This window comes from Cohnella sp. GbtcB17 (assembly GCF_019091135.1).
Lineage (GTDB): Bacteria > Bacillota > Bacilli > Paenibacillales > Paenibacillaceae > Cohnella.
Map to the genome: position 1 here is coordinate 112,885 of NZ_JAGXJW010000001.1, position 57,671 is coordinate 170,555.

At 56.2% G+C, this 57,671-nt stretch carries 30 protein-coding genes (1 of these 30 running past the window's edge); 24 read left to right on the forward strand and 6 right to left on the reverse strand.

All coding sequences use genetic code 11. The annotated features are described in order from the left end of the window. The first annotated feature begins 418 nt into the window (after nt 1-418). The 3 genes from KVT38_RS00440 to KVT38_RS00450 all read left to right on the forward strand — a co-directional run bounded on the left by KVT38_RS00440 (nt 419) and on the right by KVT38_RS00450 (nt 11,407). The gene (locus KVT38_RS00440; RefSeq protein WP_217591706.1) at nt 419-7,138 is read left to right on the forward strand and encodes an S-layer homology domain-containing protein; all 6,720 of its coding nucleotides are present in this window, start codon (nt 419-421) and stop codon (nt 7,136-7,138) included. Between the two features lie 217 nt (nt 7,139-7,355). Then, nucleotides 7,356-11,150, forward strand: a complete 3,795-nt coding sequence (locus tag KVT38_RS00445; RefSeq protein WP_217591707.1) for a phospholipid carrier-dependent glycosyltransferase — start codon at nt 7,356-7,358, stop codon at nt 11,148-11,150. Between the two features lie 14 nt (nt 11,151-11,164). Then, nucleotides 11,165-11,407 (forward strand): cysteine-rich CWC family protein, encoded by a 243-nt coding sequence (locus tag KVT38_RS00450; protein WP_254638864.1) that lies wholly within the window; start codon nt 11,165-11,167, stop codon nt 11,405-11,407. A 45-nt stretch (nt 11,408-11,452) separates the two neighbouring features. On the opposite strand, the gene KVT38_RS00455 is transcribed toward KVT38_RS00450, so the two are convergent. Both KVT38_RS00455 and KVT38_RS00460 read right to left on the reverse strand, forming a co-directional pair. Beyond that, on the reverse strand, nt 11,453-12,100 hold the full coding sequence (locus tag KVT38_RS00455) for a M15 family metallopeptidase (protein ID WP_217591708.1): 648 nt from the start codon (nt 12,098-12,100) through the stop codon (nt 11,453-11,455). Between the two features lie 54 nt (nt 12,101-12,154). Further along, nucleotides 12,155-12,994: a helix-turn-helix transcriptional regulator gene (locus KVT38_RS00460; RefSeq protein WP_217591709.1), complete on the reverse strand. Its 840-nt coding sequence runs from the start codon at nt 12,992-12,994 to the stop codon at nt 12,155-12,157. 148 nt (nt 12,995-13,142) lie between these two features. Between KVT38_RS00460 and KVT38_RS00465 the strand changes: the two genes are divergently transcribed. Beyond that, entirely contained in the window at nt 13,143-13,937 is a 795-nt protein-coding gene (locus KVT38_RS00465; RefSeq protein WP_217591710.1) for an SDR family NAD(P)-dependent oxidoreductase, read from the forward strand. A 106-nt stretch (nt 13,938-14,043) separates the two neighbouring features. Here the strand turns inward: KVT38_RS00465 and KVT38_RS00470 are convergent, their stop codons facing one another. Together KVT38_RS00470 and KVT38_RS00475 are read right to left on the reverse strand one after the other, a co-directional pair. Beyond that, nucleotides 14,044-14,883 carry an SDR family NAD(P)-dependent oxidoreductase gene (locus KVT38_RS00470; RefSeq protein WP_217591711.1) on the reverse strand — a complete coding sequence of 280 codons (840 nt, stop codon included), beginning with the start codon at nt 14,881-14,883 and terminating at the stop codon, nt 14,044-14,046. A gap of 43 nt (nt 14,884-14,926) precedes the next feature. Next, a complete protein-coding gene (locus tag KVT38_RS00475) occupies nt 14,927-15,181 on the reverse strand; it encodes an Atu4866 domain-containing protein (protein ID WP_217591712.1) in 255 nt (84 codons plus the stop codon). A gap of 165 nt (nt 15,182-15,346) precedes the next feature. Between KVT38_RS00475 and KVT38_RS00480 the strand changes: the two genes are divergently transcribed. Next, the gene (locus KVT38_RS00480) at nt 15,347-16,264 is read left to right on the forward strand and encodes an AraC family transcriptional regulator (protein ID WP_217591713.1); all 918 of its coding nucleotides are present in this window, start codon (nt 15,347-15,349) and stop codon (nt 16,262-16,264) included. Between the two features lie 139 nt (nt 16,265-16,403). Here KVT38_RS00480 and KVT38_RS00485 read toward each other — a convergent pair whose 3' ends face one another. Continuing rightward, nucleotides 16,404-17,192 carry a nucleotidyltransferase domain-containing protein gene (locus tag KVT38_RS00485; protein ID WP_217591714.1) on the reverse strand — a complete coding sequence of 263 codons (789 nt, stop codon included), beginning with the start codon at nt 17,190-17,192 and terminating at the stop codon, nt 16,404-16,406. 187 nt (nt 17,193-17,379) lie between these two features. Between KVT38_RS00485 and KVT38_RS00490 the strand changes: the two genes are divergently transcribed. The 5 genes from KVT38_RS00490 (at nt 17,380) to KVT38_RS00510 (ending at nt 24,329) form a co-directional block, all read left to right on the forward strand. Further along, nucleotides 17,380-17,949, forward strand: a complete 570-nt coding sequence (locus KVT38_RS00490; protein ID WP_217591715.1) for a dihydrofolate reductase family protein — start codon at nt 17,380-17,382, stop codon at nt 17,947-17,949. Further along, nucleotides 17,936-20,248, forward strand: coding sequence for an ATP-binding cassette domain-containing protein (locus KVT38_RS00495; RefSeq protein ID WP_217591716.1), 2,313 nt, complete (start codon nt 17,936-17,938; stop codon nt 20,246-20,248). The genes KVT38_RS00490 and KVT38_RS00495 overlap by 14 nt, the downstream gene beginning before the upstream one ends. A gap of 428 nt (nt 20,249-20,676) precedes the next feature. Beyond that, nucleotides 20,677-21,327, forward strand: coding sequence for a TnsA endonuclease N-terminal domain-containing protein (locus KVT38_RS00500; RefSeq protein ID WP_217591717.1), 651 nt, complete (start codon nt 20,677-20,679; stop codon nt 21,325-21,327). Then, nucleotides 21,302-23,329 carry a hypothetical protein gene (locus tag KVT38_RS00505; protein ID WP_217591718.1) on the forward strand — a complete coding sequence of 676 codons (2,028 nt, stop codon included), beginning with the start codon at nt 21,302-21,304 and terminating at the stop codon, nt 23,327-23,329. The genes KVT38_RS00500 and KVT38_RS00505 overlap by 26 nt, the downstream gene beginning before the upstream one ends. A 1-nt stretch (nt 23,330) precedes the next feature. Continuing rightward, entirely contained in the window at nt 23,331-24,329 is a 999-nt protein-coding gene (locus KVT38_RS00510) for an ATP-binding protein (RefSeq protein WP_217591719.1), read from the forward strand. Between the two features lie 209 nt (nt 24,330-24,538). On the opposite strand, the gene KVT38_RS00515 is transcribed toward KVT38_RS00510, so the two are convergent. After that, entirely contained in the window at nt 24,539-25,282 is a 744-nt protein-coding gene (locus KVT38_RS00515; protein ID WP_217591720.1) for a phosphoethanolamine transferase CptA, read from the reverse strand. A 216-nt stretch (nt 25,283-25,498) separates the two neighbouring features. On the opposite strand from KVT38_RS00515, the gene KVT38_RS00520 reads away from it, so the two are divergent. From KVT38_RS00520 to KVT38_RS00585, 14 genes are all read left to right on the forward strand, one after another. Continuing rightward, the gene (locus KVT38_RS00520) at nt 25,499-26,266 is read left to right on the forward strand and encodes a hypothetical protein (RefSeq protein WP_217591721.1); all 768 of its coding nucleotides are present in this window, start codon (nt 25,499-25,501) and stop codon (nt 26,264-26,266) included. A gap of 649 nt (nt 26,267-26,915) precedes the next feature. Further along, nucleotides 26,916-28,292, forward strand: coding sequence for an ABC transporter substrate-binding protein (locus KVT38_RS00525; RefSeq protein WP_217591722.1), 1,377 nt, complete (start codon nt 26,916-26,918; stop codon nt 28,290-28,292). Nucleotides 28,293-28,422: 130 nt separating this feature from the next. Next, the gene (locus KVT38_RS00530; protein WP_217591723.1) at nt 28,423-29,361 is read left to right on the forward strand and encodes a carbohydrate ABC transporter permease; all 939 of its coding nucleotides are present in this window, start codon (nt 28,423-28,425) and stop codon (nt 29,359-29,361) included. Next, complete coding sequence (locus tag KVT38_RS00535; RefSeq protein ID WP_217591724.1) at nt 29,362-30,192, forward strand: carbohydrate ABC transporter permease; 831 nt, start codon at nt 29,362-29,364, stop codon at nt 30,190-30,192. 144 nt (nt 30,193-30,336) lie between these two features. Then, nucleotides 30,337-32,118 carry a cache domain-containing sensor histidine kinase gene (locus KVT38_RS00540; protein WP_217591725.1) on the forward strand — a complete coding sequence of 594 codons (1,782 nt, stop codon included), beginning with the start codon at nt 30,337-30,339 and terminating at the stop codon, nt 32,116-32,118. Next, nucleotides 32,090-33,685, forward strand: a complete 1,596-nt coding sequence (locus tag KVT38_RS00545) for a response regulator transcription factor (RefSeq protein WP_217591726.1) — start codon at nt 32,090-32,092, stop codon at nt 33,683-33,685. The genes KVT38_RS00540 and KVT38_RS00545 overlap by 29 nt, the downstream gene beginning before the upstream one ends. Before the next feature lie 441 nt (nt 33,686-34,126). Continuing rightward, complete coding sequence (locus KVT38_RS00550; protein ID WP_217591727.1) at nt 34,127-35,284, forward strand: glycoside hydrolase family 88 protein; 1,158 nt, start codon at nt 34,127-34,129, stop codon at nt 35,282-35,284. Between the two features lie 316 nt (nt 35,285-35,600). After that, nucleotides 35,601-42,440 (forward strand): CBM96 family carbohydrate-binding protein, encoded by a 6,840-nt coding sequence (locus KVT38_RS00555; protein ID WP_217591728.1) that lies wholly within the window; start codon nt 35,601-35,603, stop codon nt 42,438-42,440. A gap of 213 nt (nt 42,441-42,653) precedes the next feature. Beyond that, entirely contained in the window at nt 42,654-43,352 is a 699-nt protein-coding gene (locus tag KVT38_RS00560; RefSeq protein WP_217591729.1) for a hypothetical protein, read from the forward strand. Between the two features lie 310 nt (nt 43,353-43,662). Next, entirely contained in the window at nt 43,663-50,055 is a 6,393-nt protein-coding gene (locus tag KVT38_RS00565; protein WP_217591730.1) for an immunoglobulin-like domain-containing protein, read from the forward strand. A gap of 206 nt (nt 50,056-50,261) precedes the next feature. Beyond that, nucleotides 50,262-53,378 (forward strand): heparinase II/III domain-containing protein, encoded by a 3,117-nt coding sequence (locus KVT38_RS00570; protein ID WP_217591731.1) that lies wholly within the window; start codon nt 50,262-50,264, stop codon nt 53,376-53,378. A 191-nt stretch (nt 53,379-53,569) separates the two neighbouring features. Further along, nucleotides 53,570-55,336, forward strand: a complete 1,767-nt coding sequence (locus KVT38_RS00575) for a cache domain-containing sensor histidine kinase (RefSeq protein WP_217591732.1) — start codon at nt 53,570-53,572, stop codon at nt 55,334-55,336. Continuing rightward, nucleotides 55,336-56,931: a response regulator transcription factor gene (locus KVT38_RS00580; RefSeq protein WP_217591733.1), complete on the forward strand. Its 1,596-nt coding sequence runs from the start codon at nt 55,336-55,338 to the stop codon at nt 56,929-56,931. The genes KVT38_RS00575 and KVT38_RS00580 overlap by 1 nt, the downstream gene beginning before the upstream one ends. A gap of 48 nt (nt 56,932-56,979) precedes the next feature. Further along, nucleotides 56,980-57,671, forward strand: partial view of an ABC transporter substrate-binding protein gene (locus KVT38_RS00585; RefSeq protein ID WP_217591734.1) — the 5' portion only. The gene runs 604 nt beyond the window's last position; only the first 692 of its 1,296 coding nucleotides appear in the window; its start codon is at nt 56,980-56,982; its stop codon lies off the right edge, out of view.

A 57,671-nucleotide genomic window follows, 5' to 3' on the forward strand; every position in this document is an offset into this window, starting at 1 on the left:
CGGGCGGATAAGTGCAATAAGTCACTATCTCCTCCGCCAAGACGCCTCGGACCGTGCTGATAAGCTCCAAAAAGCACTATCTCCGCTGTAAAGGCGCTCCGAACCGGGCGGATAAGTGCAATAAGTCACTATCTCCTCCGCCAAGACGCCTCGGACCGTGCTGATAAGCTCCAAAAAGCACGATCGCCGCCGCCAAAGCGCTTTGGGCTGCGCCGATAAGCGCAATAAGTCACTATCTCCGCCCCAAGACGTCCCCGATTTTTCCGATAAGCGCACGCAGTCGCGCCCCCGCCCCTTTCCCCGCCAGCCTGCCAACTTCGTAATTTTGCGCCTACAACGCCCACAAACGCACATCGCCTTGGAATCGTTTTCATTTTACGATGAGGAAGATTCCATACGATGGGGAGGCCACCGGATCATGTCCAGTTGGAAAAAATGGCTCGCGGTGTTGATGACGGCGCTGATGATGCTGACGTCCATGCCCGCGTTCGCGGCGGAGAACGCGCAGCAGGAGCCGCAGCGCATTCAGGAGGCGGACGCGGGAGGCACAGCGGCATCTGCGCCTGCCTACATACGCATCAAGAATAAATGGCAGGGCAACTATTTGTACGAAGGCTCGGACGGCATCGTGCGCTACGGGCGCACGGCGCTGGACGATGCAACGTCGCAGTGGCGGCTCGAGCCGACGGACGGCGGGACGCGCATCCAGAACCGCGCCACCGGCCATTACATTACGATCGCCGAGACGGCAAAGCGCAGGGATGCGCTCGTCGCCCGCGAGATCGGCGTCAGCACCGCGGCCGACAGATGGCTCATCGAGGATGCGAGCCGGCCGGGATACAAGGTCATCAAGAGCTCGACGGCCGACCCGAGCGCGAACCTGGTCATTCACGAAGAGGACCAGCTCGGCTATGCCGAAGCCAGCAACGACATCAACATTACGTTCGAGAGCCCGCAGTGGATGTTCGAGCCGGCCGAGACGCTGCAGCCGGTGCTCATCGTGAACGAATTCCGGGCGGGACAGTTCCTGTACGAGACGGCCAATCCGGAGAAGGGGCGCACGCGAAACGTTGTCGCCTTCGGCAAGATCGATCCGACGGATACAAGAGCACATTGGTACGTGGAGGTCGAGTCGGGCGACGTCGGCGCGACGCAGATCGTGCGCCTTCGCAATCGGGCGACGGGCAACTATATCGAGCAGTTCGGCGAGGACGATTTTTCGCGCCGAATCGAGACGGCCCCGGCTTCCGCCGCGGAGCCCCAGCGTTGGACGATCGCGCCTGCTGCCTCGGAGAACGGTAATCCCGTGCAGGGATACGTCTCGATCTCAAGCGCCGGCAATCCCGCCTACGTGCTGAATACGCAGTTCGAGGACACCTATGCGCGGTCCAACAACTGGTCCAACGCGGGGAGGAGCAACGCGCACTGGAAAATCGCGCCGGCCTACGACGTCAAGCCGGTTCGCATCGTCAACTATACGGCGGCGGACGTCGGTACGGACTATCTCTATGAAGGAGAGGGCGGCGTCCTGATGCACGGCGCGCTGGCGGCCGGCCGGGAGGACGATCCGGCATACCAGTGGATCGTCGAGGACCAGGACGGCAAGAAGCGACTCCGCAATGCGGCGACGGGCGGCTATCTGGCGTCCGGCGAACCACTGGCGGTAAGCCCTGCCGCGTCGGTGACGTCGGCGGTGTATCAATGGCAGCTCGCGCCTTCGGACATGTACGATGACTACGTGAACATCGCCGCCGTGGGCGGCTCCGGCCTGCTACTGCTCCAGGATGGCGTCCTGCGCGCGGGCGCCTCCGATCCGGACGCCGACGCCGCGCAGTGGCTGCTTGAGGATCCGTCCGCGCGGACGGACGGCACGCCGCAGTACGTGCGTATCCAGAACGAGTGGAAGCCCTTCGTCTGGTACGAGGACGACGGCGGAGATTTGAAATACGGCAACCCTCGATCGGACGGCCGGGACCAATGGCTGATCGAGAAGTACCAGGGCCGCAAGCGGATCCAAAACCGCGCCACAGGCCATTATGTCAACCTGCAAAACATGACGGGCGGCCATATCCGCGTCACCGACGTTTCGGACGACTGGACGAGCGCGGTGTGGGTCGTCGAATCGCTCGCAGGAGGCGCCAAGCTGATCTACAACGTGGCGGACCGGGTGAAAAACCAGGAGGTTCAGAAGCTGATCAACCTGCAAAACCTGACCAAGTACGCCGAGTACGCTCAGATCAACCGGAACTGGGGCAGTCCGCACTGGACACTGATTCCGGTGAACGAAGCGGGACCGTCGCACCTGCGTTTCACGAACAAGCAGGGACAATCGCTCTATGAGGAAACGGAGGGCGAAGCTGCGGGCAAAGTGCGTTACGGAGAGACGCCGAACGCCGACATGCGTGCCGTATGGTACGTCGAGGATGCGGGCGGCGGGGCGAAGCGACTGAAGAATGTCGAGACGGGCCACTATATCGCGATGGAAAACATGGCGGGCCACGAATCGGAGGATGCTCCGAACCTTCCGCTCGGCACGGAAGCGGTCGTGTACGAGTCCTGGGGAAGCGCCAAGTGGTATCTGGACTCGGCGTCCGTGAGCGGGTATGCCGCCATTCGCAGCGGCTGGGCCGGGCACTACATTTACACGGACGGCGCCGGCGGCACGAAGGTAAGCAAGACCGTCAAGTCGGGCGACGGCAGCTTCGCTGACAGCGCGCTGTTCAAGGCGGAGCCCGTCGAACTGACGCCGGAGCTGCCCGAAGGCTACATTCGCATCCAGAACGAAGCGAACGGACAGTATCTTTATGAAAACCGGGGCGGCGTCGTCTTATACGGCAGCATCGCCGAGAGCAACGGGTACGGTCATTGGCGGCTGGTCCGGCAGAACGGTGCGGTGTTCATCGAAAACCGGGCGACCGGGCACCGAATGACGCTGACGCCGGATTACCGGTACATCGAGAGCTTGCCGGCCTCGGATAGCGCCGATGCGGCCGCGGGCTGGTCGATCGAGCCTTCGGCATCGTCCGCGGGGAAATGGCTCATCCGCAGCCTGGCCGCAGGCTACGACGACGAATACGTCCATACGGACAACGCCGCGGGCTATGCGGAGCGCGGACTCGTGCCCGCCTCCTTCGGGACGGCGCGCTGGAGCTTCGCGGCGGCGCCGGCGGATTACGAGACGCCGGACGACGGCGGCGCAGCGAATATGGATACGGCGACGCCGATCTTCAACGATACCGCGTACACGCGAATCGGCAGCGGCGGCGTATGGCTGGCGGACCGCGGCGGCACGATCGCGCTGGCGAACGAGAGCGGCGCGGCCGCGCAGTGGCTGCTGCAGGACTTCAACGGCCGCAAGCTGATCCAAAACCGGGAGAGCGGACGATTGCTGGCGCTCGATCAGGCGGGCAGGCCGATCGCCGCGGCAGAGAGCGCGCGCGGCCAGGCGAGCTCGCAGTGGGAGGCGGTCGAGACGCAGGGGCTGCTCGAGCTGCGCAGCGCCGCGGATCGCGCAGGCATGCTGCTGAGCGCGGACGGCGCCGCCGAATACGGCGAGCCGGCCAACGTCGCGCAAGGGCGCTGGACATATGAGCGCGTGCCGGGCGATGTCGTGTACGAGGCGGAAAACGCGTTTATGGGCGGAGGCGTCGCTGTCCATCAAGATATGGCCGGCTATGCCGGAAACGGCTATGCATCCGGGTGGCAGGCGGACGATGCCGCGGATGCGGGCAGTCCGCACGCCAAGCTCACCTTCACCGTCAACGCACAGGCAGCCGGCGATTACGACGCGGTCGTGCGCTACGCTAATCAAGGCGTATCCGGCCCATCGACCCTTGATATCGCCGTCAACGGCTTTTCCACCGCAACGCTCAGTCTCCCGCCGACCGGCGCAGGCTGGTCGACAGCGACGCTACGGTTAACGCTGCGTCAAGGCTTGAACACGATCACGCTTCACCCGGCCGAAGGAGCCGCCGCTCCGGCAGCCGCGCTTGCCGTCGACTCGCTCACGCTGATGAACAGCGTAGCGCCGGCATACCGCGGCGCGACGACGCCGTACGCGACCTACGAGGCGGAGGACGCCGAGACGAACGGCGAGCTGCTGCGTGCCTCCCGCGCGTACTACGATCCGGCCTCCGAAGCTTCCGGCCGCCAGGCCGTGAAGCTGAGCGAGACCGGCGACTACGTCGCGTTCACGCTGGCGCGTCCGGCCAATTCGATCGTGCTGCGCTACTCGATTCCCGACAGCGCGGACGGAGCGGGCCGTACCGAGACGCTGGGGCTGTACGTGAACGGCCAGTTCAGGCAGAAGCTGACGCTGACGTCCAAGTACGCCTGGGAATACGGCAGCTATCCGTGGTCGAACGATCCGACGCAGGGCAGCGGGCACCGCTTTTTCGACGAGACGCACGCTTTGATCGGCGACGTGCCTGCTGGCGCAAAGATCACGCTGAAAAAGGATGCCGACAGCACCTCGCCTTTTTACACGATCGATCTGGCGGACTTCGAGCAGGTGGCGGCTCCGCTGCAGATGCCCGAAGGGTTCCTGTCCGTGGACGATTACGGCGCAGCGCCGGATGACGGCAGCGACGATACCGCCGCCTTCAAGCGCACGCTTGAAGCGGCGAAGGACGAAGGCAAGGGCGTCTGGTTCCCTGCCGGCGAATACGAGCTGCGGGACGGCCTGCTCGACCTGGACCGCATCCAAATCCGCGGCGCGGGCATGTGGCATACGCAGCTGACGGGCGCCAAGTTCGTGGGCAGAGGCGACGAGATCGGCGTCTACGACCTGCTCATCGACGGGGACATCAACGTGCGGGACGACGAGGCGATCACCAATGCGTTTCACGGCGGCTTCGGTCCGGGCTCCGTGCTGCAGAACGTCTGGATCGAGCATACGAAAGCGGGGCTGTGGCTTACCAAGGTGAAGGATGGCGAGGAATATACGCACGGCCTGCACATGGTCGGCTTGCGTATGCGCAACCTGATGGCGGACGGCATCAACTTCAGCGTCGGCACGACGGACAGCATGCTCGAGCAGAGCGACGTGCGCTATCCGGGCGACGACGGCATCGCGATGTGGTCGACGGACGGCCTTTCGAGCGTCAATAACACGGCGCGCTTCAACACGGTGAGCCTGCCTTGGCTCGCCAACAACATCGCCGTGTTCGGCGGCACGGACAACCGGATTCAGGACAATGTGGCCATCGATACGATCACCAACGGCTCTGGCATCACGGTGTCCACGCGGTTCAACCCGCTGCCGTTCGCGGGGACGACGGTCGTCGAGCGCAATACGCTCATTCGCACGGGCAGCTACGATACGGGCTTGCAGACGAATCTGGGCGCATTCTGGCTGTTCGCCGATACGAAAAACATGACCGGCGACATCGTTGTTCGCGACAATACAGCGCTGGACAGCACGTTCGCCGGCGTCGTGGTCAACGGGATCCAGGCCATCTCGGGCGGCAGGCTGCTCCTGCAAAATCTCGTGCTCGACGGCGCCGGCACGGCCGGCGTGCAAGTGGCGTCGACCGTCACGGGCGCGGCCGACATCGACAACGTCATCGTTCGCGGCGCGAAAATCGCGGACGTAACGAATGCCTCGGCAGGCTTCGCTCTTCGCGAGGTGAACGAGGGCTTTGCTTCCGCGGCCAAACCGTTTGCCGCGACGGCCGAGGGCGGGGCGCTGAACGGCTTTGTGCTGACCGCCGGCGCAACGCTGGCGATCAAGGTGACCGACGCCTCAGGCAAGGACGTCACAGCGCAGTCGACGTTCGCGACGGAGCAGGCGTCGGTCGCGACCGCGGATGCCGCGGGCGTGCTGCGCGGCATCGCGACTGGCGAGACGCGTCTGCGTATCGCCTACGGCGGAGCCGAGCGGACGTACACGGTTAAAGTCACGGCCGCGCAGGTCGTTAACCCGCCGGTCGACACCAGCGGCGGCAATAGCGGATCTGCCGGCAGCGCCATCGATGCTGCGGCTGCCGCCAACGACGCCAAGCTGAAGGCGTCGACGGGCAACGCGATCGCGGTGAACGCGTCGGCCGACGGCACCGCGCCGTTTACCGCGCAGGCGCTGCTCGCGGCGGCTGCCAGCCGGCCGGACGCGGTCCTGACGATCGCGAACGGTGGTGCGACGTACCGGTTCCCGCTGTCGCTGGCCGCCAAGCTCATTAAGGATCGCGGCTACGATCAGGATCCGAAGGCGCTGTGGACGTTCGAGATCAAGCCGCTTGAAGACACGGCCCTGTCGCCGATCCGGCAGGCGGCAGAGCGTCAGAAGCTCGCGCTGGTCGCGGCGCCGGTCGAATTCGCCGTCGCGCTTCGGAGCGGCGCGAAGACCGAGACGATCGCCGACTTCGGCGGCGTCTACGTCGATCGCACGATTAAGACGCCGGATCGTCTCGAAGAAGCGAGCGTCACGGCGGTCGTCTACCGGCCGGGCGAGGCGGGCGCGGGATCGTTCGTCTACGTGCCTGCGCTGTTCCAGGCGGGCGAGGACGGCGGCACGATCGTCACGATCCGCAGCCCGGGCAACAGCGTGTATGCCGTCGTATCGCATGTCGCGACGTTCGCGGATTTGTCGAATCACTGGGCGAAGCAGGAAATCGAGCGGCTCGCGTCGAAGCTTATCGTCAAAGGCGTCGGAGGCGATGCGTTCGGACCTGCGCGCAGCATTACGCGGGCCGAATTCGCGGCGCTGCTCGTCCGGGGGCTCGGCCTCCGGGATCCCGGAGGCGACGTCGGCTTCAAGGACGTAGCAGGCAGCGCCTGGTATGCCGCAGAGGTCCGCACGGCGGCCGCCTACGGTCTCGTCCGCGGCTTCGGGGACGGCAGCTTCCGTCCGCAGGCGACGGTCACCCGCGAAGAGGTCGCCGTCATGGCGGCGCAAGCGCTGAAGCTGGCCGGCGCGTCAGCCTCGGCGGACGGGGACGCGAAGTCGGCCGCAGCGTTCGCAGATGCGGCGGACATTCATGCCTGGTCGGCCGACGCGGTTCGGACCGCGTCCTCGCTCGGCATCGTGAAGGGGCTGCCGGACGGCCGTTTCGCCCCGCGTGCGACGGCTACCCGGGCGGAAGCCGCCGCGATGCTGAGCCGCACGCTGCAGGCGGCCGGGCTGTCGAACGCAGCCCATTGAGGGCAGCGCTGGGACATTCGCCAATCGGCGCATGCCGAACCGTAACAAAAGCTTGAATCGCATCGTCAATACGATTTGAACACGAAAATGCGCGTCTTCGCTCCGAAGCGGAGATGCGCATTTTTGCCGGTTTGCGGACGACGGCGCCGTTTTGGGCGCGCGGCCGCCCGGGCGCCGCGCCGCAAGCGCGAGAACGAACAGATCGTCGGGGGGAAGCATGAGGAGAACGATAGGGGTATGGATGCTGGCGCTGCTGCTCGGCGTGCTGGGCTGTGCGGGCGGGGTTTCCGCCGCGTACGCGGAAGAGACTGCGGCGCTTATCCGCAACGGCGGCGCCGAGAGCGCGGCGAGCGGGAGCGGGCAGCCGGACGGCTGGACGCAGGACATATACGCGGCGGACGCGAACGGCGCGGCGGTCAGCACGCTGACCGTCGGCCAGGACGGCGGCCATAGCGGCCAGGCTTATTTGAGCGTCGCAAGCGCCGGAGAGAACGATGCGCGCTGGATTCAGACCGTGCCGGTCGAAGCCGACGCCGTCTACAAGCTGTCCGGCTGGATTCGGGTCGCCGGCGGGCTCGCCGACCGAACCGGAGGCAACCTGTCCGTACTCGGCATCGCCGCTCCTTTCCCTGCCGTGGGAGATACTCAGGGCGAATGGCGGCAGGTCGAATGGTACGGCAAGACTGGGGCGGACCAGACGAGCATCACCGTGGCGGCCCGGCTCGGCAGCTACGGCAGTCTGAACAGCGGCCGCGCCGACTTCGACGACATCATGCTCGAAAAGCTGGCGGAAGCCCCGGCGGGCGCCGTCGTCATTCCGTTGTGGCCGGAAGCGTACGCAGCAGCGGCCGCCGGCGGCGAAGGCGCGGGAGGCGGACACGGCACCTACACGGCCATGATGTTTTTGATGGCCGCCGCTTATGCCGCATTGTCCTGGGGCATCGTGTCTTACCTGCGCCGCAGGGGTGAGGCGACGCTGCCTGTCGGCGGCAAGCCGCGCGCAGCGGGCGGCGCCGTATGGCTGCTTTTCGCAGGCGCCTTGCTCATTCGCGCGGCTTGCGCACCGATCATGCAAGGGCATCCGATCGACGCCCTGGACTTTTATTTTTGGGCGAATCATGCCTACGAGGCCGGCCTTCACGGCTTTTACACGGCCGATATTTTCGTAGATTATCCCCCGGGCTATATTTACGTGTTGTACGTCGTCGGCGTGCTGCAGAAGCTGATGCACATCGGCTATCCTTCCGCCGGGTCGGCGCTGCTGCTCAAGCTGCCGTCCATCGCGGCCGATCTCGCGGCTTCATACGTGCTGCTGCGCCTCGCGCGTCCACGGTTCGGCGCCGCTGCGGGCGCAGCGATCGCCTCGCTCTATTTGTTCAATCCGATGGTGTTCCACAATTCGGTCGTATGGGGCCAGATCGACTCGTTCCTCGCGCTGTTCATTCTGCTGGCCGTCTGGGGAATCGCGGCGGGCAAGCTTCCTTATGCGACAGCCGCCGTCGTTGCCGCGGTGCTGATCAAGCCGCAGGCGATCGTCGCCATTCCGGTGCTGCTGCTGGCGCTTGCCGTCCGGCGCAGCCGCAGAGCCTGGGGCGAATCGCTGCTTTACGGAGCGGCCGTCTTCATTCTGCTCGTGCTGCCGTTTTCCATCCATCAATCCCCCGACTGGATCGTCGAGCGCTACAAAGCGATGTTCGACAGCTATCCGTACGCGACGCTGAACGCCGCCAATTTGTACGGTCTGCTCGGATTGAACGGCGTCAAGGTGTCGGCCGCGATGGCGTTCTGGAGCAATTTGTCCGTCGTGCTCATCGTCGCTTATATTGTCTGGCTGGCCTGGCGGCATCGCAAGCTCGAAGCCGCGCCGCGCTGGGCATATCTCGCTTACTTGACGTTCCTGCTTGTGTTCGCCCTCAAGACCAGCATGCACGAGCGCTACGGCTACCCGGCCGTCGCGCTTGCGCTGCTCGCGTTTATTCTGCTCAAAGACCGCCGTTTGCTGTGGATGTTCCTTGGCCTTACGTTCACGCATTTCGCGGACGCGGCTTACGTGCTCTACTTCGGATTGGATAAAAACTATTACCTGTCAGCCACGGACGGCTTTTTCCGCTTTTTGTCGCTCGTCAACCTGGCGATCTCGGCCTATGCCGTCTACGTCGGCTGGACGCTGGACAAGGGCAAGGCGCTGGCAGCCGCGCCGGCCGCAACAGCCGCTTCCGCCAAAGGCGGCAAAGGCGGCGCCTTGTCCAACACGGCGTCAGCCAAAAATGCGTCGTCCAAATCGACGGCCACCAGTCCCGCATTCGCAACCGCCATATCCGCATCCGACGCCAAGTTCTCCCGGCTCGACCGGCTGCTCGTCGGCGGCTTGACGCTCGTCTACGGCATCATCGCGCTTGTAAACCTCGGCTCGATGCGCGCGCCCGAATCCGGCTGGACGCCGGCCGCGCCGGCCAGCGCCATCGTGTACGACTTCGGCGAGCCGCAGGCGGTCGCCTCGGTCATCTGGTTCGGCGGGACGCGCGACGAAGGGCGCGCGGAGGACAGCACGATCGAGCTGTCGCAATCCGCGGACGGCAGCAACTGGACGAGCGCCCTGTCGTTCGTGCTGAACGGCGGCTCCGTCTTCCAATGGAAGGAACAGCCCGTCGCCATCAACCAGCGGTACGTGCGCGTCACGGCGTCGAATCCCGGTTGGACGCTGTATGAGCTGGCCTTCCGCGATGCGGAGGGCCGCAGCTTGACGCCGGCCAAGACAAGCGAAGGCGGCAACGCGCTGATCGATGAGCCGGGCGACGTGCCGAAGAAGCCGTCCTATCTCAACAGCATGTATTTCGGCGAGATTTATCACGGCCGCACCGCTTACGAGTTCCTGCACCATATCGAGCCGTACGAGACGACGCACCCGCCGCTCGGCAAGGGGCTGATGGCGCTCGGCGTCTCCCTGTTCGGCATGAACCCGTTCGGCTGGCGGATCATGGGCACGCTGCTCGGCATTGCGATGATTCCGCTCATGTACTTGCTCGCCAAGCGGATGTTCGGCCGTACCGAGCTCGCCTTCGCGGCGGCGTTCCTGCTGACGTTCGACTTTATGCACTTCACGCAGACGCGCATCGCGACCGTCGACGTCTACGGCGTTTTCTTCATCCTGCTGATGTATGTGTACATGTACAAGTATTACGAACGGGCGCTGGCGGGAGAAAGCTTCCGCCGGGTGGCCGTGCCGCTCGCGCTGGCGGGTCTGTTCTTCGGTCTCGGGGCCGCGAGCAAGTGGATCGATATTTACGCGGGGGGCGGACTTGCGGTGTTGTTCGCGATCACGCTGTGGCGGCGCCGGGCGGAGCATGCTTTCCTGCTGCGCACCGTGCTGTGGTGCGTGCCGTTTTTCCTGGCCGTGCCCGCGTTGATCTACACGGCGAGCTATATTCCGTTTTTCCTCGTACCGGGCCCGGGGCATGGTTTCCACGACATGCTGACCTATCAGAAGTTTATGTACAACTACCACGCGCATCTGGTGGCTACCCATCCGTTCGCGTCGAGCTGGTGGGAATGGCCGCTGATGATCAAACCGATCTGGTATTACGGCGGCACCGTCGCGGCGGATCAGGTGTCGAGCATCGTGGCGATGGGCAATCCGGCCGTCTGGTGGGTCGGCATCGCGGCCGTCGTGGCATCGATTTTGCTGCTCTTCAAAGGCCGGGCGCGCGACCCGCGGCTCGTCTTCCTGCTGATCGGTCTCGCCGCAGAGTATCTCCCGTGGGTCGGCGTGTCCCGCTTGACGTTTATCTATCATTTTTTTGCGAGCGTGCCCTTCATCATTCTTCTGATCGTTTACGTATTGAAGGAAGGCAGGGATCACGGGCGGCTCTCGCGCGATCACGTCTACGGCTACCTTGGAGCGACGCTGCTGCTGTTCGTGCTGTTCTATCCGATTCTGTCCGGCATGACCGTGGACAAATCGTATGTCGTTCATGCGCTCCGCTGGTTCAATTCCTGGATTTTTAACGGGTAAGGAGGGTAGAGCGGATGACGACGGAGAAAACGAACGCCCAGCGCGAAGATGCGGAAGAAATGCCGTCCGATCGCGCCGACCGCGACCGCTGCCCGCTCTGCGGCGGGCCGAACGGCTGCGCGATCGAGGCGGGCAAGCCTGCCGAGTCCTGCTGGTGCATGCTCACGACGATCGGTGAGGACGTCCTCGCTAGCGTGCCGCCGCCGCTTCGAGGGCGAGCCTGCATTTGCCCGGATTGCGCAGCGGGCCGCAAATAAATAAAAGGTGTCCGAGCCCCGTCAGGGCTCGGACACCTTTCTTTATTATGCCTTGCCGCCTGCCTGTGGCGTCGACTCCTCCGCGAGCCGGAGATCCTCGGGCGGCCGGTGTCCGCGCTGCAGCTCCGGGATGGACAGGCCGAAGTCCATCTGCAGGTGCGGATAATCCGGGAAGCTCTCCCAGTCGCCGCCCCAGGAGAAGCCGAGCCGCTTGGCGATCCCGACGACTTCCATCCAGTCGGCTTTCCCGTTGCGATTGCCGTCGTATTCCATGTCCCAGAGCACATCGCCGTTTTTTGCGCGAATCGCGAAGTCGATGGCCAAGCCGTAGTTATGATACGATTGGCCGCCTTTGGCATTCGTCACGATGTTGCCGGGAGCGCTCCGTCCTTTGCGATAGAGCGCATCCTGCTCGGTCTCGCTGCGAAAGCCGTCCGTAATCGCGATCCGGATGCCCAACGCTTCGGCCTCGGCCTTTAATGTCTTCATCTTCTCGGCGACGACCGGGTGCAGGGAGACGACCGGAGGCACTTCGCGCCACAGCTCGGCGGGCAGCAGCAATTTGACGGCCGGCAAGTTCGCGGCGACGATCAGCGCGATGGCGACGCAAGCGGCCAGCAGCAGGCGACTGCGCCTGCGGGCGGGGGCCGTTCGTTTTCTCGCCAGCGATGCGCCGGAAGGTTCCAGGTTCATCAATCTCTTCCTTTCGAATCTATCTTTGCTTTCTATTATTCTCCGATATGCGATTCATAATCCTAGCCTTCTCTTCACAAGAAAATGTTCAAGCTTAGATCTTGTTGCTGCGAGCGGTGTGTATATCATCACTTTCATATCAGGATCGTTCGGAAATTGCAAAGTGATTTGATCAAACTCCAGGTTTCCCATGTCAGGATGCTCCACTTCTTTAAGTCTCTCCAGAGAGCTGGGGGTCTCATGCTGCAGCCATAGCCAATCAAATTCCGGACTTGCGCGTTTAAGATCCTCAATCAATTCGGCAAACGACGGATCTTCAGCGTAGCGGGCTGCCGCTGCATGAAACTCTGCGATGATGGCCGCAGCCTTTTGGTCAAAATCTTTAAAGCGTGCTCTCCATACCAAGTCCGTAAAGTACCGCCAGACTAAGTTAAGTTGATAGGGTGGGGCTGCTGGGGCAATAGAAAAAATCTCACTTGCGGCCTCATTCCAGGCCACAAAATCCCAGCGTCTTCCCAAAACATATGCGGGGTTCGGCGTAAGGTCATCCAGCATCCTTTGAAATGCTGATCCGATGCTTTCTTCATGAGGCGACGAGGAAGGAGGAAGTGATTCTCCTGCAAGAAAAAAAAGGTGGCGTCGCTCATTAGGACCGAGCTTTAAAGCCGTAGATAGACTTTCCAATACTTGTGTCGATGGATGGACATCACGCCCTTGCTCCAACCAAACGTACCAGGATGTGCCGATATTCGATAGTTGGGCGACCTCTTCCCGACGCAAGCCGGCTGTCCGACGGCGTGCCCCGGTCGGCAATCCTACATCTGCAGGAGAAAGGCTGGCCCTCCGTTTACGCAAAAAATGTCCGAGAGACGAACGGCGCTCGCTATCGTTCATTTTTAATCCCTCCTTGCCTGTTACTAGGAAACCTATGATCAAGCGGCTTCTCGTCAATCGTGTATGAGCAAATTATACTCGGTCGTAGAAAAGGCTTCAATTTCGCCGGAGTCTTTCAAAAAACGACCTGCTATAAAGGAGACAGACCATGACAATAACAACCGTTCGCAAAAATAACCTATCCGAGGGAATGCTAAGCAATAAGATAGCACTAGTTACAGGAGCCAGCCGGGGTATAGGTGCAGCCGCAGCCAAGCTATTCGCCGAAGAAGGAGCGGCGGTGACGCTCGTCGCAAGAACAGAATCGGCTCTACGTTCTGTCGTTGAGGAAATTATCGCAAAAGGCGGCAAAGCCGATTATATTGTAGCTGATCTGGCCGATCCCGCCAGCATCATACAGGCGATTCAAACGACCATTGATCGTCACGGTCGTCTGGATATAGCATTTAATAATGCGGGGGTTGCGACTCCCGTTTCCTCAATTACAGAAATTACAGAGCAGGACTTTGATCTGCTTCAGGCAGTAAATTACAAAGGAATCTGGGTGGCTATGAAGGCGGAAATTAAAGCGATGCTCAATACAGCAGGTGCAGGTGCCATTGTCAATAACAGCAGCGTGGGCAGCTTCAGAGGTAATCCGGGATTATCTGTCTACGGGGCCGGCAAACGGGCCGTTAATAGCCTCACCGAAACAGCTGCCGTTGAATTCGGGCCTTCAGGCATCCGGGTAAATGCGATTGGGCCAGGTACCACCATGACGGAGATGATTGGACAATTGGTTGCCCAAGATCCGGAAATTATCGAAAAAAGCAACGCAGCGACGCCTCTTCGACGTGCTGCCGATCCTCATGAGATCGCTCAAGCGGCCGCCTGGCTATTAAGCGATCGCGCCTCTTTCGTCACAGGCGTCGTTCTACCGGTCGACGGTGGCGCAAGAGCGTAATTCCAAGGCAATGTTACCGGATGCCGGAAAACAATTATAGATCAAAAGAGATGGCGTAATCGTCATCTCTTTTGTCGTCGCTAAAAAGCGACATTCCCCTTTGATTCTAAAAGGAAGTAGATAAGGTCAAATGCTTATTGCTGTCCAAGTCGTGCAACACATGCTTGATCTTTTCATGCGCCGCTTTATAAGCATCGGGTCCTAAAAACAGATGCAGCGGAGGCGTGGAGGTGGAGGCGACTTGCATTAAAACTTCAGCGGCCTTTGCGGGATCTCCCTGCTGTTTGCCCGACATGTCGAGATAACGATCGATTGAAGCCTGTGCTTCCGTATATGCAGGTATTGGATTCGGCGAGACGGCCAGCGATTGTTCGGTCAGGAAGCTGGTACGGAAAGCGCCGGGATAAACGACGGTAGCCGATACGCCGAACGGCTTCATCTCGGCAGCCAAAGCCTCCGTAAGGCCAGTTACGGCGAATTTGGTAGCGGAGTAGCTGCCCCAACCGGTATAACCGCCTGTGAACCCGCCGATGGAGGACATATTAAAAACGTGACCCTGCCTCGCTTTTCTAAAATGCGGAATGGCATGTCGCAGCACGTTCATGATGCTGAATACGTTGATGTCGAAGTGGTCGCGTATCTCTTGGTCGGTCAGCGATTCGAACGTTCCCTGCAGTCCATAGCCGGCGTTATTGACGACGACATCGATATGGCCGAATTTGGCGATGACAGCTGTAATGGCGGCTTCAACCTCTCGCTCATGGGCAAGGTTCACGTGTAAGGGCAGAAACCGATCCGTTTCCCGAGTACCGACCGCCGTCACTAGCGCATCCAGATTTCTTGACGTCGCAGCAACCAGGCAGCCTGCCGCCAACAGCTTTTGAGTTAGTGCCAGCCCTAAGCCTTTAGACGCTCCTGTTACGAACCATACTCTGGGATGCTTCATCAGATAAGAACCTCCTGTATTAACGGGGTTTCGATAGAAACGTTTATATTTCCCGATAAAAAATCATGCCCCCGTGGTAGAGAATGCCGTCTCGAAACTCTCCGTCGGCAGTGAAGCCGGTATCGTCCACATAGTCGATATGATCTCCCTTAATGGTATAGCTGCCCTGATAAGCGCTTTTCCGATTGCCGCGAGCCTCGTCGTAGCGACCATTCGGCAGAAGCGCTTGACGAACGTAACCGTCCCGGGTAACCCACATGCCGACATAGGATTGTTGTTCGCCTTTGTTGTTTTCCATTTTGATTTCCTCCTTTGATGAATAAGGGTAAGCATTTCAGTGACTTCAGTATGTAATAAATAAGAGGCTGCCCGGTAGACGAATCCAGTTGAGTTCTTGCATAATACTCCAAATCGGAATAAAATAATTCGCAAATGGGGCGAGGAAGGAGCTTGTGAGGAGACGATGACAGAGGCTGACGAGATCGTTAAAAAGCAGAAGGAATTGGCTTTTATTATCGATCGATATCCTGAAGGAACGCATGCTACGACCATTTCTTCCTTAAAATTTATTCGCTCCGACGGAGCGTCCCAACCGATCTATTCGATTTATAATCCATCCCTTTGTATCGTTGCACAAGGATCCAAGTTGATTATGCTGGGGCAAGAGAGTTATCGATACGATCCCGCATCCTATCTGGTCGCCTCCGTCCATTTGCCGATTACCGGACAGATCATCCAGGCCACGCCGCAGCATCCTTACCTTAGTCTTCAACTGGATTTTAGTACGGATCAGATCGTAGATATGATCAAAGAGTTCAACACGGAGCGGAATCTTAAGGAAACTCCCAGACGCGGCCTTGTTGTAAGTCAAACGAGCCCGTCCCTGCTCGAGGCCGTATTGAGGTTAGTCCGTCTGTTGGACACGCCGCAGGATATCCCTGCGCTTGCTCCTCTGGTCATCCGTGAGATTCTGTATCGGATTTTACAGGATGAGCAGGGCGCTGCCGTCCTGCAGTTCGCCGTGGCCGGCAGTAATGCCCAACGAATCGCGAAGGTCATTCATCTCATCAACCGCGATTTCGCCAAGCCTTTGCGTATTGACGAGCTGGCCAAAGCTGTAAGCATGAGCGCGTCTTCCTTGCACGCTCATTTCAAGGAAGTTACCGCTATGAGCCCCTTGCAGTATCAAAAACAAGTGAGGCTGCAGGAAGCTCGCCGTTTATTGCTATCGGATACACCGGGAGCCGCGAATGCGGGATTCCAAGTGGGCTACGATAGTCCGTCCCAATTCAGCCGCGAATATGCCCGAATGTTCGGGCAGCCTCCCTTAAGCGATATCAAACGCCTTCGCGAGTCTTTATCCTTGCAGGACGCTAAGTAATTTGAAGCGCCATCGTCGTCGTTGTCGTCGTCGATCCGTAAGGTTCAGACGAAGCCTATTACACGGACGTGGCATCGATGGAGTATGAACCACGACAGCAAAAGCAAGAATGAGTCGAAGCGAAGCGGGCCACCATCCATTATTGAGATCGTTCTAAATATACATCATCAAGAAAATTGATTGAGACGCGTTCTGCTGCCTCCTTGGGCGATATTTCCGACACATGTCGAAGACGTTGATACATCCGGATTGTATTTTTTAGCGCATCGTAGCAACTTTCAAAGTTATGGATGGGGACCGTTCCTTTTAGTTCCTCTAAATCATTGAGAGCGTATTTCTCAAGCTTTCGGACGCCTCTGGGGATAAGGCCGTTATCCATGTGCACCAACGGACCCAACACCGCATTCCGCATAAATGTGAGCGTATCGATAACCTCGAATAATTCGCCTCTCCCTAACTTTGTCGCGCAGTAATGCACCCATACCCAGAAGCGATCTTCAATCCACTGGTGATTAGGGAAGGGGAAAGAGGGACTCGTCTTGCTTAAAAACGTTGTAATATCGGAGCCTCTCTCCCACAGAATCAGCGGATTCTCAATTCGGGATTCAAGCTCTTCTAGTTGTACAAATTTAAGGTCGACATGAAGAGGGGGAGGGCCATATAGACAAATAAGCAATCTGGGTTCCCCGACATGCTCGCCTGTAAATGCAGATAATAGGCTGCCAAGCCTTTCGGCGATCTGGTGACGTCGTTCCATGATCTCACTTCGAAAAGCATGATCGTAGACGATGATTAAATCCAGATCGCTGTACTCATCCATTTCGCCGTACATCATAGAGCCGCCTGCAAGGAGACCTACAAGCCGCTGATCGTGACTTACATACGCTGTGGCTTGCTCAATGAATTGATCGTGTAAAGGTAACTTCATGTAAAGCACCCCTTAAATAGTGACCCAAAAATGGGTATTACAAGAACATAATATTTCACTAGGATAAGTGTCAAGGGGAATACGTTTACCAAAGCAAGAATCAGTAAATGACTCGAATAAATATGACATAAGATGACATGATTAAGTTTTAAAATGAGCTAGAGATCAACGAGAGGAGCAACAAATCATGAACAGAAGAATCATTTTAGATTTGGCAGTTACTTTGGATGGGTTCATTGAAGGGAAAAATGGCGAAGTGGATTGGTGCATTATGGATCCTGAACTGGAGTTTAATCAATTTCTAAATCAGATTGATACCATCCTGTATGGAAGAAAAAGCTACGACCAATGGGGACAATACACGCCGAATAATGAAGATTCTGATGCAGACAAACAATTTTGGGCATTGGTTCATAGCAAAGAGAAATATGTTTTTTCCAGGACACTGCAGGGGACGGATCATAAAGCCGTATTCATAAACGATCATATTCTTGAAGAAGTAAATAAAATAAAGCGCAAGCCTGGCAAAGACATCTGGCTATACGGCGGAGCAAATCTGATTACAACGTTTATCCAATTAGGACTTGTGGATGAATTCAGATTATCAGTTCACCCTCTTGTTTTGGGGGAAGGAAAACCGTTGTTTGCTGATATCAAACATCGGTTGAATTTAAAGTTGGCTCATACAAGAGCGTTCTCCTCAGGCCTTGTACAGCTCATTTACCATTGGGATGGTGGGGGCCATGAACGTCAATGATATCGTCATTAAAGGAGCGCGCGAAAATAATCTGAAAAACGTGAACGTCCGTATCCCGAAGCGGAAAATTACGATTTTCACCGGCGTCTCGGGCTCGGGAAAATCTTCCTTGGTGTTCGACACCATCAGCGCAGAAGCCCAGAGGCAGCTTAATGAGACTTTTACCGCGTTCATCCGCAACCGGCTGCCCCGGTTTAGCCAGCCGGATACCGATCTCATCGAGAATTTGTCTACGGCCGTTGTGATCGACCAGAAACGCCTCGGCGGCAACTCTCGTTCGACAGTCGGCACGATCACGGATATTTACGCGATGCTGCGGGTGCTGTTCTCCAGAATCGGGAAGCCCTTTGCCGGCAATTCGCATGTTTTCTCGTTTAACGACCCGGCCGGCATGTGCCCGGAATGCGCCGGCGTCGGTCAGGTGGTGCAGTTCGATGTAGGCAAGCTGCTCGACAGGTCCAAGTCGCTGAATGAAGGCGCGATCCTGTTCCCCGTATTTAAGACGGGAAGCTGGTATTTGAATACGTACACGAATTCCGGCCTGTTCGATAATGACAAGCGGCTTGCCGACTATACGCCTGCAGAATGGGAAACCCTTCTCCACGGCAAAGAGAGCAAGATCGTATACCGTACCAAAGGCGGCGATATCGAATCGGATTATGAAGGACTGCTCCCCAAGCTCAACCGCCTTTATATAAAGAAGGACAGCAGCGAGATGTCGGATGCCAAACGCGAAACCCTCGATCGCTTTCTATCCTACAGCGAGTGCAGCCTTTGCGGGGGAAGTCGGCTGAACCAAGCGGCCTTGGGCTGCCGGATTAACGGGTACAACATTGCGGAATGCGCAGCGATGGAGATCGGCGAGCTCATACGCATGCTCGAAGCGGTTCGGGATCCCGTCGCAGGTCCGATGTTGGACGGCATTCTGATCCGGTTGAACCATTTGGTCTCCATCGGGCTGGACTATCTCAGTCTGGATCGCCCAACCTCTACCTTGTCGGGCGGAGAGTCGCAGCGTATCAAGATGGTCCGGCATCTGAGCAGCAGTCTTACCGACATGATCTACATTTTCGACGAACCGAGCGTCGGACTGCATCCGCGGGATGTCCATCGTCTGAACGGCATGCTGTGCCAGCTCCGGGACAAAGGGAATACGGTACTCGTCGTCGAACATGACCGCGAAGTCATGGAGATCGCCGATTACATCATCGATGTCGGGCCTCATGCGGGAACCCGCGGCGGAGAGATCGTTTACGAAGGCGACTTTGCGGGCTTGGTCCGTGCTGATACGTTGACAGGACAATACTTGAAGCAAAGTTTACCCTTGAAGACTTCAACCAGAGCACCCAAGGGCAGGATGACCGTAGCCGGCGCCAGCCTGCACAATCTGAAGGACGTGACCGTCGATATCCCCGTCGGCGTGTTGACTGTGGTCACTGGAGTCGCCGGCTCGGGCAAAAGCACGCTGATTAACGGCGCCTTTCTGCCGTCGCATCCGGAAGCGATCGTCATCGATCAGTCGCCCGTAGGCACGTCCATCCGCTCCAATCCGGCTACCTACACGGGGGTGATGGACGAGATCCGCCGTTTGTTCGCCGCAGCTAACAAGGTGAGCGCCTCCCTGTTCAGCTTCAACTCGAAGGGGGCCTGCGCCAACTGTCAGGGGCTCGGGATGATTTACACGGATTTGGCCTTTCTCGAGCCGGTAAGAACGACATGCGAAATATGCGGGGGCAAGCGGTTCAGCGATGAAGTGCTGCAGTATCGACTGAACGGAAAGTCCATTAGCGACGTCCTTGCGATGACGGTACGTGAGGCGTCGGCATTTTTCAGCGGGAAGGAACTGCTCCGTCAAATGCAAACGCTCGAGGACGTGGGACTCGGATACGTCACGCTGGGCCAGCCGCTCAGCACCTTGTCGGGCGGTGAATGCCAACGCATTAAACTGGCCGGGGAGCTTCACAAGGAAGGCAATCTCTATGTCATGGACGAGCCGACAACGGGATTGCATATGTCCGATATTGCTCGTCTGATGGATATTATGAACCGCTTGGTCGACGGGGGCAACACGGTGGTGGTCGTCGAACATAACCTGGATGTGATTAAGAGCGCAGACTGGATCATCGACATCGGTCCCGAGGGCGGCCACCGGGGCGGCCGTATTGTATTCGAGGGTACGCCTGTCCAACTTGTTGCTGCCGAGCATTCAATAACGGGGATGTATTTGCGCAAGGCAAAAGCAGGCGAGGAAGCTTTTCCTGAACGGAGCGGCATCGAAAAGCTCAGATCCAAAGATTAAAGTAATGGCGCCAGGAATAATGAGGACAGGTTCGTCCACATACAGGAGGCCAATGTGGACGAGAACGGCATTTAATTTTACAGCTAAGTTACATGAAGAACAAGGTAATAACAGAAAAACCAAGCCCTGATGCTCAGGAACTTGGTTTTTTGATTTTCACTATACTTATGAGCGATCTCAAGGGAAAAGAGGGGAAAAGACGACCACAAATCAAACAGAAGTAGTACAACGACATGAAGATCCCCTAAATAAACCTTGATTTATCAAGGCTTTTTTCATTTGTGGGGATTTTCTTGTCGTTTTTTTATAGACAAGAAAATCCCCCTAATAAGTACGAACGACAAGAAAATTCCCCTAATGAGTACAAATAGGATTGTAAACCAATAATCAAGGGAATAACTGAATGTAAACGAAGTGGGAGGGATTTAATGTATACAGAACCGCTAATCAAAAAACGTCACGGGCGATACGGAAATAATCATTGGATTGTGTACAGCCTTAAATTAAAGCGGGACATTAATTTATTTAGCGATCTCGAATACGATCATTGGATATTAGTTGAAACTGACCCAAATGTAAAAAGTTTTTGTGAGCAGCCTGAGAAGGCTGATATTGATGGAGAAACCTCTATTTTTGATATGTGGACTGCAACTGAAGATGGGCAAGAGACTTTTTTTGAAATTAAATACGAAGAAGATCTAGATAAAGAAGAGGTAGCAAAACAAATCGACCTACAAAAAAGATGGTGCGAGATGCACGGTAAGAAGCATCAGGTTCGGACAGAGAAGGACATTAGAAGTAACCATTTTCATTTGGAGAACCTGAAAGACCTACTTCCTTATGTGCTAAATAACAGTAGTATTGTTGAGGTCGATCGTTATAAAGTCCTCACAGGTCTTAAAGAAGGCCCAAAAACAATTAAGCAATTGCTTCATGAACTTGATTTAGGCTTACCTCGGTTGTACGAAGCTGTTGCTTGCTTAATCTACTCAGGAGATATTACAGCAAGTATTGATAAAACATATTTTGGATTTGAGACGGGGGTGTGGATTAATGAGAAGAAAGAACAAAATTATTGAACTAGGAATTGGCCAAGACATGCTAGACTTAGCAAAATGGCCGACTATAGATACGACTGGGTGGGATGAAGAGGCCATTAAGAAATATAAAAATAGAAAATTGGCTGTTGAGATGTATATTAAGGACAGCGCTACCCTTAAAGAAATTTCAAGTGTGACTAGTATAGGAGGCAAGGATATCACGCGGTTTGTCAAGCGTTGCCTTAGCGTTGACCAATTCAATGACTTGATGGGCTTTAGAGCACTTAACCCTGGTTTACACATGAAAGAATATGAAAGGAGGGATTTACCTAAGTCATCAGCGTCTAATTACTCTGGTGCTTTTGAACTTCTTCTTGAAACCTATACGGATTTGAGGCAGCTGCTATATGAGATGACATTAGCAACTAGGAAGGATTCATTTAAAGCGACGTACTCGGCTAAGTATATTTTTAAAAAATTTATTGAGAAATGTAGGGAATTGGGTATCAAGCCTAGCCAATATCCTTTATGCACTACTGATAAAGGAAGGCGCTCAGTTGAAAGGCATGTAAAAAGTCTAAAAGAACAGCATTTTGGAAATGAGCATCTTTTCGGAGAAACGGCAGCAATGATGGCTAAAACAGTAGGTAGAGGGGAAAAAAATTATGCAACAAACTTCAGACCATTTTCAAAAGTTGTTTTTGATGCGCATAAGATCGATTTAATACTGACGATTCGATATACAGACCCAAATGGGAACGTCGTTAAAAAGACTCTAAAAAGAATCTGGTTACTTGCTATTTTGGATGCCGCTACTAGTTCAGTTCTTGGACACTTGTTATGTGTTAAGTCTGAATACTCACAGATGGATGTGCTCCAATGCATTCAAAATGCAATCCACCCACACAAGCCCAAGGAATTTACCATTAAAGGTCTTCAATATCCATCTGAGGGATCTTTCCCATCGATAAGTATTCCTGAAACTCAGTGGGCTGTTTGGAGAGAATTTTGGATGGACAATGCTAAAGCAAATTTAGCGAAGAATGTAGTAGACAAGCTAACGAAGACAGTTGGTTGTTTCGTTAATGCTGGGCCAGTAGCTTCTCCACTTCGAAGGGGACTAATTGAAAGATTCTTTAAGACACTCGAAGTAAACGGGTATCACTTACTCCCCTCAACGACTGGTAGTAATCCAAATGATCCTAAAAGGAAAAACGCTGAGTTGAAGGCATTAAAATCAGAAATTAATATTGAGCATTTGGAGGAACTAACCGAAGCAATGCTTGCCCAATACAATTGTGAGCCACACAGCGGTAACTCGGGATTGAGTCCGCTTAAGGCAATGCAGGATAAGATTGAAGCTGGGTTTTTACCTAGAATTTTACCGGAACATCGGCGTCAAGAACTCGGACTCATGGTCGTTAGTCAGATTGTCACTATACAGGGTGATTTGAAAAAGGGACGTAGACCTTACATTAATTACGAAGGGGCGCAATATAGAAATGAAGTGCTCACACAAAGTGCAGGGCTAATTCGAAAGAAGTTAACGATTTATATTGACTTAATGGACGTTCGCTATCTTAAAGCGTTCCTGCCAAATGGAAACGAGTTAGGCACATTAAAAGTCGTCGGTAAGTGGTCGAATACCCCACATTCGTTAGAAACAAGAAAGCTAATAAATAAATTTCTAAGGAGTGAAAAGCGGAAGTTTTTCTTATCCAGTGATGACTATGTACAAGCTCTTACAGAGCATTTAGCAAGCAGTAAAAATAAAGGTGATAAGAACAGGTTGGCACATGAGCAAAGATATCAACAATCACAGGCAAGAATCGAGCAAGAAACAGTTTCTGATGATAGCGAAAAAGTATTGGAAGAAGTACTTATAGAAGAAGACGTTGTGGAAGAAGTTATTAAACAACGAGAATATATAAACTCTCCCTTACATGAGCATACTGTAAGTATGCAAGTAGATATTGACGATACGTTTGAAGATGGCTGGGACGAATTCTTCAAGCCTATGTCGTTGAGGAGGGTGAAATAAAGTGGTTGTTGGACAAAGTAGGGAAGCGGAAAGGCCCTCAATACCTGCGGGTACACATGATCTTGAATTAGACGCATATTTGTTGCCAACCAATGAAATTAAGAAACTTTTGAAGAAGTTAGTTGAATGGATAGAGGTTAGATCCCCAGGTGGAATAGTATATGGACGACAAAGACGCGGCAAGACACAGGCTATAAGTTACATCCAAAAAGTATTAGATCATCGATATGCTGGTGAGTTGCCTAACTTTTTTATCCCAGCTAAGCATAAACTTACAGCTAACGAAGAGCATTTTTATGAATTGTTACTGAAGTGGGTTGGACATAGTTACCCATTCGCCGGTAAAAAAAATCAAAAATTCGATCGACTTTCAAAATTTTTACAAGAGAAAGGTGAGAAGTCTAAATATAAACAAGTAGTGATCATTATAGACGAGGCACAGTCATTGCTTGATGCACACTATAAATGGCTGATTGATTTATATAATTCCTTAGACGCTATTCAGGTCAAGTTAATTGTTTTATTGATAGGTCAGCCGGAACTTAAATCGACTAAATCAGCTTATATCGTTGAAGGTAAGAATCACATAGTAGGTAGATTTATGATTAAAGAGCATGAATTGTTTGGAGCAAAAACAGTGGAAGATTTTCGAGTTTGTCTCAATGGTTATGATACGCTTGAATATCCCGAAGGAAGTGGATGGACATACACAAGATATTATTATCCTGAAGCGTATGCGGAAGGGATGAGACTTGAGCATTGTGCAAAAGATTTATTTGAGGCTTTTGCTTTAGTAAGGCAAGAGGAGGGCTTCAGGGGAGATATGGAAGTTGGGATGCAGGACTTAACTACCACAATTAAGTGCGCACTAGTTAAGTTTGGAGTTGAATCAAAAAAGAAAAACTACTGGATTGATTTAGCTACATGGAAGGAATGTGTTAAACAAGCGGGTTATGTTGATTCTGAAGTTTCATTTAATGGTGCAAAGAGAGAAAAATGAAAAAATGTTCTTCGAAGAAATAAGCTTAGACGGGATTCATTGAACTTAAGCGTATTTCTGAATTGCAAAACTGCCAAGCGATAGGTTTAGACTCGCTCCATAATAACCGGTGACAGTGAAAAATTAGAAAATTCCTCGCTGGTTCAATTAGCTAACGATTGCTTTAGCGAACGCGACCAAAATTTACTATAATCCCCACTTAGAACAACCTAGTCCGATTTGTTTCTTGCCTTTAAGTGTTTTTTTAGTTCAATAATGCCGGCTATAGCTGAAAAACAGAGTAGACCCTCTTTTATAGATTCTAAAGATTCTTTAATGCTTTCTTCAAAAGCAATGATTTCTACACAAGAATGGACAGTGAGTGCCATTGCTGTAGTTAGACCGATCGTAATTAGGGTGGCCTGCTTATTGGAATAAATCCTTGGCTCTACTTGAAATACGAACTTATAACCATATTTAAAAGCAATTTTTGCAGTAAAGAAATAAGTAAACCCGAAAATTATGCCGGAAATATAGTAGTAGGCATTTATTCTAATTCCGCTGATAACATGAAGATTCTCAGCCGCAAACGACGTCGCATAGGCAAGACCGAGCACGGATACAGCTGCTGAGATTACCGAAATAATGGCCGCTAACGCAATGGCGTAGGAATGGGTAAGAACATTTCTCAACCTATCAATAACGCCAGCAAATAGCAACGCAGGAGATAGAACAAACAAAGCAATTCGCTTAAATGCTTTTTCGCTTTTTCCCTGGAGTGGAATTAGACCAATAATTGTTCCGCCAACAAACATAAAATACATAAGTAAATATTGTGCAGCATCTGTGAAAAATTGATAGGAACGCGAAGCATTTGTATTGTGGGGAAAGATTCCGTGCTCGAGATACAATCCCAATAAAGCAAGGAGAACTATGCCTATGAGGCTCTTGAGGGACTGTTTGATGGTTTGCATACTATATTAACTCCTTACTAGGGATTTATCTTTTATACGATGCCAAGTACTCACTTGACTCGAAATTTGATTTTATGAGTAATGAGTATACATATCAGTCTGCCTTCCAGGTGTGCATAATTTACTTTTTAGTTCCCGTTTATTTAATGTTAAAAATGGAAAGGAAAAGAGGTGAGTAACTAACACACGATCTCATGAGGAGGTACAATGGACCCCTTGAATTCACTGAAGTTTTTTTTAGATAACGGTAAATACCTGGCTAAGATTGAAGCCAGCAAGCAACTAGATATTCTGAGAAATCTTATTAAGCAATTCCAAGTCGAAAATAACTTAAGGAAGTTTTATTGGAGAACGGAGGGAGTTGCAGGATACTTTGAGTCAATTCGTATATTTGAGGAAGATAAGGAAGCACTGAAGGACTATCTGATGCAAGTTGGAGTACTTCCAGTAGTTGTGGACGTTAAGTGGAGAAACATTGTGGAGAGTGATCAAAAGCTTTTGCAGAATAGGATTTTACCGCAGTGCCCCATCCTTCGATTCACGCCAAATAATAATATGCAAGACAGTATAGATAGGATTATTGAGTATAATGAAAAAGCAAAAAAACTTAACTTATCCGAGCAATTAACAGAGTGGAAAGCTGCTAAGAATAAATTTGCATTATTACAATTTGAGTGGGAAACGATTAGGAAACAATTGCAACACAAACTTATTCCAGGTGAAAAAATAAAGTTAGATCAGGGGACTATATCATCATTAATCCAAGATCCCTTCATTTCAGGTGAGAGTTTACATAAATTGCTGGGCTCAAATGCAGTTGAAAAATACGGAACAGTTAACCATAGTAAACTCATGATTTTTATGTCACGCGGGATGGTCAAAAAATCTGAATTGAATATTTACCGACGCATTGTGGATATTAGACTGAGGTATGTCTTGAAAGTTATTAAAAAGAGAACATTAAGCACGGATATGAGCAGTTAAGAAACTGAGTGAGCTAGTTATAGAATGTAGGTCATCTCTGGCAGCAATGAGGTCAGGGGTCCGATCCCCCTTGGCTCCACCACACATACAATAGCCTGAATCCTTGCGTAGCAAGTTTTTTTTGTTTTTTGCCTTTTAACTTATTGGTGAGCTGTTGACCGACAATTTGCGTTTGGGGACGGATTGGGGACGAAAGTTCGAGACGAGCACAAGAGAGCTGCGTTTCTCGAAGTGATGCTTGACGACGCATAGGATGGCGATGCCAAAGCCTTCCGTTGACATCTAACCGGGGCCCGCATAGCTTGCGGGTTCTTTTTAATTTAGTGACGCCTCTCTATCACCATAAATCGTCCGGCCATGGGTCAGCCTGATACGGAAGGACAATCTCGATCTAGGGTAGCAAAATGCTTGAGACGAAGTTAGGCAGTATCACTATTCGTCTTTTTTTTGCATGGCTGGGCGGCGTATCTCACTGAAAAATCCGCATCTCGACCTTAAAAAGGGCGCATATCCGTCTTTAAAAACTTCATTGGTCGAGCGTCCGGGGAATGTTACGATATTTTCAAGGAAACGCCTTAACCGACGATGATGCGCACATCCCGGACCGTTCCGAATTGGAGAGTCATAGAAAAGGGAGGCTTTATTCCAAATGGCCAACTCGGCAAAAAAACGTATTGTTCAAGTTGCGGCGCCAGCCCTCGCGCTCACGCTCGCGCTCGCGGCCTGCGGCGGCAACGGCAATAACAACGGTGGCTCGACCGCATCGTCATCAGCGCCGCCTTCGTCCTCCGCCACTTCGGCAAGCTCGTCCGCATCCGCTCCCGCGAAGGACGTCAGCTTCACGATCGGCTACGCGACCGGCGACCCGGCGACGAAGAAGGCCGTCGCAGATACGATCGAAGCGTTCATGAAGGCGAACCCGAACATCAAGATTAAAGATATCAGCGAAGGTACAACCTCCTCGTACTTGGACTGGCTGAAGACGAAGGACGCGGTCGACGAATTCCCGGATCTCGTGGAAATGCGGGATACGGAGATCTTCGCCAAGTCCGGCAAGATCGTCGAGCTGCCCGCGGACCTGTTGGATCTGTTCTCCAGCGTTCCGGAGGTGAACGGCAAGAAGTATAACGCGCCGATCACGCTGAATGCGCCAATGGGCATCATATACAGCAAAAAAGCGTATGCCGACGCCGGCATCACCGAGCTGCCGAAGACATACGACGAGTTCCTCGCCGCGCAGGAAAAACTGAAGGCGACCGGCATCACCCCGATCGTCGTTGGCGGCAAGGATATTTTCCACATGGGCTTCTGGCTCAATAAATTTTTGATCGACGATGTGTACGTGAACGATCCGGACTGGAACAGCAAGCGCACGGCGAAGCAGGCCAGCTTCACGGACGCCGGCCCCGTACAGGCCATGACCGACTACAAGGAGCTTTTCACCAAGTACGTCGACAAGGGCTGGCTCTCCACCGCCGACAATCAGACCGCGTCGATTCTCGTCTCCGGCAAGGCGGCCCAGCTGTATTCCGGACCTTGGATGTTCACGCAGATTCACGACGCGGATCCGAACTTCGATTTTGGTTTCTACGCGCTGCCGGACCGTCAAGGCAACGTCAATGTCATCGGTCTTCCTTCGCCGGCGGGTTGGAGCTTGTCTGCAGAAGCGGCCAAGGACGCTGACAAGACCGAAGCGATGAAGACCTTCATCAAATTCTTCTTCTCCAAGGAGCAGTACGCCAAGTATCTGCAATCGGCCAACGGCATTCCATCGACCAAGGAAGAAATTCAGTATGAATCTCTGCCGCAGATGCAGGACGTGCTGAAGCTGGTCGCGGATCCGAACGTCAAGAAGTCGCTCGCAATCAACAACTGGTGGGGCGAGAACCAAATCCCGCCGCAGTTCCGCAACTGGTATTACAAGCTCATGCAGGATCTGGTGCTCAAAAACGGCGACGTCAAGGAATACATGAAAAAGGCTGACGAAGAGTACGACACCGAAGTTAAAGCGAACGCCCAGCAATAAAATGCGTTTGAACGGCCGTCAGGCAACGACATTCGCGCCTCCGGACGGCCGTTCGGCCACAGGAACCGGAGCAGCCTTCGCGCGACGCGCAGGCTCTCCTTTTACCGGCACGACTTGGAGGTATCCGAGCATGGACCATACGACCAGCTATCTGTCGGGCAGCAAGGCCCGCGCTGCGAACGCAGTCAAAAAGAAAAGAAAATGGGCGAGCCACACGCTGATCTTCCTGATCCCGTCGCTCGCGCTGTACACTTTATTTGTCATCGCGCCTACGCTCAGCAGCGCCTATCTCAGCTTCACGTCCTGGGACGGCGTCAGCGATCATATCCGTTTTATCGGCTTCGACAATTTCACGGAGATTTGGAACAGCGAGCGGGTGCGCAACGCGCTGAAGAACACGCTCATCCTGACGCTTGTCCTGGTCGTTCTGGAGAACGTGGTCGCCATCGCGCTCGCGATCATCGTCGATCAGGTCCGTTGGGCCCGCAATCTGTTCCGAAGCGTGTTCTATTTTCCCGTTCTGCTCAGCGGCATCGTCATGGGGTTCGTCTGGACGATTATCTTGAACTACAACTTCGGCGTCCTGAACCAGTTGCTCGACACGATCGGACTCGGGTCGATGAAGGCGGACTGGCTCGGCAGCCCCAAGTTCGCGTTGGTGTCGATCATTCTGTCCACCGTATGGAAACAGGCGGGATATTATATGATTATCTACCTGGCAGGGCTGCAGGGCATTCCGCAGGAGATGAACGAGGCGGCGGCGACCGCCGGCGCGTACCGCTGGCAGCAGTTCCGCAATATCACGTTCCCCATGCTCGCGGGATCGCTCACGGTCTGCTCCGTCCTCTCGATGATCTCCTCGCTCAAGATCTTCGATCAAATCGCGGTCATGACCGACGGCGGACCGGGCTTTGCGACCGAGACGCTGACCTACATCGTCTACAAGGTCGGCTTCGGCGAGCTGCGCCAGGGCTTCGGCACGGCGATGGCGATGGTGCTGTTCCTGATCATCCTTGTCATCACGGTCGTCCAGGTCAAGCTCCTTCGCAAAAGGGAGGTGCAGCTCTAAATGGAAAAGCGAAGAAAGACGGCGGACATCGTGCTGTTCACCGTGGCGCTGCTAATCGCGATCGTGTTCTTCTTCCCGATTTTTTTCAATCTGATGTCGGCTTTTAAGAGCAATTCGGAGATTTTGCGCGATGCGATTGCCTTCCCGAAGGGATTGTATCTGGACAGCTTCCGATATCTGCTGACGGAAACGGAGTTCCCGCGGGCAATCGTGAACAGTCTGATCCTGACAGCCGTCTCGATTCTGTTCATGGTGCTCGTCATCCCGATGGCCGGGTACGCGATCGAGCGCTCGAACGCCAAGTGGACGAACTATGTGTTCGTCTACTACCTGGCGGGTATGATGATTCCGTTCCAAGCCTATATGATCCCGCTTTTCAAGGAACTCAAGATGTTCGGCATGTACGGCAGCCTCGTCGGGCCGATCGTCATCTACGTCTCAGGCTCGGTTGGCTTCGGCGCATTGCTCTATACGAGCTTCCTGAAGGGAATCCCGCGCGAGATCGAAGAGTCCGCCGCGATCGATGGAAGCTCCAAGTACGGCATCTTCTTTCGGATCGTGTTCCCGCTGCTAGGTCCCTGTACGGCCAGCATGGTCGTACTGAACGGACTAGGCGTCTGGAACGACTTCCTCATGCCGATGCTCGTACTGCCTTCAGGCAAGCCGAAGACGATGATCGTCGAGATTTTCTACTATGTCGGCGAGTTCTCGTCGCGATGGGACATGATCTTCGCCGGCACGGCAATGTCGATCGTACCGATCCTGATCGTGTTCCTGCTGCTGCAAAAGTACTTCGTCAAAGGGATCGCGACAGGCGCGGTCAAGGGATAAGCCTCCAAATAACGGTTTTGCTTGCGAACCGTCTCAACCGGGGGGCATACGGAAAATTCCGTGTGTCCGCCCGTTTTTTCGTTTCGTGATCCGCGACTTTGTTTGTATGATAGAAGTGACCTGAAGAGAAGGGAGAGAGCGCTTATGCGAAGATGGTCGCACAGTCTGTTCGTCAGGTTCTCGGCCGCGTTCCTGTTCGTCGGGCTGCTGCCGATGATCGCGCTCAGCATCTTCTCGCTCAAGACGTTCACGTCGCATGTCGAGCAAAATACGGTGAATAACCTGGAGCAGATGAGCTATTATATGGGCACGAATCTGGACAGCATTTATGCCAAATACAACGAAGTCTCCAAGCTGATGTACGTCGGCACGACGGACGGGTCTAATCTGGGTTTGGGTCACAGCGTCAGTGTCAGCGTGAACGAGCAGGAGCGCATCAACCAGATGTCGATCGACGACTTCCTGTCTACGGTGCTCTACAGCGACACGTATATACGCAACGCTTTTTTCGTCCGCGCGTCAGACGGCAAGCTGTACCGCCAGACGCGCGACAACAAGGCGTTCCGGCCCGAACGTCTGAATCTTGCAGAGTGGCTGGCGCCGCTCGAGGCGAATCCGCGCAAGCTCGTGCTGTACCCGACGCACCAAGAGATCTACTACGCGGACGCGGGACGGCAGGTCATCACCGTCGGGCGCAATCTGATCGACACGTCCGGGACGGACCTCAGCGTGCCGAAGGTGGTCGGCACGTTGTTTTTCGACGTGGATGCAGCCGTCATGAGCGATCTTTTCCGTGAATTGAACCTCGGGCCGAAAGACGAGCTTTATGTGCTGGACGGCCAGGGCTACGTTTACTACAGCAACCGCGGCGATGCCGGCGAACGGCTAAAGGACGGTTTTGCGCCCAAGGATGACATGCTTATATTCAGCCAGGATATCCCTTTCTTGAACGGAAAGGTCATCATACGCCTCTCGAAGCGCGATCTGTACGAACGCCTCACCTCAACGCGTACTGCGGTGCTGACTGCCATCGGCATATGCGCAGCGGTCCTGATCGGCATGGGCATCTGGTTCTCGCGCCGGCTGTCGGATCCGATCCGCAGCGTCATCAGGCAGATGATCAAGGTCGAGTCGGGCAATCTTGACATCGCGCCTCTCCCGGGCGGACTTGACGAGGTCGGGCGACTGTCGCACGGCTTCAACCGGATGGTGGACCGCCTCCGAACGTTTATCGACGAGGCCTACGTGGCCGAGATCAAGCAGAAGCAGACCGAGCTGAATGCGCTGAAGAGCCAGATTCGTCCGCACTATCTGTACAACACGCTTGAGGTCATCCGCATGAACGCGGTGGCCAGCGACGCGGCGGAAGTCGGCGACATGATCCGCTCGCTGTCCCGGCAACTGCAGTACGTCATCGACTACGGCGAAGATTCGGTGTCGATCCGCCGCGAGCTCGACCACCTTCACAATTACTTTAATATTATCAAGGTTCGGTACGAGAGCAGGATCGAGCTCGGCTGCGACATCGCGTCGGACGTCGATCTGGAATGGACGATCCCGAAGCTGTCGCTGCAGCCGATCGTCGAGAACGCGGTCCAGCACGGCCTGCTGCCCAACGGCGGCAAAGGCGTGGTCCGAGTGACGATCGAAGCTGAAGAAGACAGGCTTGTCGTCATCGTCTACGACGACGGCGTCGGGATGGAGCCGTCCGTGCTTGCAGCTCTGAAGGCCAGGCTGAACTATCCGGAGCCGGCTTCGCGCAGCATCGGCCTGAAAAACGTGCAGGATCGGATACGGGCCATGTACGGTGCGAACTACGGTCTTTCGATCAGCAGCCGGCCCGGCATCGGGACGTCGGTTCAGATGATTTTCCCCATTGGCGAAGGAGGCGAAGGACGTGACGATACGAATACTGATCGCGGATGACGAGCCGATCATTCTGAAGGGGCTTCGCAAGCTCCTCCCGTGGGAGGCGCTCGGCATGGAGATCGTCGGTCAGGCAGGGGACGGCGCCGAGCTGGAGGCGCTGATCGCTTCGCTCGATCCGGACATCGTCGTCAGTGACATCAGCATGCCGCACCGTACGGGCATCGATATTCTGCGTACGATCGCGGCGCGGGGCTTGCCAGTAAAAACGATCTTCATCAGCGCTTACCAGGAGTTCGCCTACGCGAAGGAGGCGCTCTCGCTCGGAGCCGTGGACTATTTGATCAAGCCCATCGAGAAAGAGCAGCTCGAAGGGGCTTTGGCTAAGGCGACGGCATTGATCCGGGAGGCGGGCGAGGATACCCGGCGCAAGGACAAGCTGAGGCATCTGGAGGAAAAGCGGAGAGCCGAGGAGCTGCAGGAGGGCTTGAGCCGGCTGGCGGAGGGCGGCCTGTCGCCACGCTCCGATGCTTACCGCATGCTGAACGAAGCGTTCCGCACGCCATTCTTCACCGCGCTGTCCGTATCGATCGAGCGTCTTGGCGGCAGCGCCGGACGATGGACCGAGCAGGAGCGCAAGCTCGTCGAGTTCGCCGTGGACAATATGCTGGCGGAACTCATCGTCGATCCGGGCGTCGGGCAATTTTTCGGCAAGGACGGCTGCCGTACGGTCGTCATCGCCCATAGCGAGGCAGCGAAGCCCTTCGAGATCGCGCAGGATATCAAGACCAAGATCAACACTTACTTGAAGCTGGACGTATCGGTCGGGATCGGGCCGCCCGTGCGGGAGCTGTCGCGCGTCACGGACAGCTGTGCCAAGGCGGGACAGGCGCTGCAGATGAAGTACTTCGAGGGACTAAACAAAGTGCTGCCGTACGCGGAGGGCGCGCCCGCGGCAGCGGACGAGAGCGAGCTGTACCGGCTGCGGACGGAGATCGTCCAGGCGCTGATCGGCCGCAGCCGCAAGGAGGCGCTGGACGCGCTCGAAAGGCTGTTAGCCCTGATCCGCGCGGCTGCCGCGGGCAGCAAGACGCTCGCGGTATCCACGGCTTTTTCTTCGATGCTCGCCGTCGTACAGGAGATCCGCAAGTCCGGCGTGGCGGTAGGAGATGGAGGGTTCGACATTCAGGGGCTCCAGGCACGCCTCGGAGACTGCGAGACGTTCGCCGCGATGGCTCAGGTCGTGCGGGACATGGTGGAGGAGCTGTCGGAACGCATCGACAACCGGACGGGCAACCGGGACAAGATGCTGCTCGCCCGGATCAGGCAATATATCGAGGAGCATTACGCCGACGAGCTGACGCTTGAATCGGTGGCGGCGATCGCCTATATGAATCCGTACTACTTCAGCACCTTTTTCAAGAAGCAGATGAACGAGAACTTCAAACCGTATGTGACCGATGTCCGGATGCGGCACGCGGCGCGCCTGCTCGAGCATACGGACTTGATGATGTACGAGGTCGCGGAGAAGGTCGGCTACAACAACGCCCGCCACTTCAGCGACGTGTTCAAAAAGACGTACGGCAAGATCCCTAACGAATATCGGCAGGAGCGGAGAAACGTTTGAGAGGCGCCTCGACGCTTCAATAGAACGGAACGCTCCAATGATTAAGCCTGCCCCGCAAGAAAAGGTATTCGCCTGCCTTCGCGATATATTCGATTCCTTCCTCTACTCCCTGCGACGAAGAAAAAAACGTCGAAGTCCAGCGTTCGGTCGTGATGCGCGTAAATTCCTTCGACCCTGTTGTAACCGACGTCCCGCACGAGCGGGAGGGAGCGGGCGGACGGCGATACGGTCCGCATCGAGCTGCCGACTGCCTTGAAGGCGGAGCCGCTGCCGGGAGAAGCGGGTATGTATGCCCGAAGGGACCGATTCGCGAAGAACGGCCAAATCTGTGAAAAAATTGACCTTAGATCTAAAGAAAACAGCATAAGTAACGTCCATGGGCCATGCTAGACTTAGAGTCATTAAGGTCGAATATATCGTAAAAGAGGCAGGCGAGAGATCATGCTGCTGCAGGACAGCGATCAACAATGGCTGGAAGGCGTCGTCGGAAAAATCCGAACGAAGCTGGCTTGGGTGAGCGAAAAATCAAAGCGCAAGATTCCGTACACGACCGTGTACGGAACGCACGACAACCGGATCACGGACAATCCGACGGGAACGGAAACCGATGGCATCTACTGGTGGACGAACGGCTTCTGGGGCGGCATGATGTGGCTGATGTACCATGAGACGGGCGACGACAAATACAAAGAGATCGCTAACTTCTCCGAGGAGCAGCTGGACGAATGCTTCCGCGGCTACTACGGACTGCATCACGACGTCGGCTTCATGTGGCTGCCGACGAGCGTCGCCAACTACAAGGTGACGGGCAATCCTGCGTCCCGGAAGCGCGCTTTGCACGCGGCCAACCTGCTGGCCGGACGCTTCAATCTGGCCGGCGGCTTCATCCGCGCTTGGAACGATCTGGCGGACGGGGACACGCGAGGCTGGGCGATCGTCGATTGCATGTTCAACATCCCGCTCCTGTACTGGGCTTCGGAGGAAACCGGAGATCCGCGCTTCAAGCAGATCGCGATGAAGCACGCGGATACGGCCATTTCGGCGTTCGTTCGTCCGGACGGCTCCGTCAACCATATCGTCGAGTTCGATCCGGAGAACGGAGGCGTCGTGAGAACCTACGGCGGACAAGGCTATGAGGAAGCTTCTTCCTGGACGCGCGGGCAAACGTGGGCGCTTTACGGCTTTATGATGAGCTACATCCACACCGGCAAAATAGAGTATCTGCAAACGGCGCAGCGGATCGCGCACTACTTTATCGCGAATATCCCCGAGAGCGGGATTATCCCGATCGACTTCCGCCAGCCCAAAGAGCCCGCTTACGAAGACTCGACCGCGGAAGCCATCGCCGCCTGCGGCCTGATCGAGATCGCGAAGGCGGTCGGCACGCACGAGAAGGACATGTATCTGCGCGCGGCGGTCAAGCTGCTCCGCACGCTCGACGAAGTCCGCAGCGACTGGAGCGAGGAGAGCGACTGCATTCTGATCAACGGATCGCCCGCCTACCACAACGACAATCGCCATACCGCGATCATCTATGGCGACTATTACTTTATGGAGGCCGTGTTCAAGCTCAAGGGCAACGATTTGTATTTGTGGTAAACGCTCCGAATGCGGGCTGAAATCAATATAATTACTTATGGAGTGGGCAATGGCATCATTGCTTACTCCATTTTTTTTATCGGCTCCTTATCGGCAAGGGATCGTCTTTATCCGGTTGATCCGTTCCGCGCAGAACCGTCTCATCGCGCATGGATCGCCTTCGAGGGTCGTGCTTCCGCTATCGAATCTTAAAAGAGCTACAGTAATCTATTAAAAAAGGTGCATACCTCAGGGGAACGACTTCCTTACAATAAATTAGAAAGCGTTACCAAGTTTCAAAATTCATCGTTTCAAGAGCCAAAGGAGGAGAATGATTTTGATAAAAAGATTGCCGATCTTATTGATCCTGGTGATGACGGTCTCGCTATTGGCGAACGCCGGAGCTTCGTTTGCGGAGTCCGCTGCTACGACGACATCCACGGTTCAGGCCGCAGCTGACGTTTATGTTCACTACGGGAGCCCGAGTGCCGAGGCGGAGAACCACGCAGCGGATAAGAATTTGCTCGTTGGCAACGGACGCAGCACGTATCTGCAATTCGATGTAAGCGGTATCTCGCAGCCGATCGTGCAGGCGCAGTTAAAGCTCTACGAGAACGATCATAACGCCAATACGATCTCTGTAGTTGAAGTGACCTACGACAACTGGGACGATTCGATCACGTACAAGACGGCTCCCTCCACGGATGGCGGCGAATTCACTCAGTTCAAATCGTCGGCAACCGCCAACGTCTTTGTTAGGGCCGACCTGACGACGGCGGTCCGGAATGCCGCTTCGGGAGACGGAATTTTATCCTTGAACCTGGGCAAGGTGGATGCGGTGAGTTCCACTTATCCGAGCGACTTCGCCTCTTCCCGTTATTCAGACTCGGCTAGGTGGCCGGTGCTGGAGATCGTCACCCAGAATCCGCTCTCGGACGCGGATCGGGTTCAGTTGGATCTGGCCGGCCTGGATGCGCTGGACAACACAACGGTATCCGAGGACTTAAGCTTGCCGTCAGCGGGAGCGGAAGGCTCCGCGATCGCCTGGGAAACGGACAATCCGGATGTCATCGCCAGCGACGGGAAGGTCACCAGACCGCCTGCGGACGGAGAGGATGCCACGGTTCATTTGACGGCCACGGCTACATACGGCTCCGCATCGGATACGAAAACGGTCACCGTCACGGTCCTGAAGGAGCCCGTGGTGTCCGAGTCGTCCGAGACGATGCACGAATCGTTAGGCGCTATTATTGCGCTGGCGCAGCAAACGGCTGACGGAGCGGCCGTCGGCAGCGAGCCCGGCCAATATCCGCAGGCGAATCTGGATGCTTTTCAGCAACAGATTGCCGCCGCTCAAGCTGCGGACCAGCAAAGTAGCGGAAATTTTACGGCGGCGGTAAACAATCTGATCGATGCCGGCAGCGTCTTTCTGAGGAGCGCCGCGATCTCGAACCTGGTTGTCAATGAGAAGAAAAATCTGCTCGAATATTCCGCGTATCGCCGCGATTTGACGGTGCTCGTATGGCAAGCGCGGGCGCAGCTGCTCGTAGAGCCTGCGTTCTATACGAAAGCCGACAAAGCGGCGCTGCAGGATCAGATCGATCATGCGCAGGCGGTATTGAACGGAACCTACGACGTGCCGTTCGTTCGCAACCGGTCATTCTACACCCCGCGTCCGGATGAAAACATTCAAACCGCGATCAGCTATACGACGCAAATCACGGGCTACGATACCATGACGAACGGGCTGCAGCCGACGCTGGATTGGTACAGAAAGCAGCATATCCTGTTCGACGCATACAAGGAGGTAGATCTAGCCCCGACGGACGACACCTATATCAACAGCGGCAGCGCCGGGAGCTCGTTCGGCAGCGTTGGATCGATCATTTTGAGCGGCAACGAGAACGCGGGCCGGATCGGTTATTTCAAGTTCGATCTAAGCGGCGTCTCCGGCGACATCCTGTCCGCGGATCTGGTCGTTTCGAACAAAAAGACGGACAACAACAAGGTATATACTTATTTGCAGGACAACGATTCGTGGAACGAGGGCACGCTGACCTGGAACGGCGCGCCGCAGGACGGCGGCGCTCTCGCGCACGGTCCGCTGCTCGGCACCTTTTACTTGGGCAGCAAGAACGGTTCGGCTTCGGTATCGCTGACCCCGGCGGTTCTGTCCGAGCAAGCGAAGGACAATAAGATTAGTCTGACGCTCGTTCAGGATGCCGGCTCCAATTTCCCGGGCGAGTTCTTTTCGAAGGAAGCGGCGGATTCGGCCAGACAGCCTTATCTGAAGCTGGTAACGAACTTGCCTGTGGCAAGCAAGCTTGAGGCCAAGTATAGCGATATTCTGAATTTAGCGCAGACCTTCCTGAACGGGACGACGGTCGGCGATGGCGTCGGCCAATATCCGCAAGCGGCCGAGGAGAAGTTGCAGTCGGCACTGGACCAGGCATCGTCCGTTCATGAGAGCGGGAATCCGACGGACATCGGCCGCGTACTGGTCGAGGTGTTCGACGCGATGAGCGAGATGAAGGAGTCGCAAATCTTGCGCAGCCAGGTCGAGCCGGATTCCAACCTGTACTTCACGGCAGCCGAACTTCAGGGATTCGCGAACAAAGTAAAAAATAACCCGCAGTTGACGGAGCAGTACGATCAGGTGAAGGCGATGGCCGACCAGACCACGCTCGATCAGATCAAGACGATGTCCGAGACGCTGCTGACCGACCAGCTGGACTACGACAAGATCGATTCCTTGTACAAAGCATGGTCCACGATCAAGAACGTAAACTTCACGGCGCCCGCCAATACCGCTTCGGCTACGCTCAAGTTCGTGCTGCCTTCGGCGAACAACGAAGCCGACGGTCCGCTCGGCCACGTCTGGATCGACGGTGTAGGGATGGTGCCTTCGTCGGTTGCCGGCACGGTAGACGTGCAAAATCCGGGCTTTGAATCCGGCACAGACGCGCCGGATCACTGGAATCTGACCGCTGAGCAAGGTTCCCCGACGATGAGGATGGAGACGCGGCCGAACTTCGTGCAGGAGGGCGGACAGTCGGTCTATCTGGAAAATCCGACGGCGGGCGACCAGGCCGCGCTTGTGTACGACGGAACGTTCCCCCTTACGGCCGGAAGCAGCTACAACATGACGTATTCGGTCAAGCAGGACGGCATGCTGAAGGCAGGCGTGCAGGTGATCGTCACGTACAAGGATGCCAGCGGCAATGACCTCGGCCAATTCGTGTCGAGCGCCAATCAGCAGTCGTTCCCCGGCTTCAATTACGAACTGGGCATGCAGACGGACTCCATCGTTTATGCCGTGACCGGCGACAAGACGTATGCGGAAAAATCGAAATACGAAATGTTGTTCCAATTGAACGACTTCCTGCAAGGGGTCGAAAATTGGCTCGTACTGAATGCACGGCCGTATGGCAGCGATGCATACGGCGCCGTGCAAGGCGGGCGAGTGGCGAGTTCGTTGGCTGCGGCTTACACGATGATCAAGGACGCGGACGTATTCAGCCCGGAGGAATATGCCGATCTGCTCGCCAAAGTTGAGTACCTGCTCACCGACCTGTGGAACCTGCGCGATGAAGGAGAACGATCGTTGGAGGAAGTCAACGCCGGCTCCGGCAACTGGCAGACGGACATGGCGGCGGGTTCCGCGGCGCTCGCCATGGTATTCCCGGACCTGCCGCATGCTCGCATGTGGATGAACAACGGCATTCGGGTACTGGAAGCGCAATTGCAGTTCGGCGTGAATCCCGACGGTTCCTATCCCGAGTCGTTGCGTTATATGACGGCGTTCCAGGCCCGGTTGTCCGAATTCGCCAAGGCGCTCCGGAACTTGACGGGCGAGGACTGGTTCCAGTCCTCGAACCTGGCGAAGATCTACCAGTACAACCTGGATGTGCAGACGCCGCCCTACGCGTATTTCGACAATCGGATCAGCACGCCGAGCTTCGGAGACCACAATATGACCGATACCGGCAACTTCGCCTATTTAGGCCTCTACTACAACGAAGTAGCGCAGACGAATCCGCAGCTGGCCGCGCAGATGTACGAAGCCTGGGTGAAATCGGGGTACGAGACGTCGCAGTATTGGGGAGAAGGCGTGGCGCTGGAGCATTTCTTCGCCCCTGGCAAATTCGACAATCCGGATAACGTGCGGACGAATTTGCAATCCAATAAAACCTATTTGGGAGCGGGTCTCGTTCAATTCCGGAACAACTTCGGACGCCCGAACGAAAGCTATCTCTCGTATCTGGCGAATTCGACCGCGCTCGGTCACGGGCATTACGACCAGGGCTCGTTCATCCTTTACGCGAACGGCGTCCCGCTCGTCATGGATCCGGGCATCGACAGCTATTTTGCCAACAGCAAAAATTGGTACGTCGGTTCTTCGGCGCACAGCACGGTGCAATTCAAGAATGGCAGCACCTACGCAAATACGCCGACCACAAGCGCATTGACGGATTTTTATGCGTCGAGGCCGCTGGATTTCGTTCAATCCCGCATTGCGAATGCCGGCGGCGCGGGCACTCAAACCCGCAGCCTTGCTTATGTCAAGAACGGCATCGACGCTTACGTCATCTGGGACCGCATTCAAGGCGCGAGCGACGGTACGTTCTTTAATCTGCCGGTGGCGGCCACGGGAACAACGATAGACGGAAACAAGGCGGAATCGACCGGATTTTATAATATGGATTTGGAGACGACCTTTCTCCAGCCGCAAAATCCGGACATTCAAACCGAGTGGGGCGTTAGCACCGACCTGTCACCGACGGTCGACGGTGCCCATCAATTGAACTATATCCGTGCAAAAGCGGGTGCGAACGAGAACTATTTAACCGTTCTGTACCCGAAGGGGAAAGATCAGGAAGGATTGACGACGGAAGCGCTGGAGTCGGATAACGGCTCGGTCGTGCTGTACAAGGCGCATACGTCCGACGGCAAATGGATCGTGATCGCAGCGAACAACAGCGATCAGAACCAACTGGTGACGATACCGGTCGGCGAGTCGCTGGTGGATTTGCGCTCCGGCGCCGAGCTGGAAGCGAACGGAGGCATCGTGCAGGCCAATCTGAACGGCGGCACGCTGTATGTGTTGAAGCCGGCGTCGCTGGCGGACGGCGCGCCGACATCCATCGAAGTGACCGGCCCGCAGCAGGTGGCCAAACCGGATAGCGGCAGCGTTAGATACAATTTCAAGGCCGAAGCGATCGATCAGTACGATGACGCGGTTGCCGGTCAAACGATTCAATGGTCGTTGGACGACAGCGTACAGGGAGCGTCCATCGATCAAGGCAAAGGGATCCTGACGATCGATTCGTCCTACCCGGGCCCGAATTCGCTTGCCATCACTGCCAGGAGCGGGGACCTGACGCAGACGTATACGGTTGCCGTGCAGGGTTCCGACGCCGGGACAACGCAGATTCTGCGCAGCATTGTCGCGCCTTCGCCGATCACGGGCGTCGCCAGCGGGACGGAGAAGACGGCAAGCGCCCTCGGATTGCCGTCCAAGGTGACGCTTGAGACGAACAACGGCAATATGGAAGCGGAGGTTGTCTGGGACGTAGACGCCGCGGATTACGAAGCCGGCGTGCAGACTAAGCAGACGTTTGCGGTAAGTGGTACCGTAAAGCTGCCGGAGGGCGTAACGAACCCGGACAACGTTTCGCTTGCGGCGACCGTTCAAGTCACGGTCGACGAGGTCGTAATTCTGGTCGAATCGGTTAGCCTTAGCCCGATCGCCCTGAACCTCGTCGCCGGTGCGACCGGACAGTTGACGGCAACGGTCGTTCCGACAAATGCGGCGGATCGGTCGATAAGCTGGTCTTCCAGCGACAATGCCGTTGCCACAATAGACAAAGACGGCAAGGTCACGGCGGTATCGGCTGGAACGGCAACGATTACGGCGACCGCCGCGGACGGCAAGCACTCCGCAGAGGCGACGGTTTATGTGTCCGGCTACGTGCCTCCGACCGTCCCTTCGGTACCGTCCATCCCGCAGGAGCCAAGTCACAGCGTTGCCAACAACACGGTAACGGTAGAAGCCAAGGCTGATGCCGACGGAACGGCATCCGTACAGGTGCTCGCTTCCGATGTGTTGCAGGCGGTTGAAAATGCCGCCGCAGGCCAATCGGTCGTGATCGCAGCGCAAGTCGGCGAAGGCGCGAGATCGGTTCAGTTGAACATTCCGGTAGCAGCCATCGTCGAAGCCGGCAAGAAAGCCGTTCAAATCTTAAAGGTGGATACCGGCTTCGCGACCGTCAATCTGACCTCGAAGCTGCTGGAAAAAGAGGGCGCCACCCAAATAAAGCTGAGCATAGCCCGGGTCGATCGCGACGAGCTGCCCGCGGACGCCTTGGCGCAGTTGGGAAGCGGAGCGAGCGTGTATGATTTTCATCTGAATGTGAACGGCAGCGAGATTCATACGTTTACCGGCAACGAGGTGACGGTGGAGATGCCTTATTCGCTTCAGCCGGGAGAGAACCCGAATCAAGTCGTTCTGTACTATCTCTCGGAAGACGGCAAGCTTGAGGTCGTCAAGAACGGCAAGTACGATGCCGCGACAGGCAAAGTAACGTTCGTTCCCAAGCACTTCAGCAAGTATGCGGCAGCTTACACCGACATCTCGTTCGACGATCTGGGCGGCCTGCCGTGGGCGCAGGACGCCATCTATGGACTTGCGGCCAAAGGCGTCGTTCAAGGCGTAGGCAACGGCCGATTCGATCCGAATCGCAGCGTTACCCGAGCCGAGTTCATCGCGATGCTGATGAAAGCGCTGGATCTGAACGGAGCCGAGGTCGCAGCTTCCGGAAGTTCGTTCAACGACGTCGCGGAAGGCGCCTGGTACGCCGACGCAGTGACGGCTGCCCGGAAGCTCGGCATCGTCAACGGCAGGTCGGCCACGAAATTCGGCGTGTCGGACCCGATTACCCGTCAAGATATGGCAGTTATGGTTGACCGTGCATTGACCGCTATCGGCCATGCGGAGACTGCAGCCTCAGTCTCGACCGCATTCGTCGATCAGGATGCGATCAGCGGCTATGCACGCGAAGCCGTTGAAGCGATCCGACGCGCGGGCATCATCCAAGGAACGGACGGCAATCGGTTCGAGCCGTTCTCGCACACGACCCGTGCCCAATCCGCCGCGGTCATCTACAGACTGCTCTGACCTAACGAACAACCTACAAGGGGCCGTCCCGCAAGTCGTATCAGACGACTTGCGGGACGGCAAACCGGAAAATATTGCGCTTTGCATGGGCCAAGATCGGACTCGCGAATGTAAGGGGGGTGAGTTCAAGCTACCGCCGAAGACAACGCAGTCATTCGAAGGTTCCATCTATGTTTCTGAATGCGATTACAAAAAAGAAAGGAGGCTAGAAAAATGATTCGATTCCTGAGAAGCAGGCTTGTGCGCAAAGCGACGGTTTGCGCGGTACTGATCGCCGCGCTGACGGCCGGCCTTGTCGCGTACGCGGACAGCGCGTGGGTATCCGTGGGCGGCGTACCGACCTATGTCACGTATAACAGCTACGGGCTGAAGGCTAGAGCGCAGACGTCGACGACGAACGCGGATGCCAACATTACATTGACGGGCTCCGGTTCCCTCACCGCGTATCAGCCCGGGTACATCTCGGGCAAGTGGCTGTTATTCGTCCGGGACTCCTATGTGATCCTGCAGGGAAAAGGATATTACAAAATCCGGTGGGAGCCCGAATATTGGGTCGCGCCCAACCAGCAACTGATGCTCCCCACGTTCACCGTCACAACCGGCACTAATCTGTTCGTCGCGCAGGGCGGGAGGATCGGCGTGAACAACAGCTGGTTCAGATACGCCGAGACGAACCCGGTCGTTCAATACAATTTTGTCGACGGATTACACTACCTGGACAGCGCGGGCAACAAGCGGGACATGGAATGGCAGGATAAATACTATTACCTAGATGGGACTGTCAAGATTGTATGCAATGAGCGGCGGAACGGCACCGGCGCGTATAACATCGCGATTACGCCGGTATTGTATTCGGATATCACCGCGATACGCAGCCAGTCGAGCGGTTATCTGGACGTGAAGGACTTCTGAGTGTCGCTTAGGAGCAGCATACGATCAGCAGGTGAGACCGTCCGCGAGGACGGTCTTTTCGCGTGACGGCAAACCTCTTAAAAAACAGCGGTTTCGTCTATAAAAACCGAATTCATGGCAGGAAGCCCAAATGATATTCTTACGTTGCGGCAATTCGCGATCAGTCTAATTTCGTATTCCGGGGAGGTTGACGATAAAATCGGCAACAAATTTTGATAGCGCTTGCAATGATGGTTGAGAAGGAACCGAAATCGATTTTTACCGGGTATGACGCAGCACATCCAAAGGAAACAATGGAGGTTGATGAATCATGATTCATTTATGGAAGCGAACGACAGCGGGCTTGTTGGCTGCAACGATGGCCTTCACGCTGCTGCTCGGCGCAGCCATTCCTGCAAGGGCGTCTGCTGATGCGGCAACGAGCACAGTCGTCGTCAAGCTGGCACCGACGGACGATACATATATCAATCCGTATGTCGGCTGGCGGGACGCGCGCAACGACAACTTTGGATCCAATGTCATCATGGTCGTAGGCAACAACAATCAACCGATGCTCAAGTTCGACTTGTCGTCCGTGACCGATCCGATCACGAGCGCAACGCTCAAAGTGTACAAAAACAATAACAACTCGGTCACTTACGCCGTATACAAAGGCAATGCTGACGATTGGTCGGAGGGCACGATTACCTGGAACAATCATCCCGATCTGGGTAGCCCAATCGCCGATGCGTGCGGCACTTATCCATGCTCGGCACCTTATTATGCTGACAACGTCATGGCGCTGAACGTGACGGAAGCCGTCAAGGCCGAGGTTGCCGGTGACGGGAAGATCACGCTGTCGCTCATTCCGACCAAGGCGGACGGCACGGTCGATTACACGGTGACCCCGTCTTTCGACCTGGTCTCGAAGGAGAATACCGCGAAGATCGCCTTGCGGCCGGTGCTGGAGATTGTGACGCAGCGGGCCATCACGGCCGCGGAGCGCGTCGCGAGCGACAAGGCCAAGCTCATTGAACGCTTCGAGGGCTTGTCCGTGACGGGCAATCTGACGCTGCCTGCCGAGGGGGATCTGAACTCGGCCATCTCCTGGTCGTCCGATCAGCCCGCTGTCATTAGCAATAAAGGCACGGTCACTCGCCCCGAATGGTACGCGGACGCGGATCCGCAGGTGACGCTGACGGCTACGCTGTCCTACGAAGGGATCACGGATACGGTCGATTTGAATATGACCGTCTTGCGTCAGCCCGTGCCGACGGACGAAGAACGGGTCGCTCGAGACAAGGCGCTGATCCTCAGCCAATTCAACAACATGACCGTTAACGACGACGTGGCCTTGCCGACGGAGGGGAGCTATGGCTTCTCGACGATCGCATGGGTATCCGACAAGCCGGAGGTCGTCTCCGACACGGGTACGGTTCACCGTCCGGATGGACAGGACGTCACTGTCAAGATGTCGGTCACGCTAAGTTACGGCTCGGTCACGGACCAAGCGGATGTCCAGTTCCTCGTGCCGAAGCTCGCGCCGCGCACGCCATCGAAACTGCTGACGCTGCAGGGCGTCCTCGGGGAAGCGCAGACGCTGCTCAGCCGTTACGAAGTCGGCACGGGCCCCGGGCAGGTCTCTCAATCGGCCAAGGATGCCTTCGCGTCGGAGATCTACAAAGCCGAGGCGATCGTCCAATCCGAGACGGGCGATCTTGATTACGGAACGAAGCGGCTGCGGGCCGCCGGCGATATGCTGATCGGCAGCGCGAACGTATCCGATGCGGTCGTGGATGCGGCTGCGAACACGCGGGCCTACTCTGCCTACCGCAAGGAACTGACACGGCTTGTGTGGCAAGCGCGAACGCAGCTATTGGTCGAGCCGGAGATGTATACAAAGGCTGCCAAGCAAGCGGTGCAGGAGCAGATCGATCATGCGGAGGACGTACTGGCCGGCACGTACAGCGTTCCTTTCGTCCGAAATCACGAATACTTCGTGCCAAGACCCGACGAGGACATTCAATTCGCCATCGATCACTACGCAAGGTCTTCCCACCCGTTTGGCAGCAAGTACGGTTTGAAGGCGGTGCTTGCCTGGTATACGGACGATCATATTTTATCGGGAACCTACAACACGATGACGCTTTCTCCTTCGGACGATACATTCGTCTGGGTGACGGAGAAGACCGTTCCGCATAATGGGAATACGTTAATATATGGAGAAGGCCGGTCGGCTTATCTGAAGTTCGATCTCTCCTCCATTGCCGCCGGCGTGCTGAAGGCCAGCATGAAGGTAACCAACTTCAAGTGGGATACGAACACCACCCAGGTTCACTATGAGACGAACGACGACTGGACGGAAGGTACGCTTACGTACCCTGCAAACGGCGCCCCGGTGCTGGGGCCGATCGTCAATACGTTCGTGCTGGGCGGAAAAGACACGGTCGCCGCCGGCACGGTGGATCTGACCAGCCAGGTTCAGCTCGAGCTGCTGGGCGACAAGAAGCTCTCGCTCAGTCTGGATAATGCGCCGGGTACGACATGGGCATCCGAAATTTACGCTAACAATACCGACAATGCCGCCAAGCGGCCTTATTTGCAGATCGATCTGAATCAGGTGGTCGATGCCAAGCTGCAGGCGAAGTACGAACGGATCCGAGCGGATGCCGAGGCGCTGCGGCAAGGAGCGGTAGCAGGGAGCGGGGCCGGACAATATCCGCAAGGCAGCATCGACGCGCTGGCTTCGAGCCTGTCGGCTGCAGAGCAAGCCAAGCAGGGCGGAAACGCCGAAACCCTCGGGGCTGCGCTCGTTCGCGTATACGACGCGATGAACGACATGCGACACGCCCAGGTGCTGAGAAGCGAAGCGGAGCCGGAGTCGACGCTTTATTTTACAGAGGAAGGGCTTCAGGAACTGCGCGACAAGATCGGGCAGTCGCCCGCGCTGAAGGCCAAGTACGACGAAGCGAAGGCCGTGTCCGACCAAATGTCGCTCGCCGAGCTTCAGGACTATTCCGCGTTTCTCGCGGACCAGCCGGATTACGATGCCTTCAATGCCAAATACAAGCTTTGGAGCGCGTCGCCTACGCTGACCTTCACGCCGCCCGCCGGCACGGTCGCCGCCACGTTGAAGTTCTCGCTGGATTCGGCGGACAATGAAGTCTCCGGACTCGGTCATGCATGGGTCGACAACGTCAAAATAACGCCGTCCAACGCCGCGGATCTGGATCTTGCCAACGCTGGATTCGAGGCGGGAACGAGCTTGCCTGACGAATGGTCTCCGATGGTCATTAAAGGCAATCCGGTGCTGACGTGGGAAGACCGGACGAACTTCAGCACCGAAGGGAGCCGTTCCGTCTATATCGAGAATCCGACGGCAGCCGATCAGGGCGGCTGGACCTACAACCGCGATATCCCGCTCACGGCCGGTCTCGGCTACACGCTCAGCTTCGCAGCGAAGATCGACGGCAAGCTGAAGAACGGCGTCAAAGCGACCTTGACGTACAAGAGCGCTTCGGGAGCGGCGATCAGCTCCATCGATCTGATCAACAACAAGAAGTCCACGATGGGGCCGCATTCCAATCTCAGCATCCAGTCGGACGCGCTCGTCTTTGCGGTGACCGGCGACATCACGTATGCCGAGAAAGCCAAAGAGCGAATCCTCTGGAATCTGAACGACTTCCTGCAAGGAGCGGAATACTGGCAACTGACTGATGCGCGACCGGATGGCAGCGATGCCTACGGCAAGGTGCAGGGCGGACGGGTCGCGTCGATCCTCGCCTCGGCGTACACGTTCATTGCGGACGCCGGCGTATTCTCGCCGGAAGAGCATGCCGACCTGGTTAAAAAGCTTAACTATCTGAACGCGTTCCTGAATGATAGCCGGGACCGCACGGAGCTTGACGATTACACCGTACAGATCGGCGCCAGCAACTGGGAGTCGGACGCGGTGATTGGCGCCGCCATGCTCGCGATGGCGCTGCCCGAGCTCGACAACAGCAAGCAATTGATTACGAACGCGAACAAATTGCTGAAGGCGCAGCTCACCTACACGATCGGACCGAACGGAGAATGGCCGGAATCGATCCGGTACGCCTATGCCGTGCTGTCGCGTCTCGCCATATACGCCAAGACGCTCAGAAACGAGACGGGAGAAGACTTTTTCGCCTTCCCGAAGCTTGTGCAAATGTTCGAGTACACGCTGTCGATGCAGACGCCTCCGTACGCTTACTTCAACGGCGGGATCAGCACGCCTGCGTTCGGCGACGATCTGCTGCTCGGCGGCAACGAATTTTCGCTGCTCGGTCTCTATTATGACGAGGTCGCCCGTACGAACGCCGCGCTCGCCTCGCAGATGTACCAGACCTGGGTCAAGGCGGGAGAGTCGCTGCCGGCCAACGGCGTGGAGACGATCCTCATGGAAAGCTTCTTCACCCCGATCGGCTTCCAGACAGATTCGACGCCGCTGAAGCTGAATTCGACGGACAAATACAGCTGGAATGGCGTGTACTTGTTCCGCGACGGGTTCGGAACGGCCGACGAGACGTTCTTGTCGATCATGGCCAACAAGACGCCGCTCGGTCACGGTCACTTCGATCAGGGATCGTTCACGCTGTACGCAGGGAGTACGCCGCTCGTCCTCGATCCGGGCGTCGAGAGCTACTTCGCGACCACGAAGGCCTGGTATACGGGCTCGTCCTCGCACAGTACGATGCAATTCGCCAAGGCGGGCAGCGCTTCGTATCTGGATACGCCGTCGATCAGCGACAACCAGCGCTTCTCGACCAACGATGCCATCGATACGATGTCGCTGCGAATCTCAGACCCGAACGCAGGCTCGGCGGGCAAGCACACGAGGAGCATCGCTTATGTTAAAACGGGCCTTGATGCTGTCGTCATCTGGGATCAGGTCAAGGGAGCCAGCACCGGCACGGTCTGGAATCTGCCTGTCGTAGCCTCGAAGCTGTCGGAGATCGACGGCAATAAGGTAGAGTCTACGGGACCGTACAACATGGACCTCGAGACGACCGTGCTTCAGCCGGCGAATGCCGCCATCCGTCAGGAATGGGGGCGCGCGCCAGCAATCGTACCTGCGGTAGACGGCGAGACCAAGCTCGAATATATCCGCGTGCCTGCCGACGTGAATCAAAATCATCTCACGGTACTGTATCCGAAGGCCAAGGGACAGGCGGGTCTTCAGACGGAGCTGATCTCGTCCAAAGACGGCGTCGATGTGTATCGTCTGCAGTCGGAGCAAGATAGCTGGTCGCTGCTCGCCGTCAACAACGGCGATGCCGATGCTTCGGTATCCGTACCCGCGGACGAGACGCTGGTCGATCTTCGCACGGGAACAGAATTCGCCGCGGCGGACGGCAGCGCGACCGTCTCGGTAGCGGCGAATGGCATGGCCGTCTTCGCGGCGAAGTCGGCGGTCGAGGAGCCGGGCACGGATCCAGGTACGGATCCAGGCACGGATCCAGGTACGGATCCAGGTATGGATCCGGGTACGGATCCGAACCCCGTCAATCCCGTGACTCCGGTCCAGGTTGGACAGGGTACGAATCTCGGCCGGATCGGACCGGACGGGGTTGTCGACGCAGGCACGCTTCGCCAGGCATTCGCGAGCACCGCCAACGTCGAGATCACGGCCCGTTCCGGCCTTGCCGTGCTACCGGCAGCGGCGCTGACGCAAGCTTCGGGCATCCCGGGCGCGTCCGTCTCGGTGATCAGCGACTACGGCACGTATGAACTGCCGCTGGGACTGCTCAAGCTGGATGAAGCGGCCAAACAATTGAATACGGATGCAGCTGGCTTAACTGTTAAAATCTCGATTCGCAAACTCGGCGAGCAGGAGGCGCAGTCGATCGAAGCTGCCGCAGCCTCCGCGGGAGGTACGCTGCTGGCGGACGCCGTCGACTTCAGCGTGGTCATCGCGAATGCGGCCGGTCAGTCGTTCAAGCTGGATCAGTTCGGCAGCGTCTACGTCAAACGTTCCATTCCGGTCAAGAAGACGTCTTCGGGTTCGGCAACTGTAGCGCTGTACGATCCGACGGAGGGTACGCTGTCCTTCGTGCCGGGCAAGGTCGGTGACGGCACAGCCGAATTCATGCGGCCCGGCAACAGCGTCTATACAGTCGTCGAGCTGAGCAAAACGTATGCCGACCTGGCCGGACATTGGGCTCGGGCGGATATCGAAAAGCTCGCCGGCAGTCTGATCGTGAGCGGCACGAGCGCCGATCGCTTTGAACCCGATCGCGGCATCACCAGGGCCGAATTCGCCGCGCTCGTCACGCGTGCGCTAGGATTGAACGAGGCGCCGGCAAGCGGCAGCAACTTCAAGGACGTCGCAGAAGATGCCTGGTATGCGCCTTCGGTCGCGATCGCGAAGGCATCAGGTATCCTGAGCGGATACCAGGACGGCAGCTTCCTTCCCGATCGTCCCGTGACGCGACAGGAGATGGCGGTCATGCTCGTCCGCGCCATGCGCTACGCCGGCGCATCCGCAAGCGTCGCCGTAGAAGAGAAGACGAAGCTGCTTGGCCAATTCAAGGATACGGACCGCGGCGTGTGGGCCCACGAGGAGCTGGCCGAGGCCTTGCAGGCCGGTATTCTTAAAGGACAATCGGCGGACAGGCTCAGCCCGAATACGTCTTCGACGCGGGCCGAATCCGCCACGATGATCCTGCGTATGCTCAAGAAGATCGATTTTATTTCCGAATAGGGGTTGGCGGCCAGCCCGCGTTATTGCAATCCTTCCTCTCTCATCTGCTCGATGCACCGTCCCGGCATTGTCCGGGGCGGTTTTTTACTTTTCTACGTCCGGCGTGTTCTTAAAAAAGCGCGGTTCCGGCTATAAAAACCTCATTCAAGCCAGGTCCGACCGGTGATAAGGTTAGGGCAGATTCCCGAAAGAAGGGTGAGAGAAAAATGGAAAAATCGCACAACCGGGAAAAGTTGGAGAAGCTCGTCGAACGCGCGCAGGAAATGCTGCGAACGCGATCCGCTTATTTTACGGAGGGGTCCAAGCTGGCCATCGGCGACCTGGTCGGTGAAGCGGAGCGCGCGCTGGAGGGAAAAGTCGAACGGGCGTTTACGCGCAGCCGTGCATTTTACCGGCCAAGGGAAGAAGAAGAAATGATGTTCGCCTCACATCGCTATACGATGGCGCCGACCTACCGTAAAGAAGGCGTATTCGATTATTACGGACTTGAGCCCGGATTGGCTTGGTTCGAGCAGCAGGATATGGGAAGGCTCGCCGAGGAGGAGCTCCGCGCCAGAGCGGTCCTTGCGATCCAAAAGGCGAACGAGCTATTGGACGGCGCGACCTTCGGGCAAGACGTCGGCTGCTACGACGCTTCGGCCGGCAGCACACTGAAAAGCGCCCTGGAAGATCTCGAGGTCGCGCTGCGCGAAAAAGAAGCCGCCGATTGGAAGGACAGGGCGTCGCGAGCCGTCGTTGTTTGCTTCGACCGGATTCGCGATTTTCGCTTTTCCCGGGTATTCCGTACCGATCTCGATCCGAAGTCGAGCTTGTACTTCGCGCGAGAACAGCTTGAGGGGATCAAGCAATCGGTACGAACCCGGCCGCTCGTTCGGGCGCAGTACGAGCAGATCGTCGGGCTCTCCGAGCGATTCAGTCCAGCATATATTGACAAGGCTATGGCGCAACTGACCAAGGAAACGTTCGATTACGACGAATTGAACGCCGATTTTTATTTGTGGAGCACGACGGACAAGATCGTGAACTTCACGGCGCCCGCGCGCGCCGTCACGGCGTCCATCGCGTTTATTCTGCCGGCGGAAGAAAACGAGCGGGACGGATTAGGCCACGTATGGATCGACGACCTGCACGTATTGTCGGCGACCGGAGGCAGCCTGGACATCGCGAACGGGGGATTCGACGAGGGCGGGGAAGCGCCCGACTGCTGGAACGCCGTACCGCTCCAAGGCAATCCCGTCCTGCGATGGGAGGACCGCTACCCGTTTTGCGGGGGAGGCGACCGGGCGCATGGCGGCACGGCGAATCCATCTTCTCAGGTCGCGTTCCGGTACGCCGAAGACGCCGGCCGACGTTCGCTGTATATTTGCAATCCGACGTCTCAAGACGAAGGCTCGTGGCAGTATGAGGGAAGGTTCGCGGTACGGCCGGAGGAAGGCTATACGCTGACGTTCGCCGCCAAGATCGACGGGAAACTGAAGCGCGGCTTGCGAACCGTGATCACCTATTACGATTCGGACGAGCAGATCGCCGGCATTTACGAATATGACTTTAACCGCAAATCTTCGCTGCCGGCGGGATGGTTTCAACTGTCAATGCAATGCGACGCCATCCGTCACGCGATGACGGGAGAGCGGACGTATGCGCAGAAGGCTAAGCAGGAGATGTTGTACACGCTCCACGACTTCTGCCAGGGAGCCGAGCATTGGCTCGCGACCAACCTGCGTCCGGAGGGAAGCGACAGCTACGGCGCCGTCCAGGGCGGCAGACTGCTGTGCAGCGCGGCGGTCAGCTATTCCTTGATCAAGGAAGCAGGCGTATTCGATCAAGCAGAAAAAGAGAAGTTGTACGCTATGGTCGATTATTTGCTTCGTTATATGATCGACCTGCGCGACCGGACCGAGCTGACGCCGCAGGAGGCGCAGCATGCGAGCAGCAACTGGCAGACCGATATGTGCGCCGGCACGGTCTTTATGATGCTCGCGCTGGACGATTTTCCGAATCGCAAGCCTTGGCTCTACAACGCGCTCGCCGTATTGAAGGCGCAGCTTGAGCTGAACGTCAATCCGGACCGCTCGTGGCCCGAATCGATCCGGTATCACCACGCGGCGCTGGAGCGCTTCGCGGGCATCGCCAAGGTGCTCCTCAACGGGACCGGCGACGACTGGTTCCGCACGACGCCGCTCGCCCGCATGTTCGGCTTCAGCATCGAGATGCAGACGCCAGGGTACGCGTACTTCGGCGACCGCATCGGCACGCCGCCATTCGGCGACCATGCGCTGGGCGACGGCGGCGAATTCGGCAGCTTCGCCGCCTATTTCTCGGATGTCGCGAACGTGGATCGGCAGCTGGCCGACCGGATGTTCCGCACCTGGGAGAAAGCGGGGAAGCCCTTCAAGAAGCTGTGGGGAGAGGGCGTCGTGCTGGAAAATATCATGAGCGCCTGCGACGATTATGAATCGGCGGCGTCCCTGAACCTGACATCCACCCGCGCTTTTCCGAATGCCGGCATTTATGTCTTTCGCAACCGCTACGGCACGCCGGAGGAGAGCTATTTCGCCATCATGTCGAGCCCGGAGCCGATTGCGCACGGGCACCTGGACCAAGGCTCGTTCGTTCTGTATAAAAAAAAGGTGCCGCTGGTCATGGACAGCGGGATCGAAGGATACTTCGACAGCAGCACGCGTTGGCATATCAGCGCCTACTCTCATGCCTGCGTGCAGTTCGCGACGGGACGGACCGATATCGTGAAGGACGGCGAAGGGGCCATCAACTTGTCGGCGGGCACCTACAGTCTGGAGCGGGGATGGGTGGACGTCCCCCGGACGAGCAAGGTCGTCGACTGCGAGCTTGACCCCGATACGGACTCGATCACGATCGAGATCCGCAATCCGGAGGGGAACGGGCGGCATCTCCGGCATGTCGTTTATTGGAAGGAACCAGACCTGTACCTCATCGAGGATACGGTTATGGACTTCGAAGGAGACCTGCTGTTCAGTCTGCCCGTCGCCTCTAAGGGTTCAGTCGTGCGCGGCCAGCGCGTCTATTCGCCGGGCACTTACGGCATTGATCTGGAGACGGTATTCGTCAGCCGGGTGAAGCGGATCGGGCTGGAGAAAGGGCGGTCGACCCCGTTCTTCGATAGCGGCAATTCGGATTATTCCACGATGGATTATATACGGGCCGTCGCGAATGCGAACGATGGATTCGTCACCTTGCTCTATCCGAAGGAACACGGGCAAGCAGCTGTGGAAGTAGAAGAGACAGTCGACGGAGCGCTTCGAATCGCCGCCGGGAACTGGCAAACGGTATGGAAGCGCCGATGAAGCCGCCTAGCTGCTTGTATAGCCGCCTCGGCCTTGAAGCGATTCTCTTAAAAAACATGATTCAACGCTTAAAAAAGTGCGTGTCAATCCGTTCGGACTTATGTTAAATTGAAACCGTATCCGATTCCCTCATTCCTACCCGAATGGGGGAATTGTTATTTCAACTGACGGCGGGCAGGCGGAGGAAACCTATGAATAGGTGGTCGAACATCAGACACAGCATCTTCTTCAAGTTCGCACTCGCCTTTCTCGCGGTCGGCATCGTTCCGCTCCTCGTATTAAGCGGGTTCGCGCTCAATCAGTTCACGTCGCAAGTCGAGCGTCATACGGAGAACAATTATAATGAGATGATCTTGTACCTGAGCAAAAACGCGGACGATATTTTTCGAAGCTACAATGAATTGTCGAAAACGATGTATTACAACGCGCAATATTCGTCCGATCAAGCCCCCGGTTATATCCGGGAGGAGATCGACCAAAACGCGCGCATGAATCAAATGACGATCAACGACTTCCTTAAAACGGTACTGTTCAGCGATTCGCATATCGTCAATGCGTTATTCGTTCGCGAATCGGACCAGACCGTCTTCCAGCAGTCGCGGATCAGCCGCTCGCTGGACCCGAACATTCCGTATCCTCCCGTGAACTGGTCGTACGCGCTGGCGTCGCAGCCAAAGGAGTTGGCGGTCTTTCCGCCGCATCTGGAAACCTATTATGCCAGTACGGACATGGTCATGACGTTCGCGCGGAGCTTCATCGATACGTCGGGCAAGCCGGGCGGACCTGTCATCGGGACGCTGTACTTCGACGTCGACCTCGACATATTCGGCCAACTGTTCAAGCAGGTCAACTTAAGCAAAAACGATCAGATGTACATCGTAGACTCGAAGGGCTACATCCTGTACAGCAATCAGTCGGACAAGCTGGGCAAACGCTTCGACGAACCCGGCATCCGCAAAGACGTAAGACGCATGCTGTTCGCCCAGCCGATGCCTTTTACGAAAGGGCAAGTCATCGGTCTCACCTCCAAGACAGACTTGTTCGCCTCCATGGAGCGGATCCGTTCGACCGTCATCCTTGTGTCGGCGATCTGTCTGCTCGCTTTAGTGCTGCTGGGCATGCTGTTTTCCAGGCGGTTTACGCTTCCGATCCTGGACATTATGAGGCATATGATCCAAGTCGAATCCGGCAATCTCGATGCCGCGGTCGAGACCCGGCGCAAAGACGAGATCGGGCGGCTCGCCCACGGATTCAACCGGATGCTCGAGCGCCTGCGCCAGTTCATCCACGACGCTTACGTCCTCGAACTGAAGCGCAAGCAGACCGAGCTGAATGCTTTAAAAAGCCAGATTCGTCCGCACTATCTATACAATACGCTGGAGGTTATCCGGATGAGTGCGGTGGCCAACGACGACGGACAAGTCGCGGATATGATCCACGCCCTTTCCGATCAACTGAAGTACGTCATCGACTATGGAGAGGAATGGGTCAGCGTAGAGCGGGAGCTCGACCATCTCCGGAATTATTTCCATTTGATCAACGTCCGGTTCGACGGCCGGATCGAGCTGAGGCTCGACGTGACCGATGAACGTCTGCTCTATGCCTCTGTCCTCAAGCTCACGATCCAGCCGTTGGTAGAAAACGCAGTACAGCACGGCTTTCGCCCGAGAGTCACCAAAGGCATGGTCATGGTCACGATCGAAAGGGCCGGGGACAACGATATTGCCGTGACGGTATACGACAACGGAAGCGGCATGAGCCCGGAGGAGGTCGACCGGCTCAATCGCCGGATGGAGGACGATCTGGGGACGGCGGGCAAGAGCATCGGACTTAAAAACGTGCATGAGCGCGTGCGCCAGGCATGCGGCGCGCCTTACGGCATCTTGGTGGAGAGCAAGCCGGATATCGGCACGTCGGTCCGCATCCTGTTTCCGCTTCGAATGGAGGAGAGAGTCTGATGAGAACGATACGTATGCTGCTGGCCGACGACGAGCCGGTCATTCTGCGCGGACTGCGCAAGCTGCTCCCGTGGCACGAGCTCGGGATCGAGATCGTCGGTGAAGCCTATGACGGCCAAGAACTGCTGGACTTGATGGAAGCCTGCCATCCCGACCTCGTCATCAGCGACATCAGCATGCCGGGCTGCACCGGCATCGACGTCATCCGGCACGTGCACGAAGCCGGCTTGGACATCAAGGTCGTATTCATCAGCGCCTATCAAGAATTCGCCTACGCGCAGGACGCGGTCAAGTATGGTGCGCTGGATTACCTGGTCAAGCCGGTCAACAAGATCCAGCTGGAAGCGGTCGTCCGCAAAGCCATTCGCATGGCGGGCGAGCGATCCGCGCGCGAGAGAGATAAGGAGATCGCGGGCCTGTTCGAAAAGCAGAAACGGCTCGACGCAATCGAAGAGGCCCTGCAGCGGCTGATCGACGGAGACCGTTCGGCTGCGGGCAGCCTTCGATCCAAGCTGACGTTCGAGGCGCGCGCGCGGGTATCCGTCGCGTTCGGCGAGATGGACGGTATTGGTTTGGAAGGGGAAAACCGCTGGCAGGACCAGGAACGCAAGCTGATCGACTTCGCGATCGTCAACGTGTTGTCCGAGGCGGTAGCCGAGACCGGGTCGGCTATCTACTTCCGACACGGCGACCGGCACGGGATCTGTATCCTTCACGACGACGACGCTTTGCCGCAAGCGATCGCAACGGATCTTCACCAAAAAATAAACCGCTATCTTAAGATCGGATTTACTTTCGGCATCGGAATCGCCGTTGACAGCCTGGAGGAGGCCTCCGTGTCTGCGCGGTACGCGGAAGAGGCTATCAAGCTCAAGTACTTTGAAGGACTCAATCGCGTCATCTCATACGAGCCAACGGGTGCGGATGAGAGAGCGAAGTTGCGTGCGGAAGAAGCGCGCCGGCAGTTGGGCCGCTCGTTAACGCAGCCCGGCACGAACGATGCGCCTACGTTCGGTCAACTGACGGATGCCGTCCGGAGCGCGACGCACGGGAACGCGGCAGCAGCCGTCTCGGCGGTTTACGACGCGCTTGCAGGCTTGAAGCAGGAGCTTGCGGACCTCGGTGTTCCGATGGCGGAGCTCGATGCCGAATTTTCGAACTTGCTGGCCGATTTGAACGGCTTTCCGACCTTCGAGACCATGGCCGGCTACGCGTGCGCCCGCTTCGAGCAGTTAACCGACCGGGCCGCAGGATGCCTGGCCAACAAGGATTCCTTCCAGATGGCCGAGATCAAAGCTTATATCGATTCGAATTATACCGAGAATTTGACGCTGGAATCGATCGCAGCGAGGATTTACATGAATCCCTATTATTTCAGCAGTTTTTTCAAGAAGCATACCGGGCGGAATTTTAAAGAGTACGTCACGGAAATACGGATGAAAAACGCGCACCGGCTGCTCCTTCAAACGGATCTGATGGTCTACGAGATCGCCGATCGGGTCGGCTACAATAATGCGAGGCACTTTAGCGACATGTTCAAGAAAAGGTACGGGAAGCTGCCGCTGGAATATAAACAGTCTCTGAAAAACTCGTAACGGTATCGCTCGCGGATGCGATTGCAATGGCAAAAGGGAGGCGCGGGCATGCGCGGATCGAAGTTTGGGTTTCTGATTTTGTTTTTGCCGCTGCTCCTTGCATCATGCGGATCGGGAAGCGAGGAACAGCCTGCCGGCGACGTTCAAGCGGAGCCCCTCACATTGACGATCGTATTCGCAGGCGGCGATCTTGCCCATAAACAAGGCATTTCGACCGTTATTTCCGATTTCGAACGCGCTCATCCCTCCGTCGCGATTCAAGAGGAAAACGAGTCGTGGTCCGGGAGCTATGCGGATTTTCTGAAAATGAAGGACGCCGTCGGCGAGTTTCCCGACCTGGTGGAGATGCGGGACACCCAACTGTTCGCGGATGCGGGTCTGATCGCGCCGCTGCCCGCGGAGGTCGAGACGCTGCTGCAGCCCGTTCCGGCCGTGAACGGCGCCGTGTATGCGGCGCCGCTCGAAAAACCGGCGCCGCTCGGCATCATTTACAGCAAGGCACTGTTCCGCAGGGCCGGGATCTCAGGCCCGCCTGCCACCTTCGGCGAATTCCTGGAACTCTGCGAGAAAATCAAAGCGTCGGGCGTGAATCCGTTAGTCGTAGGCGGCAAGGACACCTGGCATATGGGATTTTGGATCAACAAATTTTTGATTGACGAAGTCTACGCGGAGCAGCCGAACTGGAATGCGCTTCGAAGCGAACGCAGCGCGAGTTGGGGCGATCCTGGCCCGAAGCGCGC

Bases quoted from the DNA above. Each gene is read 5' to 3' on its own strand.
- KVT38_RS00460 (WP_217591709.1), bottom strand. From the start codon at position 12,994: ATGAACGATAGCGAGCGCCGTTCGTCTCTCGGACATTTTTTGCGTAAA.
- KVT38_RS00465 (WP_217591710.1), top strand. From the start codon at position 13,143: ATGACAATAACAACCGTTCGCAAAAATAACCTATCCGAGGGAATGCTA.
- KVT38_RS00485 (WP_217591714.1), bottom strand. From the start codon at position 17,192: ATGAAGTTACCTTTACACGATCAATTCATTGAGCAAGCCACAGCGTAT.
- KVT38_RS00440 (WP_217591706.1), top strand. From the start codon at position 419: ATGTCCAGTTGGAAAAAATGGCTCGCGGTGTTGATGACGGCGCTGATG.
- KVT38_RS00540 (WP_217591725.1), top strand. From the start codon at position 30,337: ATGCGAAGATGGTCGCACAGTCTGTTCGTCAGGTTCTCGGCCGCGTTC.
- KVT38_RS00445 (WP_217591707.1), top strand. From the start codon at position 7,356: ATGAGGAGAACGATAGGGGTATGGATGCTGGCGCTGCTGCTCGGCGTG.
- KVT38_RS00455 (WP_217591708.1), bottom strand. From the start codon at position 12,100: ATGAACCTGGAACCTTCCGGCGCATCGCTGGCGAGAAAACGAACGGCC.
- KVT38_RS00470 (WP_217591711.1), bottom strand. From the start codon at position 14,883: ATGAAGCATCCCAGAGTATGGTTCGTAACAGGAGCGTCTAAAGGCTTA.
- KVT38_RS00580 (WP_217591733.1), top strand. From the start codon at position 55,336: ATGAGAACGATACGTATGCTGCTGGCCGACGACGAGCCGGTCATTCTG.
- KVT38_RS00515 (WP_217591720.1), bottom strand. From the start codon at position 25,282: ATGCAAACCATCAAACAGTCCCTCAAGAGCCTCATAGGCATAGTTCTC.
- KVT38_RS00495 (WP_217591716.1), top strand. From the start codon at position 17,936: ATGAACGTCAATGATATCGTCATTAAAGGAGCGCGCGAAAATAATCTG.
- KVT38_RS00565 (WP_217591730.1), top strand. From the start codon at position 43,663: ATGATTCATTTATGGAAGCGAACGACAGCGGGCTTGTTGGCTGCAACG.
- KVT38_RS00525 (WP_217591722.1), top strand. From the start codon at position 26,916: ATGGCCAACTCGGCAAAAAAACGTATTGTTCAAGTTGCGGCGCCAGCC.
- KVT38_RS00575 (WP_217591732.1), top strand. From the start codon at position 53,570: ATGAATAGGTGGTCGAACATCAGACACAGCATCTTCTTCAAGTTCGCA.
- KVT38_RS00480 (WP_217591713.1), top strand. From the start codon at position 15,347: ATGACAGAGGCTGACGAGATCGTTAAAAAGCAGAAGGAATTGGCTTTT.
- KVT38_RS00475 (WP_217591712.1), bottom strand. From the start codon at position 15,181: ATGGAAAACAACAAAGGCGAACAACAATCCTATGTCGGCATGTGGGTT.
- KVT38_RS00500 (WP_217591717.1), top strand. From the start codon at position 20,677: ATGTATACAGAACCGCTAATCAAAAAACGTCACGGGCGATACGGAAAT.
- KVT38_RS00550 (WP_217591727.1), top strand. From the start codon at position 34,127: ATGCTGCTGCAGGACAGCGATCAACAATGGCTGGAAGGCGTCGTCGGA.
- KVT38_RS00505 (WP_217591718.1), top strand. From the start codon at position 21,302: ATGAGAAGAAAGAACAAAATTATTGAACTAGGAATTGGCCAAGACATG.
- KVT38_RS00530 (WP_217591723.1), top strand. From the start codon at position 28,423: ATGGACCATACGACCAGCTATCTGTCGGGCAGCAAGGCCCGCGCTGCG.
- KVT38_RS00535 (WP_217591724.1), top strand. From the start codon at position 29,362: ATGGAAAAGCGAAGAAAGACGGCGGACATCGTGCTGTTCACCGTGGCG.
- KVT38_RS00560 (WP_217591729.1), top strand. From the start codon at position 42,654: ATGATTCGATTCCTGAGAAGCAGGCTTGTGCGCAAAGCGACGGTTTGC.
- KVT38_RS00490 (WP_217591715.1), top strand. From the start codon at position 17,380: ATGAACAGAAGAATCATTTTAGATTTGGCAGTTACTTTGGATGGGTTC.
- KVT38_RS00570 (WP_217591731.1), top strand. From the start codon at position 50,262: ATGGAAAAATCGCACAACCGGGAAAAGTTGGAGAAGCTCGTCGAACGC.
- KVT38_RS00450 (WP_254638864.1), top strand. From the start codon at position 11,165: ATGACGACGGAGAAAACGAACGCCCAGCGCGAAGATGCGGAAGAAATG.